Raw genomic sequence first — 57,671 nt, 5'->3', positions numbered from 1 at the left:
CTTGCCGGCAAGACCGATATTGACGGTCAGATTCTCGGGGCCGGTAATATCAGCATATCCGGCACGAGTATTGCTGCCGACGCCATCGTCTCCGGCGTGGATATCGCAGCGACAAAGGCGGCTGGAGGTAAGATTGTTCTTGCGCCTTCGGCAACCGGCACCGGAAACTTGGCACTTGCGGCCACCGGTCTCCTCAAGGCAGGCACGCTGCTTTCCTCCGGCAAGCTCAATGCCAGCGGGGCGACTGTTGCTGCTGGGAACATAACATCCCATGGCGATACCAGGCTTGACGGTGCGCTCAATATTACCGGGCAAATCCTTGTCGCCGGCAACGTGCTGATCAGCGGCGAAAGCGTCTCGTCGCAACTCGTCGCGGCGGGTGTCGACTTTGATCGTACCACAGTGGCCGGCGGCAAGATCGTGCTATCGTCGCGTGGCGACCTGACCATAAGCGCCAAGGGCGACATAGCGATTTCGAACATGCAGGCCGCCGGCGCCATCTCCGCCGATGGCGCAACCTTGGCAGCCGATACCGTCACCGGCCATCAAAATATTTCTCTTTCGGGTGCGATGAGCGTTACCGACCAGATCCTTGGTGCGAACGACATCCGAATTTCCGGGGCGAGCATCAAGGCTGACAACATCGTTTCCGGCGTCAATTTCGCCGCGACGGCCGCTGCCGGTGGCAATATCGTACTGACGAAGAGCGGCAACCTTCTGCTGAGCTCGACGGGCGCTTTGGCTGCATCCACACTTCTGTCTGGTGGTAACCTCAGCGCCAACGCGGCAACGATCGCCGCCGACAATATTACCGCCCATGGCGATCTTGTGCTTTCGGCTGATGCCGGCGCGACAAATGGGTCGGTGGCTGCCAGCGGCCAGATTCTCGGGGCCGGCAATGTGCTGATCAGCGGTCAGCGCCTGGCGGCTCGGACGATTGCCGCTGGCGTTGATTTTGCTGCCACCAATGCTTCCAATGGCGATATTCTGCTGTCGCCAAATGGCGATCTGAATATTTCAGTGGGCGGAGATATCTCTGTCTCCACCATCCTTGCCGCCGGCGATTTGCGCAGTTCCGCGCGGACCATCACGGCAGATGCCATCACAGGCCACAAGGATATTACGCTTTCCGGAGTGACCAAGGTCAATCGACAGGTTCTCGGCGCGAGCGACGTTACGATCTCCGGATCGAGCATAAATGCCGATGCAATCGTCGCCGGCGTTGACTTTGGCGCCACCAAAGCGGCCGGGGGAACGATTACGCTCGCCAGCGGTGCCAATGATGGCAACTTGGTCCTCTCAGCAGGGTCCGTGCTCGACGTCGCAACGTTGCTTTCGGCCGGATCGATCAAGGCGAGCGGTGGCGCCATCGCGGCCGACGTGGTTACGTCTCATGGTGACCTGACACTTTCTGCCGATATGGCAAGTGGTCGGATCGATGTCAGCGGCCAGATTCTGGCAGCCGGCAACCTACTGATCAGTGCAGAGGATCTCAGAGCCGGCACGGTCGCCGCCGGTGTCGATTTCCACGGCACCAAGGCCGCAAATGGCAAAGTTGTGCTTACGCAAAGCGGCGATTTGACCGTTACGGCTGGTGGCGATGTGGCGGCGGCCACTCTGCTTGCGGCCGGCAATATCAAAGTGTCAGGCCAGACGATCACATCGAGCGCGATTTCCGGTCATCGCAACATTAACCTGGATGGCAGCACGAACGTTACCAGCCAAATGTTGGGTGCAGGTGCCATCACCATCTCCGGCGCTGACATTCGTGCCGATGCCATCATAACCGGCGTCGATTTCGCCGCGACCGAAGCCGCTGGTGGCAAGATCATTCTGGCGCCCATGGCAGCCGGCAACGGTGCACTTTCGCTTTCTGCGGCAAACAGGCTCGACGTGGCAACGCTTCTGTCGGCGGGAGCGCTCAGTGCTTCCGCCACGACAATCGCAGCCGGTGCCGTGACCGCTCATGGCGACATCACGCTTTCCGGCGACACGACTGTCAGCGGTCAGATTCTGGGTGCAGGCAACGCGCTGATCAGCGGCCAGGCGATCACGGCCGAGACCGTTGCAGCAGGTATGGATTTTGATCGAACGGCGGCATCGGGCGGCGACATCCTGCTGTCGTCCAATGGCGATCTGACGGTCACCGTGAATGGTGCAGCCAAGATCTCCAAGGTTCTTGCCGCGGGTTCCATCGACGCAAAGGCTGGGAGCATCTCCGCCGACAGCATTACCAGCCATAAGGATATCACACTTTCCGGAGCGACCGCCGTTAGCGGTCAGATATTGGGCGCCGGGGATATCAATCTCTCCGGTTCTGGCATCAAGGCCGGCGCTGTGGTCTCCGGTGTCGATTTTGCCCGAACTGCGGCCTCTGGTGGAACCATCACCCTGGCTGGCGGCGGCGAACTGATGCTCACGTCGAGTGGGGCGATTAATGCCGGCTCGTTGTTGTCAGCCGCGAGTCTCAAGGCCGACGGCGCGGAGATCAAGGTTGGCAACGTAACCGCCCATGGCGATGTCACGCTCAACGGTTCCTCCAATCCGACGATTGCAAGCGGCCGGGTGATTGTAAACGGGCAAATCCTTGGCGCCGGCAAAGTCCTGATCACAGGCCAGAGCCTATCAGCGCAAACGATCGTTGCCGGGATCGATTTTGGTACGACCGACGCCGCGAACGGCGATATCCAGCTTTCGCAAAGCGGCGATCTGACCGTCAAGGTCAGGGGCGAGGCAAAGGCGGCGGAAATTCTTGCCGCCGGCGTTATTGATGCAGAAGCTGCGCTTATTTCCGCTGGCCGCATTTCCGGACACGACAAAATTGCTCTGTTGGGAGCGACGACCGTCGGCGGGCAAGTGCTCGGCGCAGGCGATGTCAGTATTTCCGGGCCTGGCATCAAGGCAGGCGCTATCGTTTCGGGCGTCGATTTCCGCATGACGGCCGCGAACGGTGCGGCTATTGCGCTCGGCGCACGGGGCAATCTGAATCTTCTTTCCGCTGCTGACATTGAGGTCGGTACGTTGCTATCGGCCGGGAATCTTGACGGTTCTGGCGCAAACATTACTGCCGACACAATCACGGCCCATGGCGATTTGGCGCTGCGGGGCGTGGCCGACGCGACAACCGCAGCCGGTCATGTGGATGTCAGCGGCCAGATTCTTGCCGCCAGCAATGTTCTGATCAGCGGGCAGGCTGTTTCAGCCCACACGATCGTTGCCGGTGTTGACTTTCAGGCCAGTGTTGCGTCGGGAGGCGATATCCTGCTTGCCCCAACCGGTGATCTGAAGGTGACAGCGGGAGGCGATGTCTCAGTCTCAACCATGCAGGCTGCTGGCGATATCAGCGTCTCGGGGCAGACGATCACGGCAGGCAATGTTACAAGCCATCGCGACATCAAGTTTGCCGGTTCCACCAACATTGGGACCCAGGTCCTTGCGGCGCGCAACATCGATATCTCCGGTGGCGACATTCGCGCCGGCGCTGTCGTGTCCGGCGTCGATTTCGCGGCGACGGCTGCAGCCAACGGCGGCATTATTCTGGCCGGCAGCGGCGACCTGAAGCTCAACGCCGCCGGAATCGTCAAGGCCGGTACACTCCTGTCTGCCGGTCGACTGGATGGCGCCGGTCAGACCGTTATCTTGGATAGCGTGACGGCACATGGCGATATCGCGCTTGATGGCGCCACGAGCATCAATGGCCAGATTCTGAGCGCAGGCGATGTGTTGATCAGCGGACAGAGCCTTGCAGCCCAGGCGATCGTCGCGGGCGTCGACTTCAGTGCGACCGAGGCGGCCGGCGGTGACATCAAGCTCTCTTCCAACGGAGGCCTGAAGGTTACGCTCAATGGCGGATCGAAATCTTCGACGATCCTTGCCGCTGGCGCCGTCGATATCAGTGCTGCCGCAATCGCGGCTGATGCGATTACGGGGCACGGCACCATTACGCTCTCTACGATCCCGGCAACGACGGCCGCGAGCGGTCGCGTGGACGTAAGCGGCCAGGTCCTCGGTGCTGGCGATATCTCCATCTCCGGATCGGGCGTTCAGGCAGGCGCGATCGTCACGGGTGTCGATTTTGCCAGGACGGCAGCCGCGAGCGGCAACATTATCCAGACGGCAAGTGGGGAGCTCCGGCTGAATTCGACAGGTGATGTGAGTGTCGGCACGCTTTTGGCCGCCGCTGATCTTACGGGGAAGGCGAACGCGTTTAGAGCAGCAAGCATCACCAGCCACGGCGCGACTGATTTGCAGGGAAGTGTCGATGTTACTGGCCAGATGCTCTCGGGCGGAGCGCTCAGCGTCACGGGTGACAGCCTCAAGGCAGGTCTTCTGGCCTCCGGCGTAGATTTTGCCGCGACCGATGCCAGCGGCGGCAATATCGTCCTTGGACGATCAGGGTCCATGAGCGTCAAAACCACCGGTCACGCGACGGCCGGTGCCATGCTTTCCGGCGGCGACGTGACGGTGAACGCCAGCAATCTCGAAGTGGATAGCCTTACCTCGCACGGTAACGTCGATATTCTCGCCGATCTGAACGCAAGCTCTCGGATCTTGTCTGCCGGAGACTTGGCAGTCAAGGGCGGCAGCATCGAGGCACCGATCCTGATTTCTGGCGTTGACTTCGATCAGACAAACGCCGCCGCCGGCAATATCGTTCTTGGCGCCAGTGGCGCCATGACACTGATCGCCAGCGGCAATGTTGCTTCCACAGCGCTGTTGTCGGCGAGTGATTTCACGGCACGGGCTGCAAGCATCAAGGCAGACAGCATCACCAGCCATGGTGGCATAGATATCGCCGGCAATGTCGACGTGGGAAATCAGATCCTCGCGGGCGGCAGGCTCGCGTTAAGCGGTGGTCACATCAGCGCGCCGGTTCTGATCTCGGGTGTCGATTTTGCTGCCACCAACGCATCCAGCGGCGGCATCATGCTAGGCCAAACAGGCGATATGGAGCTTTCCGCATCCGCGGGCGTCACTAACCAGACCCTGTTGTCGGCAGGCAGCCTCAATGTGGATGCGGCTGATATCTCCGCCACCTCTGTGATCGCGCACAAGGATATCGCCCTTGTTGGCGGCAACAGCGTTAAGATTACGGGTCAATTGTTGGGTGCGGGCAGGATTCTACTCTCCGGCCAGGCTGTGCAGTCCAACCAGACTGTTACGGGCGTCGATTTTGCCGCAACCGCCCGTTCCTTGAATGGCGCCATTGTCGTTGGACCGAGCGGCGATCTCACCATTCAAGCCGGAAGTGCCGCCACTGGATCGCTGATTGTGGCAGGAGCCCTCGATGTCGAGGCCAACGCATTCACAGCAAGCAATATTACCGGTTACGGCGCCGTCTCGATCGATGCGGCCGCTCCGGCGACCGGAAGCGGCCGCGTGGAAATCAATGGCCAACTTTTGGGTGCGGGCAACGTTTCGATAACCGGCGGGAGCATCGACGGAAGCGTCATCGTCGCTGGCGTCGACTTCGCAGCAACAAGCCAATCGTCATCAGGCATTGTCCTTGGGCAGGCAGGTAATGTTTCGCTCACTGCCACGGCTGGCGATATCAGTGCCAACAATCTGCTTGCCGCCGGCAACATCTCTGCTACGGCGGTCGGGAATGTCAGCGCCAAGGCTGTGGCCCATCGCGACATCGTCCTGAATGCCGGCAACGCGATCACGCTCAGCGGCCAGTCTCTTGCGGCCGGCAACGTCAATCTGACGGCACGGTCGATCACGATCGACACATTGGTATCCGGTGTGGACTTTGCCGCGACCCAGGTTTCGGTGAATGGCAGTCTGATGCTGCAGCGCGCAGGCGCAGCCACGTTGTCGGCTTCGGACGGGGGCATCAACGCAAACGCGTTGCTGTCTGGCGGTAGTCTGGCCGCCAATGCCACGCAGAACATTGCCTATTCCAGTCTGCAGAGCCTCGGTGACGCCACGCTCACCGCTCCGGGCGCGATCACCTATACTAATACCACACGGGTCGGTGGCAATCTAACTATCAATACCGGTGCTGTCGATCTCTCCGGCACAAGAGGCAACAAGATCGCCGGCGGCGGTACGTTGACGCTCAACGCTTCTTCCGCCAACTTCGCGAATTCCAGCCTCGTATTCGGTGGCCTCGTGCTCAATCTCTCGGGCACTGCCGATTTCTCAGGCGCCCACGTCAATACCGTGACCAACGCTGGCGGCTCCGGTGACATCAACATCTCGGCCGCGGGCTTGACGGCAAACGCAAGCACGGCGTTGCTGGCCGCACACGACCTTGCATTGATCTTGCCGTCGTTCACCAACGCAGGCCAGTTGGCCGCCGGCAATAACCTTCTCTTGCGCACGACGAGCGATCTGAAAAACACCTCGTCTGGCCTGATCTTCGCCAGCAGGAACATCGATCTCTTTGTCGGCGGCGTCCTTGCCAACGATCAGGGCGCTATCGTCTCGAGTGGCGATCTTACCATCCAGGGTGCCGTGTCCGGTCAGCGCAATGGTGCCGTCATCAACACGTCCGGTCTGATTCAATCGGATGGAAGCGCCTCGATCCTGACATCCAATCTCACCAATCAAAGATCAACGGCGCCGACCTGGGTGACAGGACAGTTGATCTCCTCGGGCGCTGTGGTCGGAACCTTCGTGCTCAATCCGGATATTGCGGGGCAGCCCTTCGCTTACCTGGAAACCGTCGACCAGAACATGTTTCAACTCTATCCAGGTGTTAACCCGCCGTCCTGGCAGGAATATCAGCCGCAGCTCTGGTCCGTCTCGACGCTTGCGGACGGCACGAGCTATCGCGCCTGGACCTGGATATCGGGCAAGGGACCGACGGAAGTCCGGCCGATCTTCAACTGGATCAAGGATCGCGTGCCGAAGGACGCCAACGGCAATCCGGTTCTCGATCCCAACAACCCATCGCGCTATTTCATCGTCGATGAAGTCGTCAAGAATGGCTCCGACACCAGCACGACCTACAGCTGGGACTGGGGCGCCAACATCAGCCAGTCGATCTATGAAGACCGATTCACGAGCCCGCTGAGCCCCGAGGGCGTAATCCGTGCCGGCGGCAATCTCACGATCGATGCCACCAATCTCAACAATTCCTACAGCTCCATCGAAGCCGGCGGCAATGCGTCGCTGAAGGGCGGAACGCTCAACAATCAGGGCGTCGCGCTCTATCGCACCACCATGTTGACGTGCAACGCCCAGAGCACATGTTCGGCTTACAATGCCGACGGCTCTGCCAATCCCTCCCGCGATATAGCCAACGGCACCTCGATCGTCTCGAATACGCAGGTGATCGCCAGTGCCGCCGGCAATATCAAGGCTAGAGGTGCCCTCAATCTTGCCTTCGGGGCGATAAACAACTCTGCTGCACCGGGGTCTGTCTCAGGGAGTGCAAGCCTCGCAGCGCGAAGCGATCCAGGCAACCCTCTCTCGGCGCTCGGTAGTATGACGGCGGGCGGTGCGTTGTTTAGTGTCAATGCCGCACTTGCCGGCATTGCTGCCAATGGTGGCGCCAATGTCGGGAATGGTCCATCCGTTACCGGAAACAGCCTAATGCTTGGCAGCGGCCCCGCAATCGTCGACAGCGGTCTTGCTGCAACCGGAAACCTCTCAGTCAAGAATGCCGGTGTGACGGCAGGCGGCGGCGTCGCAATCAGCGGATCCGGTCTGACGGCAGATGGAGTGGCATCCGTTAGCGCCAGTGGTCTGACGGCTACAGGCTCTGCGACAGCAAATGGCAGCAGTTTGGCCACAACGGGTGTCGCAATTGCTGGTAGTGGCCCGATTGCGGACACGGGGGCTTCGCTCAATGGCGGCAATCTGACGGCTGCTGCCGGCGCTTCCGTCGATTCGAACAGCCTGATAGGCAAGCTCAGCGTTGCCTTGGGCGGCAGCGGCAATCTCGCCGAGATTCTGCGGGTAAATGGGGCTGAACTGGCTTCCCTTGCCAAGCCGCAATCCGGTGGTGTCGGTGGCACGGTTCCCGGCCAGGTCTTCCTGCTGGAGACGCGTGCGGCCTTCCTCGATGTCTCCAAATTCTACGGCTCCGGATATTTCATCGACCGCGTCGGCTACACGCTCGAAACCAAGGTGCCGTTCCTGGGAGACGCCTATTTCGACAATCAGCTGGTCGACACGCAGTTGCGGCAGTTGGTTGGCAATGGATTGGGAGCGGGCTCCTTCATCCCGGGTGACAACGCGACCGACCAGATGAAGTCCCTGCTCGACAATGGCGTTGCCTATGCGGAGGCGAACGGCCTCGCTCTGGGACAGGCGCTCACGCCGGAACAGGTAGCCAATCTTACACAGTCGATCGTGATCTATCAGACGGAGACGATCAATGGTGCGCAGGTGCTGGTGCCTGTCGTTTATCTCTCCGCAGCCGACCGCGCGAAACTGAATGGCGCAGGCGCTATCATCGCAGGTAGCACAGTCAACATTGATGCCGGTAATCTTAACAATTCCGGTGCGATCGCCGCAGCTGACGGCATGACAATCGATGCAACGACCATTCAGGCCAACGGTGGCACCTTCCTTGCCGGCGGCAACCTGAACCTCAGCGCCTCGAACGGCATTACGCTTGCCGCGCAGACGATGACCATCGGCGGGCAGTCGGTTGTTGCTTCCAGCGGTGGAATAACGGCTGGCGGCGGCCTGAAAGTCGATGCCGGCGGCGGCAACCTGTCTCTGACGGGTTCGAAGATCGCTGCCGGTGGCGCAGCACAGCTTTCCGGCCAGACCATCACGCTCGCCACCACGAAAGTCGATAATGGCGGACAACAAAATGCGACCGGCACCCGCATTGAGACTGGCGGCAATCTGACGATCGACGCCAATCAGGGCGTCGATATCATCGGCTCCTCCGCCAAGGCGGGCGGCGGTCTGTCAATCACGGCAAAGCAGGGATCCGTCACTGTCGTATCGACCGATCTCACCCGGCAGACCGATGATGGCTACACGCGCAAGTCCGGCACCGAGCAGCAAGGCTCACAGCTCATGGCCGGTGGTAATCTGGTGGTCACTGCCAATGACGGGCTGCTGATCTCGGGTTCTGATCTGAAGGCTAGCGGCAGCCTCGGCCTCACGGCCAACGGTGATATCAATGTCGTCACCTCGCAGGGGCAGGAGACTTCCGTCTCCGGTCACAGTTCCTCGTCCTCCCTGGCGCATGGCGGTTCCACCATCACGGCGGGTGGCGATATCGTTGCCAAGTCTGGCAACGATATCAACTTCATCGGCTCGACGATGGTGGCCGACGGCACGCTCGGGCTACAGGCAAAGGGCGATATCACCATCGCCGAGGCGACGGATGCCTATACGCTCGATGTGAAGGGATCGACCAAGAAGAGCGGCTTCTTCGGCTCGAAGAAGGAGACCGTCTCGGGTCATCTTGAAAATACGACGGCCGTCGGATCCTCAATCTCCGGCAAGGACGGCGCGACGATCGTCTCGGGCGGCGATACGACCATTTCGGCCTCCAAGGTGACGGCGGGCGACGATACGCATGTTGCCGACCTGAATGTCCAGACCGGCGGCAATCTGATCGTCAGCGCCGGCAAGGATACCGAAACCGAAAACGACAAGTCGAAGAGCAAGGGTTTCCTGCGCAGCGGAAGCTACAGCTATGACGGCTATAACGAGACGACGGTCGGATCGCAGCTCTCGGCCTCCGGCGACGTCAATCTCGACGCCGGCAAGGCGGCAGCCATCGTCGGCTCGAAAATCAATGCCGACGGCTCGCTGAACGTCTCCGGTGAGAGCGTTTCCGTCATCGGCGCACAGGAAAACCATCAGTCGGACAGCCAGCGCAAGGATTCTGGCCTGTTCGTCGGTTCCGGCGGCGGCTTCATCTCGCTCTACGGCAAGAACGAAAAGCAGGGCCAGCAATCTTCGACCGATAATATCGGCTCCGAGCTTTCGGCCGGCAAGGATGTCAATCTGACCGCGCGGGCAACCGATCTCAACATCATGGGATCGTCGGTCAGCGCCGATCGCGATATCAACCTCTCGGCCGCCCGCGACGTCAACGTCACCCCGGGCGCGGAAAGCTCGTCACAGTCCGAACAGCAGAAGAAATCCGGCTTCGGTCTTGCTCTTTCCGCCGGCAATGGCGGCTTCTCGATCGGCATCGGCGCGCAATCGACCAAGGACAGCAAGGCGCAGCAGTCCGATACCAATGCCGTCTCCGAGCTTTCGGCCGGGCGCGATCTCAACATTTCGGCCGGCAACAATGTCAACCTGCAGGCGACCAGCGCCTCGGCCGAGCGCGATGTCAATCTCTTCGCGGGCAAGGATATCAATCTGCTCTCGGCCAATGACGTCACCAATTACGAGGAGGTGCATGAAAAGACCTTTGCCGGTGTGACCATCTCGGTGACAAGCCAGATCGGCAAGGCGGCCCAGAGCATCATGAACTCGGCCGAGCGCCTTTCGGACAGCGGCGGCGTCAATGCCATCACCAACACGGCCATTGCCGGCCTCGGCTTCTATGAGGGCTACAAGGGGCTGAAGGGCGCCTATGAGGGGCTCACCAGCACGGATCCGAAGGTTGGAACCGGTCTTTCCTTCAGCATCGGCATCAACGCCGGCGTCAGCCATCAGGAAAATAGCTGGTCCTCGTCGTCCTCGACCCCGGTCGTGACCGATATTCGTGCCGGCCGCTCCATCACCATGGAAGCCGAGAAGGGCTCCATCACCAGTGACGGCGCGCAGATTCTGGCCGGCTACGACAAGAACGGCATCCCGACAATATCGGGCGACCCGCTGACCGGCGATATCTTCCTGTCGGCAACGAATGGCGACGTCAATCTCAACGCTGCCACGGGCACGTCGGATTCGACCAGCTCGAACAAATCCTGGAGCGCCGGCGTCGGCGTCAATTTTGGTTGCACCACCAAGGGAGGCTGCGCCCAGACCGGCGTCGGGGTGAATGCCTCCTACGGCAAGGGTGATTCCGAAACCTCCGGCACCAGCCACACGAACACGCATGTGAACGGCACCGGCGATGTCACCATCGTCACCAACGATCTCGCGCTGAAGGGTGCGACGGTTGCCGGCAATTCGGTTGGCATCGACGCCCGCTCGCTGACGATCGAAAGCCAGCTGGATACGCAGAAGGCCAAGGCCGACCAGCTCAATGTCTCCGGCCAGATCGGCATCGGCTCCTTCAATGTTTCCGGCGTCACGCAGAAGGCCAAGGGCGATGCGGTGCTCGTCTCCGAGCAATCGGGCATTCATGCCGGCACCGGCGGCCTCGACATCGACATCAGCGGCCAGACCTCGCTTGTCGGCGGCCTGATCACCAGCGAGGCCGGCGCCGAACACAACAGCTTCTCGACGGGCACGCTGACGGTTGCCGATATCGACACGCATTCGACCTGGAAGGCCGAAACCTATGGCGGCGGCATCGGCACCGGCGGCCTCACAATCGCCCCGCCGGTCAAGGCCGGCGAGAAGGAGACCGGCAAGGCCTATTCGGCCATCGGCGGCAATATCGGCATCACCATCACCGATCCGGCGCATCAGGTGCAGGACATCTCCACCATCCGCCGCGATACCGACAACACCAATACGTCGCTGCCCGGTCTGCCGGACCTGCAGAATATCCTGCGCGATCAATACAAGACGCAGGCTGATCTGCAGGCGGCACAAGCCACCATGGCAGGGCTGGTGGCGGATATCGCCAATAATCTCATGTTGAATGCCACGACTCAGGCTGAGAAGGACTTCTGGGGCGAAGGTGGCGCTGGCCGTGCTGCTTTGCATGCGCTCGGCGGTGGTCTTCTTGGCGGTGTTAATGGCGTTGAGGGGGCGGTGAAGGGTGCACTCGGCGGAGCGGCATCGACGATGCTTGCGCACGCCGTCAAGGAACTCGTTGCGGGCATGCTGAAAGACGCCAAACTCGGCAGCGACGAAGACAGAGCCAAGCTCGGGGCTGTATTTGGAGCCACGATCATGGCCGGCATCGGCAGCGTCGTCGGCGGAGGAGAAGGTGCGGCTTATGGGGCGGCGAACTATCAATATAACTATCTCGCGGATGAGGACCTCTTCAAGGCTGCTGACGCCCTCGCAGCGGCGGAAAAATGCGAGACCGATTGCGCCGCCCTTTGGGAAAAGGTCAATGATTATAAGCAGCTGTCACAATATAACGACGCGGTTCTGATTACCACGTGCACCGCAGCGCCGGCATCCAGCGCCTGCCAGCAGATGAAGCAGGACCTCCTGAAGTTTGCCAGCCGGCTGGACCGGGCGGGGATCGATGTCTTTCTTGATACTGCTCCCAGCGAAAATCCGATCGATCTGACATTCGATACTGCCACGCTGCAGCAATTCAGTGGAACGAAAAGCGCAATCAATCTCGACGTCATCCTTGCGCGATATTTGTCTGAGGCCGACAAGAATGGCGTCCCGGTCGATGTCGCGATTAATAAGGCGCTCACGCAGATCAGCCGGACCGAGGGCGGCATGAAGGCGCTTTTAGATGGCGCTGGTGTCGTTGGCGGCGTGGCCGCTTGTGCCGGCACCGTCGGGACTGCTTGTGCCCTCGGCCTGATCGGCGCCGCTGTCAGCGCTAATCAACTCGTTGCAAGTGCGCAGCAATCCCTCACAGGAGAGGACGCAAAGACCGCTCTTGTTTATTCGCTCGAGAAGGCCGGATATTCTCAAGAGGAAGCCGAGCGCTACGAGCACTATATGGATATAGGCGCCGTCGTTCTGACAGTCGGCGTCGTTGGCGGCGAGGTAGCTGTTCGATTCACTGCGGCAAACCTTAGTACTATCGCGTCGGCCGCCGAACGGCAGGCCGTGGCGCAGGCCCTTGAGAAGATACCGCCGCTCCGCACCATTAACGGCAAGGCCCTAAATCCGAAACTGCCGGATCCGGCGGCGGGTTATGGCTATGTTCCCAAAACGGTCGCCTCGGACAAGCCAAACATTGCCAACTCACATATCAACGGCTTTAATGCCGAGATCGATTTGGCCAACCAGATCGCCGACTTGCCCGGGCAACAGGTTCTCCGGTATGGCGACGCAGTTGGAACGCATGGCGCGGATGTCATCTCAGTTGACGTAAATACTGGGGATGTCTTCCTCTGGGACAGCAAGTTCAGAAACTCTGTGGTATCAATCAAGTCGTCGCCAACGTTTACGCCGGGATCTAATTCCCTGAACAACGCGCTTCAGCAAGCTGAACAGGAAATTCGAAAATCCACTTTGCCACAATCGATCAAAGACAAAGCTACCGCCAACCTGGATGCTGGCGAATTCACGGCCAATACAGTCGGAACGGCGAGCGCTAAAAATTCGGTCCCCGTCAAGTATTGTGGCTTCAATCCGTGCTGAAGGAGTCAGTTTTGAGTGCTTTTAACCCCATTCGAGAGCGCGAGACGATGGACGGTGCCGTTGAGTACGTACTTCGGACCGAATTCGACCCTACAAAGCCGATGGGCAATTTTGCAGCGAACAATATCGCGAGAGTCATTGCCGCATGGCTGGTGCTTTACAATAAAGAAATAGAACCCGCAATCCATCGTGCGAACCGCTGGCTCGACCAGGTGCTCGACGCTGGGGGCGAGAAATTTGGCCCTGATCCCAATGCCCACCTCGCAAAATTAAATTGGGCCAGAGCCATCGGAACATGGCTTGAAGATGGATGCGGCGACGAAACTCATTGGGACAACGCCCGGGTCTTCGAAGAGGCCAGATGGAGGTTTCCAGGTCGGCCTTGGCCGCGAAACGAAGTCGTGAACTACGGCCTTGACGACTACATGGCCTTTGCCTGCCAGAACTTTGAAGAGCCGGAAACTGTCGAGGCCGGTATAGATATGTATGAGCACTGGCTCGGCAACAAGCCGTTATCGCTTAAAAAGCTGCTGAAGCCGCGCGACCTCGGCTATGCCATTTGCTTGCACTATGCCCGCCAGCAGTTCGAGGAAGAGGAGTTGTTCGAGGCTGGCCGCCGAATGCTACAGGCCAATCTTGAGGGAACCTGGTTGGGAAGCGGCCAATATATGCGCGCGGCCACATGGCTTAAGATCGTCTATTGGGACCGGAACCAGACACTCACTCCGTTGGAAACCATACTCAAAGCCTACGACAACATGCCAAACGTACCGCGCCCGAATTTCATCTAGCGAACTGATGAATCGTTAGGTTTTCTCTACATGGCATTTCATTTGGGAAATCAATCAGGAGGAACAATCAAGCTAACCACACGTCATTGGACCATGAGCTCACGCTCGCCCAGACCTTCGGATGATCGTCTGGCTGGCACGATAGCCTTCGGTGAGCTGGGATAATCCTGGTGAATGGGAGGGTGCATACGATACAAATGAGGGGGCAGCCTATATCGGAGGATGATACTGAAAGTGTTGTTGGAGACCTCAACAGACGACGCCATATCAATGAAGATACACTATGAGGCTGCTCGAAAATAATGATGAAGAAATTTCTGTCGTTATTACACACCGAGAAGCTTTGATGATTGTTGCCGTTGCTCGAGAGGCGGTGTTTGGAACACGTGTTCCAGATTTTGAGACACGGGTTGGCTTTGCTCCACGAATTACGGTGACAGTGAATTACGGTGACAGTGCACATGAATAAGAGCGCGCGCCCTATTTAGCTTACCCTGTGGCCGGTCTCGCCCCGTCTGCAGAACCAAGGCCGTCACAGCGAAAAATTGCTGCACTATCACCGGATTTCCGGTCCTTTCGGCCGGGCGCGATCTCAACATCTCGGCCGGTCATGACGTCAATCTGTAGGCGACCAGCGCTTCGGCCGAGCGCGACGTCAGCCTGTTCGCCGGCAACAACGTCAATCTGCTGTCGGCCAACGACATCACCAATTATCAGGAAGCGCACGAGAAGAGCTTCGCCGGTGTGACGCTCGCCGTATCGAGCCAGGTCGAATTACGGTGACAGTGCACTCAAATAGGACACACACCCAATTTGGTTCGCCCTGTGGCCCGCAGCGCCTTACGACAAAACCAAGGCCGTCGCAGCAAGAAATTAGTACACTATTGACCTGCCACAGGTAATTTCCTCCAGATTGGATTAGAGTCCGGCCTATTGAAGGACGGACGCATGAAGAAGCAGAGATTTACAGAAGAGCAGATTATTGGGGTGCTGAAGGAGCAGGAGGCAGGCGCGAAAGCCGCTGATCTTTGCCGGCAGCACGGAATTACGGTGACAGTGCATTCAAGTAAGAACATACAACCTATTTGGCTTTGCCCTATAGTTCGGCGACATCAACCTCAACGCCGCTACCGGCACGTCGGATACGACGAGCACGAACACGTCCTGGAGCGCCGGTATTGGCGTCAACCTTGGTTGCTCCACGGCGTCGACCAAGTGCGAGACTAGCGTCGGCGTGAGCGGCTCCTACGGTAAGGGCAGCGCGACACGGAAAGCCTTAGCCGCACCAATACAAATGTCAACGGAACCGGTGACATCACCATCGTTACCAACGATCTGGCGTTGCGTGGCCCGACCGTTACTGGCAACTCGGTCACCGCTGACGTCAAGAACCTGACGATCGAAAGCCAGGTCGACACCGCCAAGGCCAAGGCTGACCAGCTTAGCCTGTCGGCGTCGACCGGCTTTGGCTCAACCAGCGTCTCCGGGGTCACTTAGAAGGCCAAGGGCGATGCGGCCCTTGTCACCGAGCAGTCAGGTATTCATGCCGGAGCGAGCGGCTTATCCATTGATGTGAGTGGCCATACTTCACTGGTCGGCGGCTTGATCACCAGTGAGGCTGGTGAAGGTCGTAACAGCTTCTCCACCGGTACCCTGACGGTCTATCGATACGCATTCGACCTAGAAGGCGGAGACTTTTGGCGGCTCGATTGGTACCAGCGGCATTATGCCGACGCCACCTGTGAAGGCCAGTGAGAACAAGAGTGGTCAGGCGCTTTCGGCCATTGGCGGCAACATCCCGATCACCATCACCGATCCTGCCCACCAGACGCAGGATATCGGCACGATCCGCCGCGATACGGACAACACCAATACGTCGCTGTCCGGTCTGCCGGACCTGCAGAATATCTTGCGAGACCATGCTCAACCTTTGGCCTGACCAACAACCACTACCGCGGCAAATCTTTAGTTGGCTGCAGCGATGTGTCTGTTCAGGTTGGCGAAATAGCGTACCTCGATTGCACGCAGGATGTCGCGGGGTTCGTCCTCATAGCTTTCCGCAAACTGCTCGTCCGTGGTCTCGACGGTGATTGCCCAATGCCCGCGGTGTGGATTGAGAGCGCAATCGGGAAAGTTCATGTGGTGGTGCCAAGGCTGGCCCAGTTCGTCTATCTCGATCAGGCGGCGCAAAAGGGGAGACTGATCGCCCAGCTCGCTTTCGGCGCTCGAAGGATGTCCGCCGTCCAGAATGTCGTCGCCGTGCAGCATCTTGACGAGTTGTTTGTCGACTGCGGGGAAACCATCGGAAACGGCGATGTAGGCTATATGTGCCTCGTCATCCTCGACGACGGCGGCATATTGATCGGGATAGGGGTTGAAACGGCAGCCGGGCGACAGCACGTGAGAATGCCATTTCTTGCCATCCTTTTGGAAGCCCTGAGCCATGGGGAGGCAGTCCTCCAGAGCAATCACGGTATAGTTCGGATAGGTATGGTCCGCTGAATTGCACATAACGCGCCTTTCTTGATCGTTTGCCGGTGAATACCGGCTGAGTTTGGTTATTCTCTGTGGTCTGGACACCGATGAGCAGGCGATGCGCCAATAAGCGGCGATAAGTTATTTGTTATAACAAAAAATGTCGTAAGGATCGGCCTTTCAAGGCATTGGCGTTCGGGCGTGTGAGTGAAGATTAGCGCGCAGCCTTTTGCGGCTTGGCCGAAAGCTCCTTGATCATGTCGAGAAGTGTGTCGGCAGCAAAGTTGATGTCGATGACGATGGCACTCGAGAGCCGTTCGGGATCGCGCGAATGAAGCGCGCGCACGATTGTCTGGTGATTGGCCAGCCCCTGTTCGACCTGACCGAAGCGCGGATAGATGACGTTCATGTAGGAACCGTTCATCATCCAGCGCTTTTCGATCATCCGAACGAGTTCGTTCATGCCGCTCGCGCGATAGATCGCGAAATGGAACTCCCAGTTGAGCTCGATGACGCGAGGGAAATCCTTCTTGTCATTCGCTTCCATCATCCGGTCGTTTATTTGGCAGATGTTGGCAATCTCGCGGTCCGTGATACGCATGGCCGCTTCCCGGGCAGCAAGGGCTTCGAGGGCGGTACGGATCTTGGTGAGTTCGACGATGCGCTCCGAGGTCAGGGTCGGGACATAGACCGAGCCGTTAGGCCTCATTTCCAGGATGCCCTCCGCGGCAAGGTTGTAGAGGGCTTCGCGCACGGGCGTCAGGCTTACGTCCAGTGCCGCCGCGACAGCGCGGATGGTCAGCTTCTGGCCGGGCTTGAAGCGGCCGGCCATGATCGCACTGCTTAGCTGTGTCTTTACCTGCTGCCCAAGCGTTTCGCTGCGGCCCAGCGGTGCCAGGTCGATTCCGTATAAGGAGGCGGAAGTCGGTTCGTTTCTGATCATGGCAGTGCTGTTTTACTCGATGCGTGTTCGTGAGATTCATGTGCTACTTGATGCAACAACGCTATACAGTAGTGGACACCAGCTTGCATAGAAGCGTGGAAAACATGGTATGGCGATCCTCCGGATCGCTAGTGCGACAGGACCTGGCTCAGGAACGTGCGAGTCCTTTCATTCCTCGGATTGTCGAACAACTCGATGGGTCGCCCTTCCTCGACGATCTCTCCCTTGTCCATGAAGATGACGCGATCGGCGACCCGGCGGGCAAAACCCATTTCGTGGGTGACGCACAACATCGTCATGCCGTCGTCGGCAAGCTCGACCATGACATCGAGAACCTCCTTGATCATTTCGGGGTCGAGTGCCGATGTGGGCTCATCGAAAAGAAGAATCTTCGGCTTCATGCAAAGCGCCCGCGCGATTGCCACGCGCTGCTGCTGCCCACCCGAGAGCTGCCCCGGAAACTTGCCGGCCTGCTCGGGGATCCGCACACGCTTCAGGTAGGCCATGGCAGCCGCCTCGGCTTCCGCCAGCGGCACCTTGCGCGCCAGGGTCGGGGCGAGCGTACAGTTTTCCAGCACCGTCAGGTGAGGAAACAGGTTGAAGTGCTGGAATACCATGCCGACATCCCGGCGGATGTGGTCGATATTGGCGATCTCGTCGTTGAGTTCCGTGCCGAGGACGTTGATCGTGCCCTGCTGATGCTCCTCAAGCCGGTTGATGCAGCGGATCAGCGTTGATTTTCCGGAGCCCGATGGGCCGCAGATGACGATACGTTCTCCGGCCTTGACGTTCAGGTCGATATTCTTGAGGACCTGAAAGTGACCGTAGAATTTGTTGACGCTCGAAATGCTGATGGCAGCCGTGCCCATGATATTTTCTTTCTTCAGTGAGGTCCGAAGTTCAGCCGGCGTTCAAGATAGGCGCCATAGCGGGAGAGGCTGAAAACGAAGATGAAATAGATGAGGCCGACGAAGACATAGACTTCGAAATAGGCAAACGCCCATTCGCCCGTGCCGTAGGCGGCATGTCCCGATGCCAGGATTTCGAAGAAGCCGATGATGACGATCAGCGAGGTTTCCTTGAAGGTGATGACCAACTGATTGATGGTCGGCGGCAAGGCTCGGCGAAAGGCCTGGGGCAGAATGATCCGGCTCGTTCTCTGCCAATAAGTCAATCCCAGCGCTTTGGCGGCTTCTTCCTGCCCGCCGGGCAGAGACTGTATCCCGCTTCGCAGAATTTCGGCCTGATAGGCGGCGAAGAACAAGGCGAAGCCGATGATGACACGCCAGATCTTGTCGCCCTGCAGCCAATCCGGCAGCAGGAACGGAAAGACCAGCGCCGCCGTGAAGAGAATGCTGACGAGAGGGAGCGAACGAACGCTATCAATCAGGATGCCGCTCGCCCTGGCGATGAGAGGAAGCTCGGACCTGCGCAGCAGCGCGAGCGATATCGCCATCGGCATGCCGATAAGCACGCCGGCGGCGTAGAGGAAGACGGTCAGCGTGAGACCGCCCCACTGGGCTGGCTGGACCTCGGACATGCCAAGGAAGCCCCCGCGCATGAGAAGATAGAAGACCGTAAAACCTCCGCACCAAAGGATTGATAGGCGCAGCGGCTTCCAGAACCATGGAACACACGATAGGAACATCGTCGCCACCATGACGAAGCAGGCAAGGCTGGATCTCCATTGTTCATCATAGGGGAAGAGGCCGAAGATGATGATGCGCCAGCGTTGCTGGATGACGGCCCAGCAAGCGCCTTCGATGTTGCGGCAGACCTGGGATGTGCCGTCGGGCGAGATCCAGACGGCCTTCACGACGGCCCAGCCGAGAACATGATAGGCGATGGTGAGCAGAAATGCCGCGCCGACAAGCGATATGATGACATTCAACGGCGTCTTGAAATACCGCTTGCGAATTCGGCTCCATAGCCCATCCACCGGCCGGGAGGCGGTAATTGCTGGTGATGAGGCGTTCATCGCATCTTCCTCAGGTTCGAAGCTGGTTGCCTTTGAGCGCGATCGCCTTGTTGACCCTGTTGAGGACGAAGGCGAGCGTGTTGTTGATGATCAGGAACCCGGCCATCAGAATGCCGATCAACTCCAAAGTCTGACCACTCTGGTTGATCGAGACCGAGATGACGGAGAAGAAATCGGCGAAGCCGACCGCAATACCGACCGTTGTCGCCTTGAACAGCCAAACATATTGGTTGATGAGCGTTGGCAGGACGGCGCGAAATGCCAGCGGCAGATGCACCCGCGAAAATACCTGCCACGGGGTCAGTCCAAGGGCTTTGGCCGCCTCGACCTGCCCGTGACCGACGGACAGGAAACCGGCGCGGATAATCTCGGCGATATAGGCGCTGCCGTAGATGCCGGCGGCCAGCGCCAAGGCCCCCAGTTCCGGCGGGACGTTGATGCCGCCACGAAAATTGAGACCCTGAAGATGCGGGATGGAAATGAAAGGCGCGTCCGGGAGCCGAGCCCAGGAGACGATGGCCGCGCATGCGATCATCGTCAGTGCCGCGATTGCGCCGAGCAGCAGCCCGCGCCGCTTTACCCGCTTGAAGCGCCGTGCGGTCGACACCCAGGCGCATGCCAGAATTCCGACGACCAGCACCGCAGCCACCACGGCCAGCCATTGACCGTCGATGTTGAAGCTGGGGACGAATATGCCGCGTGCCGAGATGAACACGCTGTCAAGAAACGAATAAGCCATCTTCGGCGGAGGCATGTTCGTCAGCGCCGCATACCAGCAGAGCGCCTGCAATATCAGCGGAATGTTGCGGAAGGTCTCCAGGTACAGTGTTCCGATAGCGTTCAGGACACCGTTGGAAGAAATTCTGAAAACGGCGATCACCAGTCCCGCGACGTTTGCAAAGAGGATGATGATTGCGCCGAGGAACAATGAATTGAGGATGCCGACCCAGATCATCCTCATGTAGCTATCGAACGGATCGAACGGGACGAGCGAAAAGCCGATCTGGAAGCCGGTCGACTTGGACAGAAACGCGAAGCCGCTGATCATCCCCAACTGGGTCATCCTGTAATTGGCTTCGGCGATCGCGCCGACGACAACGAGGACGACAACGACGGCAAAGACGATCTGAATGAACGTGCTTCGGCTTTTTCTGTTCTTCAACAAGTGCATTTCGTGCCGCTCCACAGTGGAGGGTGACCGCCAGCAGCATGGCGCCGGCGGTCACGCGGGAGGACGTATCAGTCGAGGACCAGCGGATAGAGGATGCCGCCATCCCTCACGAGAGCGTTGACGCCGCGTGCGACTTTGTACGGGGAATCCTTACCGATATTGCGATCCCACATTTCCGAAGAGTTGCCGACCGTCTTGATGACGTTGTAGGCCCAGTTGTCGTCTAGGCCGAGCGGCGCGCCCATGCCGGGCGCGGCACCCAAGAGCTTGGCGATCGCTGGGCTCGGCGGTGCAGCCTTCATCTTGTCGACATTGGCGCTTGTGACGCCATTCTGCTCGGCGAGCAGCAGGGCGGTTTCGACCCAATTGGCGATATCGACCCAGTTGTCGTCGCCCTGGCGCATGACGATGCCGACCGGTTCGGCGGAAAGAACGTCGGGGAGGATGACATAGTCATCGGCGTTCTTGGCTTCCGTCGCGCGAACGACGCCCAGCTGAAGATCCCATTCCATCATGGCGTCGCAGCGGCCGGCGAGGAATGCCGCATTCGACTCTTCGGTCTTCTCGAACGGAATGACCTTGATCTTGTAGCCGTTCGCCGCTTCGTGGTCGACAACATAGCGTTCCATCGTCGTGCCGGTCGGCAGGCAAAGCGTGCCGCCGTCGAGTTCCTTGGCGGTCTTGATGCCGGAGTCCTTACGGACCATGTAGTGGATCGACGCCATCATATACGGCATCGCGAACTGGCCGTGAATTTCGGTATCGCGGCTGAAGGTCCAGCCGGACGACTTGATGACCATGTCGATCTCGCCCGACTGCAGGGAAGGCCAACGCTGCGCCCAACTGGTCGGCTTGATGTCGAGGTGTCCCTGCCAGTTGCCGAAGATCGCGGTCGAGATCGCGCGGCACATGTCTATGTCGAAGCCCTTCCAATTTCCTTTGTCATCGACTTCGGCCATGCCCATGTAGGAGCCGTTGTGGCCGGTGCAGGAAAGCGACCCTCGGGCTTTCACCTTCTTCAGCGTATCGCCGTATTCGGCATGGGCCGGCGCGGCCGCAAGCAAGGCCATCGAGGCCAATGCGGTTACAATTGTCAGCTTGATGGACATGTCATTCCCCTTTGTTGTGAGCTTAAAACGGACCGTTCTCGGTCAATTTTGTTATATGATATATAATGGAGCTGAGTTTTGATTTTTGTCCAGACGGATTCCGTTCAGCAAGAATAAATTTTTTATCATGTTGATTTATAATGACTTTAATAGATTTCTCGACGGAATCTCTCGCTTCCTGTGTTCGAGATACAAAAAAAGAAATTGCGGATCGTTTTACATATGATACTTGTTATAACAAAATGGTTTTGTGGGGATTCATGTTGATGAGGAATGCGCCGTCCACGGACGAACTTAAGGAAATCCACCGTAAGATGGTGGTGACACGCGAGCTCGAGGAAGTGCTTGGTGCTTATGCCAAGGAGGGGAAGACCCGCGGTCCCATCCATCGCTGCGATGGTCAGGAAGCCGTCGGTGTTGCCGCCTGTGCCGCCTTGCGTGCGGACGATTATGTCTGCACCACGCATCGTGGTCATCATGTCTATGTCGGCAAGGGCCTGACGACACGCGGCATCATCGCGGAAATCTTCGGCCGCGAAACCGGCTACTGCAAGGGACGCGGCGGCCACATGCTGCTCGGCGATGTGACGACCGGCATGCTTGGCGGCAATGCGATCGTCGGTGCCGGCATTCCGGCGGCGACCGGCATGGCACTATCGATCCAGCTTCTCAAGCAGGATCGCGTCGCCATGGTCGTCTTCGGCGATGGCGCCGCTCAGACCGGCATTTGTCATGAGGCCATGAACATGGCCGGCCTCTGGAAACTTCCCGTCATTTTCCTGCTGGAAAACAATCAATACGGTCTGACGGTGCGCCAGGAGGTTCAGTCGCCTGTGCAGGATCTCAGCATTCGCGCGGCCGGCTACGGCATGCCGGGCGAGATTGTCGATGGCAACGATGCCGAGGCCGTCTACCGCTCGGTCGCTGCCGCCGCCGAACGCGCGCGCCGCGGCGAGGGGCCGACGCTGATCGAAGCCAAGACCTATCGCGTGAAGGGCTTCTCGACGTCCGATATGGGAGGCTACCAGTCCGAGGAGGAGGTCCAGCCGTGGTTGGACCGGGATCCGATCAAGCTGTCCGCTGAGAAGCTGGCGGCGCTCATCGGCGCGGAAGCGGTTCAGGCCATCGACGCGTCCGCGCGATCCGAAGTTGCCAGGGCCTTTGAGACGGCGCTCTCCGACCCGTTCCCAACGTTTGAAATTCATGCTGCCTCGGCCGCCTATTCGGAGACTGTGCAATGACGGTGATGCGCTATGCGGAGGCGTTGAATGCCGCCCTGAAAGAAGAGATGCGGCGTGATCCGAGCGTCTTCCTCTTCGGTGAGGACCTCGGTCGATATGGCGGTGTGTTCAAGGTCTCGAAGGGGCTGCGCGAGGAGTTCGGCGACGCTCGCGTGCGGGACACACCGATCTCCGAGCAGGCTCTGACCGCCATGGCGGTGACCGCGGCCATGAGCGGCACGAGACCGATCCTGGAAATCATGTATGCCGACTTCCTGCCGCTGACCCTCGATGCACTCGTCAACCAGGCCTCGGTCTTCTCCTATCTCTGGGAAGGGCAGGTCGACATTCCATTCGTGCTTCGCACCCAGGGCGGTGGCGGTGTCGGAACTGGCGCACAGCACGCCAAAAGCCTGGACGCGATGATCTGCCATATCCCGGGCCTCAAGGTCGTTGCCCCCGCGACGGCTGCCGATGCGAAGGGCCTGCTGAAGTCGGCGATACGCGATGCCCAGCCGGTCATCTTCCTGGAACACAAGCTCCTCTATAATACCCGCGGCGAAGTTTCGGACGACGCCAACGAACTCGTTCCGATCGGCAAGGCAAAGACGGTCGTCGAAGGGCGCCATGTTTCGATCTTCGCCACGTCCAAGATGGTCATCGAGGCGGAGAACGCGGCCGGGCTGCTGGCTCGCGAGGGCATCGAAGCCGAAGTCATCGATCTGCGCACGCTGCGGCCGCTCGATCTCGATGCGATCCGTACATCCGTCGCCAAGACGAACCATGCCGTTGTCGTCAACGAGGGCTGGACCTTCTGCGGCTATGCCTCCGAACTGTCGGCTACCATCATGGAATATTGCTTCGACGATCTGGATGCGCCCGTCGCGCGCGTCGCCATGCCCGATATGGCGATACCCTATTCGGAGCCGCTCGAAATGGCGGTCCTGCCGAATGCCGCGAAGATCGCGGCGGCGGCGAAGAAGACATTGGCCTAGAGATCGGGAGGCGAAGATGGCAGTCCCGATCAGCGCGGGCGCGGTCGCCGGCGAATATATGGAAACCTTCGTGATCCTGGAATGGCGGGTCTCGAAGGGGCAGACGGTGGCGGCCGGCGATGTGCTCCTGACCATCGAGACGGCCAAGGCGGCGGTCGAGATCGAGGCGCCGTGCGATGGCGTCGTCAGCGCGGTGTTCGCCGAAGCCAACAGCGAGGTGCCGGCGACGGCCGTTCTTTGCCTTATAGGTGCCGATGCGGCCGATATCGCTTACGAGGACGGCAATGACGGCGAACAATCGGTCAAACCGGCGTCTGAAGAGATGTTGGCAGCCCGGACGCCGGATACGGACCGAAAGCCGGCGGCAAGTTCCCGGATCGTCGCAAGTCCGGCCGCGCGGCGCGCGGCGCGCGCCGCCTCGTTGGACCTGGCGCGTGTTTCCGCGACCAGTCCTTCCGGGCGCATCAAGCTGCGCGATGTCGCGCGGATGCTGGAAAGCGTCCAAAGCCCGATCGCGTCGCCACAGGCGTTCCTGGCCGATGAAGCCGGTCCGCTCAAGATCCATGTGAGCGGCACGCAGACGGGCGATCCGATCTTCCTCATCCATGGCTTCGCCAGCGATTCTCTCTCGTGGTATCCGCTGGAACGGGAGCTGCGGAAATCGCATCCTGTCTATCGGCTCGATCTGCCGAACCATGGCGCTTCCCCGAAACGGCGGATCGGCGGCTTTGCCGACCTCGTTCGGGAGGTGCGCGCCGCTTTCGACACGCTCGGGCTCGAGAAGGCGCATGTCATCGGCCATTCGCTCGGCGGCGCTCTGGCGATCGCCCTGGCCGACACCCGCGAGCGCCAAATCGCGTCCCTGTCGCTGCTTGCGCCCGGCGGGCTTGGGCCGAAGGTGAACGGCGATTTCATCAGAGGCATCGCCGGCGCCTCGAAGCCGGAGAGCCTCGAGGCGTGGCTGAAAGTCATGGTTCACGACCCGTCAAAAATCGATCAGGCCTTCGTAAGGGCGGCCTTTGCCGCAAGGACCGATCCGGTTCTCCGTGCGTCGCAGGCACTGATGGGCGAGACGCTGTTCGCCGATAGCACGCAAGGCTTCGATCTCAAGGCGGCGCTGCATCGCATCGTATGCCCGACGCGCATCATCTGGGGCCGTAACGACGCCGTGCTCGAATGGCGAGATGTCCTGCGTGCGCCGGGCCGCATGGGGCTGCATCTTCTCGAGGATGTCGGGCACGTCCCGCAGATGGAGGCCTCGGAACTTGTGCTTGAGATCATCACCGCGTTGATCAGATCGGTTTGAGAGAAAGATCATGTCGAACGAACTTGTCCTGATCGGCTGTGGCAACATGGGTCATGCGATGTTGCGCGGCTTCCTGCGCGAGGCCCCCGGACTGGTCGCCCATGTGGTGGAGCCGATCGATGCATTGCGCGAGCGCGCCGCTCTTGCGGGCGCCCATGCCGTTGCCACCGTGGCGGAACTCCCCTCGGATCTGCAGCCCGGTATTGTCGTCATCGCCGTGAAGCCCAATCTCGTCGAGACCGTGTTGAAGGACTGCGCGCGCCTGGCGGCGAGTGGAACGATATTCCTTTCCATCGCCGCCGGGGTCACCACCGATCGGATGGCGCGGCACCTGCCGCCGGGCGTGGCGATCGTCCGCTGCATGCCGAACACGCCGGCGGCCATCGGCGAGGGCATGCTGGCGGTTTACGCCCGCGAAGGCTTGACGCGGACGGCGCGCGACCTGGTCACCACGCTATTGCAGGCATCGGGTGCCGTCGCGTGGTTCGATTGCGAAGCGGAGATGGATGCGGTCACTGCAATCTCCGGATCGGGCCCGGCCTATGTGTTCCATTTCATAGAAGCGCTGACCGCAGCAGGGATCGCACTGGGGCTCTCCCCGGAAAACGCGTCTCTTCTCGCGAAGCAGACCGTCAAGGGGGCGGGCCGCCTTGCCGCCGAGGCGAGCGACGGCCCCGGGACGCTGCGCGAGCAGGTCACCAGCCCCGGCGGGACGACCGCCGCCGCGCTGGACATCTTGATGGCCAACGATCGCACCATCCGCCTTGTCGCGGAAGCGACCAAGGCCGCCCGCGAGCGGAGCATCGCGCTTGGCAAGACTGCTTGAAAACTGATTTTGAGGGAACGAAAAATGATTAGCTTGATAACCGGTGGCGCTCAGGGAATTGGTTTCGCGACCGCAGAATATCTCGTCCGCAAGGGCGGAAAAGTTTGCTTGATGGATCGCGCCGGTCTGAGCGAGGCAGCCGAGAAGCTGAAGGGCGATGTCATCGTCATCGAAGGCGACGTGACCAATGCCGCCGAGGTCGATGAAGCGGTCAGCCGCACCGTCGCCGAATTCGGCGGCCTCGACACGCTCGTCACCGCGGCCGGGATCGTTACGGTCGAGCCGGCCATCGACGTTTCGGCGGAAGCCTTCCTCAAGATGATGTCCGTCAATGTTCTCGGCAGCTTCCTGCCGGCACAGAGTGCCGCCCGCCACATGAGCGTGAATGGCGGTGGAAACATCACCTTCATCGGCTCGGTCTATGGCTCGGTCGGCGCGCCGAAGCGGACGGCCTATTGCGCGTCCAAGGGTGCGGTCCACAACATGATGCAGTCGCTTGCCGTCGAATGGGGGCCGCTTGGGATCCGCGTCAATGCCGTCGCGCCGACCGGAGTGCGTACGCCGATGATCCAGGCGCTGATCGACAAGGGTCAGTACAACATGCAGGGCGTTCGCAACCGGACGCCGCTTGGCAGGATCGCCGAGCCGGAAGAGGTCGCCGCCGCGGTGGCATTCCTGTCCTCGCCGGAGGCCTCGATGATCCATGGCATCGTGCTGCCCGTGGACGGCGGCTGGATCGCCAATGGTTATACCTGGTGAGAAACCGTTCCGACTTCATTTCAGCAAAGAAAGGTTGAGCAATGACCAAGCGCATTAATATTTCTTCCGGTTCCTCGTTCGAGAAGGCCTATGGCTATTCCCGCTGCGTCAAGGTCGCCGACACGGTCTATGTCTCCGGCACCGTCGGCATCAACTTCCAGACCGGCGAGTGCAGTACCGATCCGATCGAACAGCTTCGTCAGGTCATCCGCAACATCGAGCCCTGGCTGGAAAAGGCCGGCGCATCCTTGAAGGATGTCGTCCAGATTACGACCTACGTTACCTCCGCCGAGGTCTTTGCCGCGATCGGTCCGACGCTGAAGGAGATCTTCGGCGATATCCTGCCGACGAACGCTGCACTCGTCGTGCAATTCCCGGTGCCGAACGTGAAGGTCGAAATCTCCGCCACCGCCGTCGTCGGCTGCGGTGCGTGATTGACCGCTGCCGGCCCGGCCGGCGGCACTCCCCTTCATCCTTGCGAGCTACGTTCAGGCGTTCGACATGCTGCGTGAATCCCTACGTCCCGAAAGCCCGCATGCCTTCGCGATGGGCATCGGACTGACGCTACTCGGATATTTCCTGTTCGCAGTGAACGATGTCGTGGCCAAGTTCATGGTCACGACGTTCGGTGTCGCGCAGGTCCTGACGATAAGGGCGGTAGGAGGTCTTCTGATCCTTCTGCCGCTGGCCTTCATAAAGGACGAGAAGCCGTTTCGAAGCGTCAACGTCCCGTTTGTGCAGGCGCTCCGTGCAACGCTGATCACCGTCGATACGTCCCTGTTCTACGCGGCGGTTGTCTATCTGTCGCTTGCAGACGTCATGACCTTCTACATGGCCGGGCCTATTTACATGACCGTCGCCTCGCGCCTTGTTCTTGGCGAGCGGGCCGGATGGCGCCGGTGGAGTGCGGTTCTGCTGGGATTTGCCGGTGTGCTGATCGCGCTCCGGCCATCCAGCTCCACGATGTCGGCTCCGGCACTGCTCGCATGCCTGGGTGGCATCGCCTCGGCCGTCACCGTCGTGCTGAACCGATATCTGGCCGGCACGAAGGATACGACGCTTGGCATCTACCAGGGGATAGGATCGCTGGTGCTGGCGGGCGCAGTTGCGATCTTCCACTGGCAGCCGGCGACGCCGCGCGAATTGGTCGGAATGCTCGTTCTCGGTTTCATCGGCGCCGTGGCACATCTCGTGGTGACCCGTTCGCTCAAGCTTGCGCCGGTGAACGTGCTTGCACCGTTCCAGTACTCGCTGTTGCTCTGGGGCATGATTTTCGGAGTCGTCTTCTTCAACGACATGCCTGACATCCAGATGATTGTCGGTGCAGCGATTATCGTTGTGGCCGGCGTGTTCATCTCCCATCGCAAGGCAAAGAAAGGAGAGCAGGTTGCTCTCTCCGTCGATCTGCCTTGATCTTCTCGACCCGGCGACCGCCGACCCGATCAGATGCCGGCTGACGTTTTATTGACCGCAATAGTCTCATCAATCCAATGAAGGTCCGTTCGATGCCTATGACAAGCCCGATTGATCCCACGATGCAAGGAGTTGCATGGACGAAGACGATGCAGGAAGAGGTCCAGGACTATCCTCGTCTGATCGGAGAGGAGACCGCGGACATCGCAATCGTTGGCGGCGGCTATTGCGGAATGAATGCTGCGATCCATGCCGCAGCCAAGGGGCTCAAGGTTGCCCTGATCGAGGCTGGCCGCATCGGTAACGGCGCCTCTGGCCGCAACGGCGGCATTTGCGTGCCGCAGTATCCGGGGGCTATACCGCCATCCGTCGTCGAGGGTGTCGTCGGCAAGAAGAAGGGGGAGGCGCTCGCCGCCCTGGTTTCGGGCGGCGCGGATGCCGTCTATCGGCAGATCGAGGCGTTTCAGATCCAATGCTCCGCTGTCCAGAACGGCTGGATGCAGCCGGCCCATTCCGATGCAGCGATGCAGCGCGCCCGCAAGGTTTTCGATGAATGGAAGGCGCTTGGGGCATCCGTCACCTGGCACTCGTCCGCTGATGTGACCGACCGGCTCGGTGCGAGGGGATATCTCGGCGGCTGGTCGAATTCACAGGGCGGCACGCTCAACCCCTACAGCCTTGCGGTCGGACTTGCCCGTGTCGCGCTGGCGCGCGGGGTCCGGATCTTCGAACACAGCGCGGTCACCAGCGTCGAGGAGACGGAAAGCGGCGTCAGGCTCCGCAGCAATGGAGGCACCGTTCTGGCACGCTCGGTCCTTTTTGCGACGAATGCCTATACCGGCGACTTTCTCCCCGGCGTTCAGAAGTCGGCTGTTCCGGTCTATCTCTACCATGTGACAACGAAGCCGCTTCGCGAGAGCGTGCGCCAGCAAATCCTCAAGTCGGGCATCTGCTTCACCGATCTCAGAAAATCCGGCGGCTTCGGAAGGCTCGATAGCGAAGGCCGATTGATGTCCGGCGGCGCCGTGTTCGCCTTCGGCGATCGCGTCGGCTATGGCAAGAAGCATGCTCATGCCCGTATGAAGATGCTGTTCCCAGCCATCACGGACGAGGACACCGAACTCGATTCCTATTGGGAAGGATATTGCGCCGTCACCGACGCGTATCTGCCGCATGTCCTGCGGATCGGGAGGAATGTATTCTCCCTTGGCGGTTTCTCGACGCGCGGCATCAATCTCGCGCATAATCTCGGACGCCTGATGGGTGAGTTCCTGGCCGGCGCCAGGGAGCTGGACGAGATACCGGTGAATGTCTTCGACCGCAGGCACGACGTTCCACTTTGGGCGATCAAGGCCAGGGTCGCGCGCCTGATCTTCCCCTATTACCAGCTCAAAGACCGGCTCGGCTTGACGTGATGCACAGAGCCTGCCGCCGGCATGTTTTCAACGAAACACATCCGGCATAAGCCGAGCTGTTGCTGTCCCTCAAGTCTTGCTGTCCTTGTATCGGTTCCAGGCATGCGTGCGGTTCGCCACCTGGACGGCAATCGGGTGGAAGGGAACGGGGCGCATATCGGTCACCGGAAGCGGCATCTGATCGTCGGTGCGGCAACCGGCGGCCCAGCGGCCGATTTCCTGGCCGAGCGACATGGACAGGGCCACGCCCCGGCCGGAATAGACGCCACCGAAGACGACGCCGGGCGCAAGGCGGAAGAGGCGGGGACGAAAATCCGGCACGACGGCGAATGTCCCATGCCAGTATTCGTTGATCACAGGCTTGCCGCCGAAAGCCTTGAAGGCCTTCCCCAGCAGGTCTGCGACCTTGGCGCGGCCGCGCTCGGCCTCGTTGTTCCAGAACGTGTGGGTGCCGCCGCTGACCAGCCGATTGTCGACGTCATAGTGGAAGTACCTGAGATCGTTGCGCATGTCGGAGACCGCCGGATTGCCGACGAGGATCTGGCTGCGCAGCTGTTCGGGGAGCGGGTCGGTCGCCGCCTGGAAGACCTTGAACGGAATCAGCGTCCGTTTCAGGCCAGGCCAGATGTCGTTGGTCAGTGCGTTGGTCGCAAGGACGACCTGAGGTGCGGTTACGCTGCCGGATGCGGTGTGGACACGCCATCCGCCTTGCACCTTCTCCATCCGCAGCGCGCGGGAATTCTCGAAAATCCTGACGCCTTCGTTTTCCAAGGCTCCGGCGAGGCCGACGGTCATGGCGAAGGGATTGATGTGGCCGGAATTGTGCACGATCCAGCCGCCGAGGTACGGACTGCCGATGCGCGCGGTCACCTCGTCGCGGTCGAGCCAGGAGACATCGGCGCCGAATGCCTTCCACTCGTCATGGAACTGCCGGGCGCGCGCCAATGTCTTCTCGGTGTGGGCGGGCTGAATCCAGCCCTCCTGCACCTGATGGGCATTGATGCCGAAACGCTGCATGAGCCCGAAGGCGACCCCGGCCGCCTGGGCGACCATCCGATTGTAGCGCTCACCGACCTGCTTGCCGTAGGTCGCTTCGAATTCCGAAGGCGAAGCCTTGGAATGATGCGAGATGACCAGGCCGTTGTTGCGTCCGGAGGCGGAGGAGCCGATCTCGTTGCCCTCCAGCATGATGACATCGACGCCGCTGTCGCGCGCGCCGAGCGCCGATGCCATGCCGGTAAAGCCGCCGCCGACCACCAGCACGTCGGTCTTGAGATCACCCTCGAGGCTGGGGGCCGTCGTGCGGGGCCTTGCGGTTTTTCGCCAGAGGTGTGGCGTCTTCCAGTCGACGTCAAACATGAATGGTCCCCTCGGTGGCGCCGCCGAGATAAAGGTCCCCGATATCGGAATGTTCGGCGAGTTCCTGCGCCGGCCCATGCAGGCGCACGCGCCCCGTGTTGAGCAGATAGGCGTAGTCTCCGCATTCCAGCGCCAACTGCACATTCTGCTCCACCAGCAGGATGGAGATGCCGGATTTCGACAGATCGAGAATGATGTAGAAGATCTGCTGGATGATCTTCGGCGCAAGACCGAGCGACGGCTCGTCGAGCATCAGCAGCTTCGGCTCGGCCATCAGCGCACGGCCGATGGCGAGCATCTGCTGCTGGCCGCCAGACATGCGGCTCGCCATGCCGTTGCGGCGCTCCTTCAGGATCGGAAACAGGTCGAAGACCTCGCTTCTGAGGGTCTCGAAGCTCTTGCCGCCGCGACCGACATGGGCGGCGACCAGGTTTTCTTCCACCGTCAGGCGCTGGAAGATCTGCCGGCCCTCGGGGCAATGGGCAAGACCCATGCGAACGACCTGTTCCGGCCGGGCGCCGGTGATGGATTTGCCATCGAATTCGATGGTCCCGGCCGTTGCGCGGGCCACGCCGGAGATGGAGTTGAGCAGGGTGGTCTTGCCGGCGCCGTTCGGTCCGAGGATGACGACGATCTCGCGCTCGTCGACCTCGAGATCAACGCCTTCAAGAACGCCGACGCGCCCGTATCCCGAGCTGAGCCCGGCGATCTTGAGCAGCGGCCTTGATGTCGTCGATGTCATTGGCGGTTCCTAGGTAGGCAAGTTGAACATCGGAGCTCGCCTGGACTTCGGCGGGCGTCCCTTGAAAAAGCAGTTTGCCATGATGCATCACGACGATGCGGTCGCACAGCGTCATGACCAGATCCATGTCGTGCTCGACGATGATCATGACGCGCTCAGGTGATCTGAGCTCGGCGAGTTTGGCCGTCAGTTCGGCGGTCTCGTGATGGTTGAGGCCGGCCGCCGGCTCATCCAGCAGCAGGACGCGCGGATTGGTGACGAGCGCTCGGGCGATTTCGAGCATCCGCTGCCGGCCATAGGGCAGGCTGCCTGCCTCGGCGTTCGCATATGCCTGCAGGTTGAAGAAGGAGAGAAGCTGCATGCAGGCCTCGCGCCGGCGAGCTTCCTTCCGGGCGGCGAAGGGAGGCCAAAGGACCTCCTTCCACGTTTGTGCGACCTCTTGCGGATAAAAGCAGACCTCGAGATTCTCGAGCGCCGTCATCTGATCGAAGAGGCGAATGTTCTGGTAGGTGCGCGCGATTCCCGCATTGGCGATCTGGTATTTCTTCAGGCCGCTGAGTCTTCGGTTATCGAGACTGATCGATCCCGCCGAAACGGAGTAGGAGCCGGCCGTCATGTTGATCAGTGTCGACTTGCCGGCACCGTTCGGTCCGATCACCCCATGGATCATACCGGGCTCGAAATGCGTCGACACATCGTCGATCGCGACGTTGTTGCCATATTGCTTGCGCAGATTTTCAAAGACGAGGGTCATTTTCCGAAGAGTCCTCGAACAAGTTTCTCCGGTCCGAAGGTCCGAGGCACGATGCCGGCCGGCCTGAGGATGATCAGCACGATCATCAGAAGACCAAGGAAGAGGATGCGCCATTCGGCGAATTCCCTAAGCACTTCGGGGAGGAGGATCAGAATGGCGGCACCCAGGATAACGCCGAGAATGTTACCGATGCCGCCCACGACGATCATCAGCACGATCAGCACCGATTCCTGCAGCGAAAAGCTCTCGGGACTGACGAAGCGCTGCGAGGCCGCAAAAATGACGCCGGCGATCGCACCGATGGTTGCGGAGGTCGCAAAGGCCGCGAGCTTGGCGTTCGTCGTATTGATGCCGATACCGCGCGCGGCGTCCTGATCCTCGCGAATGGCCGCCCAAGCCTTGCCGAGGATGGAGCGTTCCATGCGCCATACCAACGTGGCGACAACGACGACGACGATGAGGAGCAACCAGTAGAAATCGACCGGTCTGGAAATCTCCAGTCCGAAGATCGAGGCCTTGTCGAGGCGGGCAATACCCTTCGGACCGCCCGTCAGCCAATCGATGTTATTGACCAGGATCCTGATGATTTCGCCGAAGCCCAGCGTGACGATCGCGAGATAATCGCCACGCAGTTTCAAAACCGGGAGGCCAAGGAGGATGCCTGTGATCATGCCGAGAGCGGCTGCGATAACGATGATGAGCAGGAAAGGAAGGTGCAATCCGAGCTGCGGGCTTGCGAGCAGCCCGTAGGTATAGGCTCCGACGGCATAGAAGGCGACGAAACCCAGATCGAGCAAGCCGGCGTAACCGATGACGATGTTCAGCCCGATGCCAAGCAGGATATAGATCAGCAGGCCGTTGGCCACACGCACGTAGTAGTTGGACATGAAGGGCGTGGCAACGACGAGCGCCACGACAAGCGCAAGAACGAGCCAGGGAATAAGCCTGCCGCCGCGCATCGCCGCATGAATGGTGGTATCGGCCGACGACATCAGAATTCCCTCTTGTAGACCATGCTCTCCTCGGAGATTGGTTCGCCGAGTATGCCTGCGGGGCGGACGAGAAGAACGAGAATGAGAATGGCGAAAGCAAGCACGTCGCGATATTCCGTGCCGAGCAACCCGCCGGAGACGATGGGAAGCAGGGCTGTTCCGGCCACTTCGACGAAAGCGAGGATGAAGGCGCCCAGCATCGCGCCGGGAATGGATCCGATGCCGCCGAGGATGGCGGCCGTGAAGGCTTTCAGACCGATGACGGCCCCCATCGTCGGCGACATGATGCCATAATAGCTGGCATAGAGGATGCCACCTGCTGCGCCGAGCAACGGACCAGAGAAAAACACCAGGGAAATCGCCAGGTTTACATTGATGCCGAGCAGTTGCGCCGTTTGACGACTTTCAGATACGGCGCGGACGATGATGCCCGCCCGGCTGCGATTGACCAATGCGTAGAGGGCAAACATCAGCACGAAAGCAGCAATCAGAATACCGATCTGTACCAACGTCACCGTTCCTCCAAGCACATTCATGCGCGTGGCCGGAAAGAAGCCTGGGAAGGCGACGGGCTGCGGTCCCGCCAGGATCTGCACGGCGGTGACCAGCGAGAGCGAAACGCCGAGCGACGACAGCATGGGTGCAAGACGGTTCGAGTTGCGCAACGGCTTGTAGGCCAGGCGCTCGATAGCGACGCCGATGAGACCGACGACCACGACCGCGGCAAAGAAGGCCATTGTCAGCGCGAAGGCACCGGCGCCGCCGACATTTCCTATGACGAGCGAAAGGCCGAGGAAGGCTGCGTAAGCTCCCAGCATGAACATTTCGCCGTGGGCGAAATTGATCATGCGCAAGACGCCGTAGACCATCGTATAGCCGAGGGCGATCAAGGCATAAATCGAGCCGATCGTCAGGGCGTTGAACGTCTGTTGAATAATTGTTCCGAGCATTGTTGTCCCGTCCGCGAGCGCCGCAATGGCGAGGATAGGAAATGCGTGGCCGTATGTCTCTCACATTGGCCGTGCCACGCGTCGAAGGAGTCTGGTCGGCTTTGGCCGACCAGACTCGGCGTGACTTATTTTGTGCCGAGGAGAGCGAATTTGTCGCCGTCGACCTTGTAGAGATAGGACGGCGCGACCTTCAACTCGCCCTTGTCGTCGAATTCGAGATGGCCGATCGCGGTATCGACTTTCACATTGTGAAGCGCGGTGTTCATATCGTCGCGGGTCAAGCCTTTGGCGCTCTTCAGCACGGCCTCGAGTATCTGTCCCTGGACATAGCCGTAGATGGAATAGGGGCCGGCGTCGGAACCATATTTCGCCTTATATTCCTTGGCGAAATCGGCAATCGCCGGCGTTGCATCCAGAGGTGGGGCCTGCACGGCGACAGTCGCGCCCTGAACGTTGCTTTGGCCCGCTTGGGAAATGAAGTCAGGCGTGTAGCCGCCGTCCGGAACCATGAGTGTCGCCTTGACGCCCTGTTCGTGCATCTGCTTGGCGAAGAGCGCCAGCTGCGGCATGACCGCACCGAGATAAATCACGTCCGGCTTCTTGGTCTTGATCTGCGCGAGCACGGCAGTGAAGTCGACATCGGTTGGCGCGACGGACAGGGTATCGAGCAGCTTGCCGCCGCCGGCGGTAAAGTTCTTCCCGAAGATCTCCGAAATGCCCTGGCCGAATACCTGCTTGTCGTTGACGACGACAGCGGTCTTCGCGCCCAGTTTCTGTAGCGCATATTCGGCCGGAAGCAGCGCGCCGGCGAAATCGTTTGCAACGGGGCGGACCATGAATTTGTAGCCCTGCTGCGTGAGCGCGGGATTGGACCCGAAGGTCATGGTGGGCAGTGAGCAATCCTCATAGATCGGCAGGGTGGACTGGGCGACACCGGAATTGAAGTTCACCAGGCCGATGACAACGGCGTCGTTGTCGCAAAACTTCTGCGCCACCAGAGTTCCCTGACGCGGATCGGCTTGATCGTCCTCCTGAGCGATCTTGACGGTGACACCGTTGGCGCCGCCGGCCGCATTCAGCTTGTCGATATAGAGTTTGAAACCGTTATGCCATGTCGAGCCAAAATAGGCCTGAGGTCCGGACAACGGGCCGGCAAGCCCAATGGTGATGTCCTTGGCTAATGCCGGCGTGGCAACAAGCGCTGCGCCGAGCGCGAGCGAGGCGATGAACTTCATAATGTTCCCCTTTGTTCGTATCTGATCGCGTTCGACAGGCCGTTCAGGTCTTCTTGTCGATATCGGACATGGAAGCAGACAATTGGGATCACGTCAAGAAAGTGTCGACACTATTGCGTTCAATTTGTCACTCGGTTAGTTTCTCTGCATTGCGGGGTCGCCCGCGATGCCGCCTTTCGGTCGGTTCGTTCGGAGAAAACACCTTCAACAGCGCGTCCTTCAGCGCCTGTTGCGTCGCGGAAACGGTCAGTTCTATATGTTGACGCAGCAGCTCGACGCCATTTTCGACATCTCGCCTGACGGCCGCGTCGACAATTGCCGAATGCGACGCCACCTGCCGCTTGTCGTGCGTTCGGTGTTCGATCTGGATGCGGCGAATGAAGCGAATGCGGGCATTGATTGCCGAAAGCTGATTGACCAGTTCCGGGTTGCCGGAGAGCTCCGCGATCAGCATATGGAAACCTTCGTCTTCGGCGAGGATCGTATCCGGCGGCTGATCGCGATAGCCCTCGACGATGGCATCCCAATAGGCGCGCAGACGTTCGATTTCGTCGTCCTCGGCGCGCTCGCACATCAATCGGAAGGCGGCGCATTCGATGATGGAACGCAGCTCGTAGAGATCGAGAAGTCCTTCGGTGCTCAGGCTGCGGACGAAGAAACCACGATTGGGCGTGAGCGAGACGAAGCCCTCCGAAGCCAGTCGGTTCAATGCCTCGCGGATCGGTGTTCGCGATACTCCGAAAGTCTTAGCGAGCTGAACTTCGTTGATCCGCTCCTCGGGCTTCAGTTTGAATTCCACGAGAAGCTTGCGAATCGTGTTGTAGGCACGCTCGCTGCTGTCAGCCGAGCGTCGCGTTTCGGAATCACCCTCGGCGGGCGATTCATCGATGGCATTGAATTCGTTTCTTTCGGTCATGAGGCCTCGTTCCGGATTGTCGAAGGCTGGTGTCGACAGTTGTTTATGCATCCTTGTTCAATAAGTTCGTATCGTTGGCAATAAGAGATTTACCACCAAGGAGGTTACGATGATTGTCGGAATTTTGGGCGTGGGCCATCTTGCCGCCGCTCTTGTTACCGGCCTGAACCGCGCGGGCCTGCCTTCGCAATCGATATTATTGTCATCACGAGGCCGATCTCGCGAACTTTCCGAGCGTTATCATATACCGGTCTGCGCCGATACCGCGGAGCTGGTGCGTCGGTCCGATATCATCGTTCTGGCGGTTCGCCCGCACGACGCGGCGAAGGCCCTTGAAGGTCTGACCTGGAGGGTGGATCAGGTTCTCGTTTCCGTCTGCGCCGGGGTGTCGCTCTCCGCGCTGCCGGCGGCGCCGGCACAGCGGGTAAGGGCGATGCCGCTGACCGCGGCCGAGATCAACGCCAGTCCGACGATCTTTTTTCCTGATATCCCCAAGGCACGTTGGCTTATCGAAAAATTCGGTCCCGCAATTGCCTTGCGCAACGAACGGGAATTCGAGGTCGCGACCGTGAATGCAGCGATCTATGGCTGGGCGCAGGTGCTTGTGCGCCAGAGTGCGGAATGGTGTGCGGCCCAGGGCGCGGATGGGACGGCCATGCGTCAGCTGGTGGCGCAAACGTTCGTTGCGGCCGGTCGCTTGATTGCGGAAAGGGATCAGCCGATGGAAGACTTGCTGAGCGAGCTGGTGACGCCCGGCGGCATAACCGAACTCGGTTTGAAGATCATGGAAGTAGGCGGCCAGCCGGCGGTGTGGCGGGAGGCCTGCGAAGCGGTTCTTGCGCGGCTGACAGGCGCTGCAGCCGGTTGAAGCTCTCAGCCGCTGCCGGCCTCCAGCGGTGCGGCTGGGTAGACATGCCCGCCCGTCGCTTGCTCGCTCGGCGACAGGACGAGCTCCGCAATATCCGCGTGGGGCGGCAATCTCAGGGCGGCAACGAGGACGGAAGCGATGTCGATCGGCCGGAGCGGCCGCTGATGCGTGTACATCTTTTCGCGCAGGTCCTCGGCGTTGCCATCGAACGCATTCAGATAGAATTCGGTCTCGACGCGGCCAGGTGCGATCTCGGTGAGCCGGACGCCCGTTCCGGCAAGATCATAGCGCAGGATGCGGCCGGCCTGCGACAGGCCGGCCTTGGCCGCGCCATAAGCCGTCGTGCCGGGAAATACCGCGGATGCGGCCGTGCTCGTCAGGTTGAATATGTGGCCGCGCCGTCGTGCGATCATGCCCGGCAGCAGCATGCGGATGAGCTGGAGCGGCGCCAGCAAATTAAGAGCGACGACTTCATCGGTCTCTCTTGCCGTCTGCTCGTGCAGCGGCCGCACTGTCGAAATGCCGCCGGCATTGTTGACGAGAATGTCGATCTCGGTGCCCGCAAGCCGGTCCGCGATGCTGATATGGTCTCGGACATCGGCGACGACAGGCTTAAGCCTAGGCCCGAGCCGCTCGGTGAGCGCATCGAGCGCCGCCTGGTCGCGTCCGAGGGCGAAAACCGTAACACCCTGTGCGACAAGCGCCTCGGAGATCGCCGCGCCGATCCCTTTCGATCCTCCCGTCACGAGTGCGGTGCGATAATGCATGAGATCGCTCCTCTTCAATGGATTACAAAGCACCGTGCTTTGCGATATCCTTCAGTATGGTGATCAGGCCGGCTTCGCGCTCGACCTTCAACTGTTCCTGGCTGCGTCCGCGGACCGCCGAGGCCGTGGAGGCTGTCACGGCGGCAATTGTTGCCTCATCGAGCCGGGCGTCCAACAGCGTGTCCCAGATAGCCTCGTAGGTGGCGCCGTATTTTCGCAGGAAGTCGTCCATGCCGCCGGCATTCAGCTGGTTGGAAATGAACGATCCCTGCAAGGTCCATTTGGGGCCGGGACCATAGACGAAGGCGCGATCCACGTCCTCGACCGAGGCGACGCCGTCACGCACGAGGGCGATCGCCTCTCGCCACATGGCGCCCATCAGCCGCAACGCCAGATGACCGGTGATTTCTCGGTTCATGACCACGGGCTTCTTGCCCATCTCTTCATAGAGTGCCCTTGCGGTTTCCACCGCGAAAGGATCGGTCAGGCGTCCGCCGACGATTTCAACCAGCGGCATCAGGTGTGCGGGATTGAACGGATGGCCGAGGACAATGCGCCCCGGGAGGCGGCATTCCTTCTGCATCTCGGATACCAGAAGCGCGGAAGAGGAGGAGGCAATGATAACGTCATCACCGACATGTCTCTCGATCTCCGCCAGAAGGCCACATTTGATCTCGAGCTTTTCAGGACCGTTTTCCTGGACGAAATCGACCCCGGAAAGTGCTTCTGCCATGGACGTGAAGACGGCTATTTCGCCCTGGACCTCGGCACCGGGCTTAAGGGCGTCCAAATCCGCCTTCAGCTGCGGAAAGCCTTGGCGGAACGATGCCTTTTTTTCCGGACTTGGGTCGTAGGCTCGTACTGGGTGGCCAGCATGGGAAAACGCGGCGGCCCAGCGCTGCCCGATCACTCCGAAACCGACAATGCCGATCGTTTGCTTGCGCATGAGCTTCCCTTCAGTCGAGTGCGGCGCGGAATGCCTCGTTGAGATCGTTCCACGGGATCAGCAGATCCAGCCACGCGCCGACGCGGCCGGCGACGATGATCGCCTCGTCAAGCAACGTGCCGAAATCCAGCGGTTCGGCCATTGCCGTTTCGAGGCGGAACAGAAGTGCCGGCGTTTCGTCCATATGACAGAAGTCGCGCAGGCGGGTCGCAGCCTTGTTGAGCGCAAGAGCCGCCGTCTGACGCAACGCGCCCTCATCTCGCCGTCCCAGTTCGGCCCGTATCCACCACAGGAGTTCATGCAATACCCGCGCTTCGCCCTCGGCGGCAAAGACCGGCCCGGCCGGGTGCATGATGGCCCGCGACGACGTGACCCGCGCGATGTCTTCGGGGCATTTTGCCCAGAGGCGTGCGCGGGCGGAGAGGATGTCCACCGGCAATGGCGCCGCTGGCTCGGGCTCTTGCCTGTCGCCGCCATTCAGCGTCAGCCTTCCGGAGATGATGCGCCGTCCCTGGTCGCGCTTCAGAACGGCCGCCAGTGCCGCGATGCCTTCAATCGGCGCATCGAGCGCGCCAAGCACCGTGATTTGGGCGTTTTCCGCCTGAAGCGGTGCGAAGGTGATCTCCAGGAACTGACGGACCGGCCAATAGATAAAGGCGCCGGCCGGCGCATCCAGCACATGCGTCGAGCCTTCCACATCCTCGACGAAGGGGGCGTGCCAGTAGATATGGCTGCCGGCGATCTTCGGGGTGTGCAACTGCAGCTCCAGTGGCAGGCTGCGCAGCATGGCGTTGCGCGTTCGCTCGGCACCGCCGGTCAGTTTAATCGGCCAGGTTTGCCCTTCGACCGAGAAGAGAAGATGCATGCTATTTGTCCAGGTTGAAGAAGGAAACGGGTTTGAGAATCTGATTGCGCATGTCGAGCAGGTAGTCCGTCTCGATGACCTTGCGGCGATAAGCCTGCCATTCGGGATCTGCTTCCATCCTGTCGCGCCGGGTTTCGCGGTCGGCGAGGCTTTCATATTTCCACAGATGCACGGTGCGCGAGAGGTCGCCGATATGTGTCTGGAAGAAGCCGAAAGGCTCACCGAGATAGTGCCGTTGCATCGGCAATCCCACATCTTCATAGAGCTTGAGGAAGCTCGGCAGCATGTTCGGCTTGGCCGTGTAGGTGCGGTGGTCGAAGATCATTGTCTGCTCCTTGTTCTCTGGATGCTCTTTGCTCGGATTGTAGATCTCACCCTGCGCTTCGGATGGTCTTCATGGTCGGTTCGCACTCAGGGTAGATGCTTGCATCTGCGGTACATGGCGGATGCCCGAGAGGAGATGGATTGCCGCGCAATCCCGCGCCTCTTGCGCGGTGCGATTGTGGATCCCGTCCACCTGCCTTCCAAGTCCCGGACCATGAGCATCTTCCGATGGATTTCGGGGCGTTCTTCAAGCGACGGTGTGTTGTTCACCTTAGCCTCCAAATGTCTTCCCAAATTTAATACAAAAGTGTCGACACTTTGCAAGAGCTTCTGCAAAATAGTTTCCGCGAACCGCAGAGGGAGGCGAAGAATGCGTTTGAGGGACAAGACTGCGATTATAACCGGGGCGGTAGCGGCGTCGGGACGGCTGAAGCGGTCGCCGCCGGCATCGGCAGCCTGGCGGCGGTCGCTGATGTCTCCGGCGAGGCCGCCGTGATCGCGAAGGCAGCCCAGGCAGCGGAAAGCCTCGGTTGGGTCGACATTGTCGTCACCAATGCCGGCTACGGCATGCGCGGTTCCGTCCTGACAACCAGTATGGCAGATTGGGACGCGCTGATGGCCGTCTATGTGCGGGGCGTCTTCCTCTGCTCCAAGCATGTAATTCCGTTGAGGGCGGCGGAACTGCGTGGTGAGGGGCGCCCTTTTGTCAGCCGGACGAGATGCTGCTACGCAATGCCGCCAGCATCTCGTCGAGATCGGAGCAGGGCAGGCAGCCCATGCTGGCGATGTCGGCGCGAACATCCACCGGCAGTCCCGAGTTCGAATCCTTTGGGATCTCGTTCAATCGCCCGCCGATCAAAACCGGTAGAGCGAGACCGTAGGATGCCATGACCGCTTTTACGGCCTTTGCATAGGAGAGCGCCACGCCATTATAGGTGCTGACGGCGATAACGTTCGCACCGGCGTCTTTCGCGCGCTTCACCAATGTCTCCGGATCGATCGCGACGCCGGCATCGATGATTTCGGCGCCAAGACCGTCCAGGGCCTGCTCGACGAGATACTTGCCGTGCTCGTGAACATCGGTCGTGCCGATGCATACGACAGGCTTGTGCGACGACGCCAGCGGCGCCTGGCGGTTAACCCAATCGATGGCCTTATGGTTGAGTTCTCTTGCCCATTCGGCGTGGATGAGCGGCGTTCGTCCTCTCTGGCCTTCCAGGCCGGGACCGAAGAGCCTCTCCATTCGTTTCGGTCCCATACGGCGAATGGCAAGCATCAAGGCGGCGGGATCGCCGGTGTCCACTCCACGGTCCGCCAGTCCGGAGAACACCGATCTTGCAAAGCGTCGGCCACCCTCGACGAGCACATCCGCCATGGTGTCTATCTTCGTCCAGTCTACCAAAGGCTCATAGAACTGCGCGTGAGAGGCCAGCCGATGGGCAAAATTCTGCGCATCGATGATCTCGTCCACATCCGGTATGCGTTGATTTTCCGTGACAGGGACGGGATTCACGGCATGGCCCGCCGGCCAGCGTCCGAGCGCCAGGATATCGGCCATCAGATAGCTGGCGAGGCTTGCATAATTCGCCGCCGGCGTCGACTGATAAGCCACGGTGTTGCCGAAGATCATCGTGCCCGGCGTATCGCTGACGCGCACCAGCGCTGCATGGAAGGCGGCGCGCGACAGTGGATCGCTGAAGTGATGGCCGTAGCAATGAGACACCCGGGCGCCGATCAGGTCTTCGACGATATGCTTCTCGATGATCACCATTCCGAGCGCGCAGGCCATGTCGATAAACAGGCCGGCGAAGCCGTCATCGAGATTGGAATGGACGAGAATCGTCTCGTCCTGCGCGGCAATGAAGCCGAGCGCAGTCACCGTCGCCTCGGTCGTTGCAACGTCGTCATCCCAATAGGGCAGGCGGAAGGTGAAATACTGGCCGAGGTTTCCGATGGCCGTCGCACCGGCGGCAATCGCCGCGCGGGTATTTTCGACGGCGCCCGGCAGGCCGAGCATGAAATCTCCGAAATGCGCTGCCGCCGGCGCCGCATTGGTGATGCGCGCGAAATCCTCCGGGCCGTTCAACACGATGCCGGTGCCGCGCGAGGCCTTGGCACGCATTGCCTCCGGGTAGCCCATCGACCAGTCGAGTGTAATGCCGAAGCGATCGACGGTAACGCCCGCCTTGCTGCAAGTGTCATGCACCGTGCGGATCGCTTCGATTGTACGGTTCACATCGCGAAAGCCGATATGGGCATGTTGCATCACCCGGCCCTCGGCAGCGCATTTGCGCTTCCATTCCGCCTCGCAGGACACTCCGGTTTGCAAAAGAAACAGGCACCCGCCCAGTCGCCAGTCGCGGACCATCGCCCGTCCGGCATCAAGGAGTGCGCTTCCTGGCTTCATGCGCGTATCGTTGAGGGTCGGTGCAGCATCATCTGTCATGGACAATATCCGCAAGATAATCCCGGACGGCGGCAGCGAATTGCTGGGGCCTTGTCTGGGGGTGGAAATGGGCCCCGGCAAGCGTGGTCAAGACGGCACCTGGAATAGCGAAGGCGATAGAATGGGACAGCTCGGGTGGCGTCAGAATATCGCCGTCGGCAGCGATGACCTGGACTGGCGCGGTGATGCTTGGCAGGTCCGGCAAACGATCATGATCCAGCAGCATCCGCACGCGCGCGGCCGTAATCGACAGTGGCGCCAGCACCTGCGCCGCTGCCGCAACGGCAGTGGCAAGCCGTTCGGCATGCGTTTCCAGGTAGCTTGCCTCGTGGCCGAAGACATGGGTTAGCCGTTGATATGCCTGCGCCTGTCCGGCGTCCAAAAGGTCTGCTCTGGCCAGAAAGAGGGCCCGAAATCGCTCGTCTGCCCGTGCCCATGAACTGCTGATGGTATAGCTGCGACCGATGTCGGGATGGTCGAGCGCCAATGTTTGGGCGATTGCACCGCCAGTCGAATGGCCGACGATATGGAAATCACCGCCCTGCGTCGCCGCAATGCCCGCGACGTCCAATGCGATCTGGCCGATGGAGTAGGGACCGTCCGGCCTGTCGCTGCGCCCGGCGCCGCGATGATCCACGACGATCAGGCGGAAGTCGGCCTGAAGCTCGGCGACCACGCCATTCCAGAAGCGCCCATCACCGCCGAGGCCGGGGATGAGCATGATCCGCGGCCCGCCGTCGCCAAAAGTCTCATAGTGAACACGGCAACCATCCCGCGCGGTAAAAAACGGCATCAGACTGTGCCTCCTTCATCCAGAAAATTGCGGACGGCAGCCACCAGGCTAAGCGCGGTCACGAACGATGTCTTCGGGTTGTCGGGAGAGGGCGCGTTGCTGAAGCGGAATGTTGCCTCGCCGGCGGTACTTTCGACTTCTATTTCATGAACGTTGGCGGTGAGCGCGGGATCGGCGATGACCGCGACGATGGTCTGGGCCGGTTGAACGGTCAGTGCCGCCGTGAAGGCCGCGTTGAGGTTTTTTGGGTAACGCCGGGCGGCTTCCGCCGGCGTTCCCTCGAACAGTGTCACTGGTTCTGTCGTTTGCGAAAGACCGAGAGCCTCAAGTTCCGTACGCCACGCCGCGACCGGCTTTTTCAGCCGGTATTTAACGTGCGTGTCGGGAAGGCATGCGACGGCGGCGAGGTAATCGAGGCCGCCGATGGCACCGGACGGAATGATGAGGCGTGTGCCCGACATCCGCCTCGCTGTGGCGATTTCAGCGGCCGTCGTTTCGTCGGCGAGCGCACCGACCGAGGCGACGACGACAGGGATGCCCGACTGCAAAAGGGTCGGCACAAAGGCGGCGACGCTCTGCTGTCCTGCTGCTTCGACGACCATGTGCGGTCGTGCGGCGACGAGATCTTCGAGGTTCCGCACCACGGTCGCCTCGGTCGGTACCTCCGTCGTCGAGCCTTCACGAAGCAGCACGATCCACCGGATCGGCTGCCCTTCGAAGCTGGCGAGAATCTGTCGCGCCAGCGCGCCGAATCCAATCAATCCAACACTTGCCGGTCCGATCCTCTTCATGGATCAGCTGCCTTGCTTGAGCGGATCGAACTTGTCCTTCAGGTCGGTGCCGAACACCGTCTGCCGCTCGATCTCCAACACGTTTTCCGGCCGCGGGAAATTCGAGGGCACCCGGTCGCCGGGCTTGCGCGGCTTGCCGATCAGGCGGAAGAAATCCTCCAAGCCGTTCGGTACGATCAGCCACACCCAGCGCAGACGCGTCTCGCCGTCATTGATGAACATGTGGCGCGTGTTTTTCGGCAGGAAGATCACGCTATCAGGGCCGATCTTGAATTCCTTGCCTTCGACGACGGCACGGCCGTGGCCCTCGATGACGTAGACGGCCTCCTCGTTGCGGTCATGCGTATGCTCGCGGACATAGCCGCCCGGCGCCACCGACTGGGTGCCAAGGCCGAAGGGAGATTCCATCGGCACGATGTGCGGCGCAAGGGCCACGTCGACATGGCCGTTGGCGGGAACCGGCTGCCAATAGCTTTCCCGGGCTTCTGGGCCGGAAATGTGGACGCCGGGAGGAAGGGCAGGGTTCGTGATGTCTTCCATGTTTCCAACTCTGGATTATGCCTTCTGCGAGGCGTTTCATTTGCAAGCCGAGCACTGTCGACTACGGCAAGCGGGGACTGCGGCACTATTGGTTCTGCTTCAGAATGGCCTCGGCCGAAATATAGCCCCAGGTCAGGTTCGGTCCGAGCGTCGTGCCCGCGCCGACAGCCCGCGTCCCAATCGGGTTGGCCATGGCGAGCCCGGCGGCGTAGAGGCCAGAGATGATCGAACCGTCCTCGCGCAGGACCTGAGCGAATTCGTTGGTGCGTGCGCCGCCCTTCGTGCCGATGATGGAGCGATTGACCGACAGGCCGACATAGGGTGGCTTGTCGATGGGCTGCAACCGTACCTGCCCGCCATCCTTTTTCCGCTCCCAGGCCGCTTCGCCACGGTGAAAATCGTCATCGCGGCCCTTGGCACAAAGCCCGTTCCACCGTTCGATCGTATCCTTCAACGCCTTTGCAGGCAGGCCGAGCTTGGCGGCAAGTTCCTCGATCGTGTCGGCCTTCTTTACCCAGTCACGCTCATAGGAGGCGTACCAGCGGAAAGTGATCGATGACTGCAGGAAGCGGTGGTCGCCGACGAGATAGCAGGGCAGGTTTGCCGGTGAACCGTCGGCATTGCGGGCATCGAGTGCTTCGCCGATGTTGAAATGTGCCTCGCTGAAGAAGCGCTTGCCGAAGCGGTTGACGAGGATGGAATGTGGTTCGTAGAGGAAGTTGATTGGCAATCCATATCGTTTGCCCTCGTACCGTGTCGGCAGGCAGACATAAATATTGGCCTGATCCATTCGGTCGAGGTGGCCGCCGACCGAGGCCGCCAGTTTCTGCCCGTCTCCCTCGTTGCTCGATGGCGTACCGATCCGATCGAGAGGTCCGGGAAAATACGTCTCGCGCATTTCCTTGTTCCATTCGAAGCCTCCGGATGCGATGACGACGCCACGGCGTGCTGAAAGGATTTCCCGCCGGCCCTTGCTTTCAACTTCGACGCCAACGACCCGTCCGGCGTCGTCCTGCACGAGAGCGACCGCTCTTGTCGCCAGGCGAAATGTGACACCAGCATCCAGGCAACCCTTGACCAACCCCGTCATCAACGCCGTACCCTGGGCGCCGGAATTGGTCAGCCAGCGCCATAACAGCTTCGGCCACAGTTTCAGAATGGCCCGGATGGGATGATGGTAGAGATCGGAGTTGACGTTTTCCTGGTAGGTAAAGACATGGGGCAGGGTGGAACGCCGCATCCGTCCCGCATATTTGCCGACCAGCCCGCGGCTGAGCGGCATCGGCGATAACATGCGACCGAATTTTTTCCCGCCCGGCGCCTCGACATATGGATCGGGCTCGTCAATCAGCCGGAAATCGATCGGTGTATTTTCCGCGATGAATTTCAGCATCGCCGGCGCGTTTTCGACAAAGGCTCGGTGCCGAACGCCCTCGGACTCGGCCCAGTCGGCGGGCTGCACCGCACGTAGATAGTCGATCGCTTCCTGCTTGCTGTCGGACACGTTGGCCGCTGCCGCGATATGATTTGCAGGTATCCAAACCCCTGACCCGGACATGGCAGACGTGCCGCCGAGCCAGTCGCTCTTTTCGAGCGCGATGACCTTGAGCCCCCCTTTAGCGGCTCGAAGCGCCGCCGAACATGCCGCCGATCCCGTACCGATAACGACAACGTCAAACGCGTTCATTTCATTCCCCTTGTACGTGTTGGGGCACTATAGAATGACAAACTCGTATCTGTCCACTAATGTGTCGACACTTTTGGCGGTGGTGACTTTCCGTGGATATGCGGAGAATCCGCCACTGCATCCGCATCCCAGAAGTTAGCTGGGCGGCAGGTTCGCTTCCCTTTCACGCGGATCATTTGAAAATTAATTGTCCGACACTGCCGAGAGCGCTCCATTGCGTCGATGGTGCAGGCGAATGGCGCTACGCAGGGCAAAACGGCGGCCGATACAGCCGAGCTCCATTACCATAGATCCGTCGTTGACCGATGGTCCATCCGCCTTCTGAGCGATCGTAGCCGCTGATCAGCTTTCCTGCAGCAGCAGGCAAACTATCTTGCTGGATCGGCTTTAAAGTCTCACGTCTTTCCAGATCGGTTTGAGGCCAACATTTGGTCGGTGTTCCAGCCCGGTAAACTCGTCCATGGCTGGCATAAACGCGCGTCGTCGCAATTCCGCGTCGTGGCAACGCAAGTTAGCCTCCGATTGCGCGACGATTCCGTCTTGCTGTATTTTCAGAGGCGTTCACTTGCGTTCCAGATGACCGACACACCACCCGCGCCTCAGTAAAGCAACCGAGCGCGGATCGTCCCCGGCACCCGGCGAAGCGCGTCGAGTATCTCGTCCGCCGTCTGGCCAACGCCCTCGGCTTCAATGACCACGTAGCCCGTTTCGCCATATGTCTGCAGGAACTCACCGACGATGTTGAGCGATCGGGACGAAAAAATCGCATTCAGACTGTTCAGCATGCCGGGGCGATTCTCATGAACATGGATGAAGCGCGTGCCGTTCGGACGCGGCGGCAGTTGAACCTGGGGGAAATTGACGGCGCCCAGCGTCGAGCCGACATCGGAATACTCCACGAGCTTCCTGGAGACTTCCCCGCCGATGCGCTCCTGGGCTTCTTCGGTCGATCCGCCAATATGCGGCGTCAGAATGACATTCTCCAAACCCTGCAGCGGCGTTTCGAAACGCTCGTTGTTCGATGCCGGCTCCCTGGGGAACACATCCACGGCCGCGCCAGCGAGATGCCCTTCCTTCAAAACCTTCGCAAGCGCTTCGAGATCCACCACCATTCCGCGCGAGTTGTTGATGAAAATGGCTCCCTTTTTCATTCTGCGCAGTTCGGTTTCCGTTATCATGTTTTGCGTCGAACTGGTTTCGGGAACATGCATCGTGACGAAATCCGAGATTTCGAGAAGCTCGCCGAGCGTCGCCATCGATTCCGAATTGCCGTGGCGAAGCTTGTCTGAAGGATCGAAGTAGCGCACATTCATGCCCATGCTTTCCGCAAGAACGCTAAGCTGCGAACCGATATTGCCATAGCCGACGATACCCAGCGTTTTTCCGCGGACCTCACGACTGCCCACGGCGGATTTATCCCATCCGCCCTCATGTGCGGAAGCCGAGCGCGGGAAAATCCGCCGGGTCAGCATTATGATCTCACCGATCACCAACTCGGCGACCGAGCGGGTGTTCGAATAGGGAGCGTTGAAGACGGGGATGCCGCGTCGGCGGGCCGCATCCAGATCGACCTGATTTGTCCCCACCGAAAAGCAACCAACGGCCATAAGCTTCTTGGCGGAGCTGAAAATTTCTTCTGTCAGCTGCGTGCGCGAGCGAATGCCGACAATATGCGCATCGGCGATATGCCTTTTGAGATCCTTGTCATCCAGAGCCTTCGGCAGATGCGTCACATTGACGTAGCCGGATGACGAAAAGTAGTCCACGGCGCTCTGGCTGATGCCTTCGAGCAGAAGGACGGAAATCCGATCGCGCGGGAGAGAAAGTTGTCGGGTCATTGAATTGCTTTCATTCTCGAATTCGATGGAGCCAAGGCCGGTTGCCGGTCATAAAAGCTCACCAGTATGACAAGATGTTTAGCGACCATCCAACGGACAGCGCAAGAACAAACTCAGCGCCGATGGCCGAGGTAAGGCTCTTCTCTATTCGGCATGTCTAGGTCAAGCGCTTTTGCCTGTCTCCAAGATGCCGCAGCGCAGCGGCACATTGACCAATCCGTAGATCGAGGATCTCAAGGGCTCGGTTAAACCCCGTACACGCATGGCGATCGCATCGATCTTCACTTGTCCAGTTCGTTCCGGCGGTCGCTACGGGCAGGCACATGCAATCCGCTGTGGCCCTCGATCGTGCATGATCAACCAGAAGATACAAATGCGCCAGTGTCCCCGCATCCTCGTCCTGCAAAATGGCTGTTGCCTCTCTTGTCAACGCAAGAAAATCGCCTAAGCTCTCGATGTCCAGTATTATAGCCTAATGTCCGCTATATTGGACAAAAATATAAAGACCTTTAGAGCAAGACCGAAACTGCCAAAAAAGGGGAACGCCATGAATTTGAATGTCCTGCAAAATTCCAAGCTTCTTACCGGTCTCGGCGTCGCTGCGATGCTTCTTACCGCGACGTCAGGCCCAGCGCTGGCTGCCTCGAACTGCATCAAGGGTGATCGCAAGGCGCCCTATACCATCGGTTGGGCGAATATCTATTCCGTCCCGACCTGGATGAAACAAACCGAGGGCACCATTACCGACGAGGTCGCCTCCCTGAAAAAAGAGGGGCTGGTCAAGGATCTGAAAATCACCGACGCGCAAGGCAACGCGCAAACCCAGATCCAGCAGATTCAATCGATGATCGACGCGAATGTCGATGCGATCATCGTTGAGGCCGGCTCTTCGACCGCACTCGATCGCGTTATTTCCGATGCATGCTCCAAGGGTATCGCCGTCGTCAATTTCGACAGTCTCGTCGACACCGACAATCTGACAGCCAAGATCAACACCGATTCCAACGAATGGGGTCAGAAGGCTGCTCAGTGGATGGTCGACCAGCTGCACGGCAAGGGCAAGATCATCATCATGAACGGCCCTGCCGGCGTTTCCGTCAGCGACGACCGCCGCAAAGGCGCGCAGCCCGTGCTCGATGCCAACAAAGGCCTCCAGGTCATCACCGAGACGAACACCGAATATAATGTCGCGCCTGCCCAGGAGGCCATGACCAGCCTTCTGTTCGCCAATCCGGAGATCGACGGCGTTCTTTCTCTGGGTGGCGCGCTTTCCGCTGGCGCCGTCCTTGCGTTTGATCGGCAAGGCCGGGATCCGGTGCCGACCACCGGCGAAAACGCCCGGCAATTCCTGGAGCTGTGGAAACAGAAGGGATTGAAGGGGTGGGCGACGATGCAGCCGAACTGGCTCGGTGCCCTCTCCGTGTACGCGGCTGTCCAGGCGCTGCAGGGCAAGACGATCCCGCACTTCGTCAAGGTGCCGTTGCCGGTTATCGACGACAGCAATATCGACGGCTATCTCGCCCGGGCGGACAAGTTTCCGGCCGACGGCTACATCTATTCCGATTACGATCGGGCTCTCTTCGACAAGCTGCTGGCGCAGTAACATCGCCGGCACATATCGAAGGTCTCGAACATGATCGATCGTCCGCCCCTGCTTCAGGCGAGGCAGGTCTTCAAGGGCTTTTTCGGCAATCCCGTGCTCAAGGGCGTGAGTATCACGCTTCAGCCGGGACGTATCCACGCCTTGCTTGGTGAAAACGGGGCGGGCAAATCGACGCTGATCAATCTTCTGTCCGGCACTCTGGTGCCGGACAGCGGTGAAATAGCGCTTGATGGCCAGGCAGTATCCCGGTTCTCGCCCGCGGATGCGCGCGAGGCCGGAATTGCGGTCGTCCAGCAAGAGCTCAGCCTCATGCAGGAATTGTCGATCGCCGAAAATATTGGGTTGGGCGCCTATCCCAGGCGTTTCGGCTTTATCGACTATCGTGCACTTCACGAACAAGCGCGTGATGTTTGCGACCTCGTCGGGTTGGAGGAGTATCTCGATACGCCGGTCGGTGATCTCTCCCTCGGCCGGCGCCAGCTGGTAGAAATCGCCAAGGCGCTGTTTCGCAAGCCGAAGGTGCTCATTCTCGACGAGCCGACGTCGTCGCTTTCCGCTCACGAGGCCGGCATTCTGTCGTCAGTGATGATGAGATTGCGTGATGAAGGCGTCGCTCTCCTGTTCATATCCCACCGGTTGAACGAGGTGCGCGCGCTCTGCTCTCACGTGACGATCCTCAAGGATGGGGTCGTGACCGCGGACCAGCCGCTCGCGGATGTCGATGCGGAAGGTCTCGTACGGTTGATGGTCGGGCGGGATGCCGGCGATCTTTTTCCGGCATGGGTGCCCACGGCATCCGGGCGGGAACTCATCGCTGTGAGCGACTTTTCGGTGGGCATGGTCCGCGGCGTGAATTTCTCGGCCCGCGCCGGGGAGGTGGTCGGTATCGGTGGCCTTGTGGGCCAGGGCCAGGAAGATTTTTTGCTGGGACTATACGGCGCCCTGCCGGCCTCGGCATTAGACGCAAGCATTTGTGGGCACCACGGCCTGTTTGTCGATGTCGGATCCGCCAATGCGGCGGGGCTAGCCTATGTTCCGGCGGATCGAAAGCGAGAAGGACTGATCCTGCCGCATTCGATCGCGTCGAACCTGGTTTTGCCGAATATGGGCCATCTGGCCCGCAGGTTCCTGCGCGACCGTTCGGCCGAACGCAATCTTGTTTCCGATCTTGCCGGCCGGTTGACCATTCGCGGCGATACGCAGCGCCCGGTCCAGGCCTTGTCGGGCGGAAACCAGCAAAAGGTTGCCCTTGCCAAATGGCTGCCGCGATCTCCGTCCGTTCTGTTGCTGAACGACCCGACCCGCGGCGTCGATATCGAGACCAAGCGGGAAATCTATCTCATGTTGCGTGCCTTCGCGGCAGAGGGAAAGCTGGTCATCCTGCTCTCCTCGGATACGCCCGAACTGGTTCATCTCTGCGATCGGGTCCTGGTTTTCAATGAAGGCCGGAATGTCGCGTTGCTGGAGCGCGAGGAGATTTCCGAGGAGGCCATCGTCGGCGCAGCCATGGGCGTTTCTGAAAGAGGAGTTGCCGCATGATGCCGGGATTCATAGCTTCGCGGCTCTATTGGAGCATCCAGCGGCGGCGCAACCGCGGGATTGGCGGCCTCTATGTCGTGGTCGCGGCCTTCCTGCTCCTGTATGCTTGGCTGTTTCCAGGCATCTTCGGCCTTGGCGGATTTTCGAAATTCACCCAGAACTGGTTTCCGCTCGCCCTTGTGACGATGGCGCAGACGCTTCTGATGCTGAATGGCGGCATTACCCTGGCGATCGGCCCGCTGGTCAGCCTGGGAGCCGTCATCGCGGCAACGATGATGGGCGGCGATGCGCTCAGTGCGATCGGCGGCATTGCGACCGTTGCGGCGGCGGGGCTACTGATCGGCGCGCTGATCGGCATGATCGTCGCCTATCTCAGGCTTCCGGCGATCATCGTCACTTTGGCGGGTTCCTTCATCATCGGCGGTGTTGCCCTGCTGATCCTGCCGCGTCCGGGCGGGTTCATTCCGGCGTGGTTTTCGGATCTCCTGGCCGGCGACCGGCCCTTTGCATTCTGCCTGCTTGTCGCGACGCTGATCGGGTGGAAGCTTCTCCTGGCGACACCGGTCGGGCTCGGTATTTATGCGGCCGGCGAAAACCCGGCCGGCGCCTTCCGGTCCGGCGTGCCGGTCGAGGCGATGAAGGTGACGGCCTTTGCGATTTCCGGCCTGTTGGCCACGCTCGCCGGCCTGTTCGTCGCGGCTCAGACGGGTTCGGGAGATCCGGTCATCGGCAATCCCTTTACCCTCAATTCGATTGCCGGTGCCGTCTTGGGCGGCGTCGGCTTTCTCGGCGGCAAGGGCACGATGCGCGGAGCGATCTGCGGCAGTCTGCTATTGTCGGTCATGATCAACGTGATGTTCTTCCTCGGCTTTCCGCCGGTTGCGCAATATGTGGCGCAGGGTCTGATCATCGTCGGAGCGGTTGCCATCCCCGAACTGTCGCAGCGCTGGAGGCCGAAATGAGCGCTATCTCCGCCCGCCTGAAATCGCTGCTGCGCCATCCTCCGCTGCTGACGCTGATCCTGGTTGCTGTCGTCTGGGTGATTGCGAGCCTTACGCTGCGAGGCTTCGGCGCCTATGGGCACCTGCGATATATTCTCGAACTTTCCGCCGTCATCGGCATTGTCGCCGCCGGCCAGACGCTGGTGATCGTCATGGGCGGTATCGACCTGTCGGTGGGCGCGGTGATTACCGTGACGGCGATCATGCTGCCTCTGATTTCGCCGACCTGGGATCCGAGCGGCCTTGTCGGCATCGTCCTGTCGCTGATGCTTGCGACGGCCATCGGCGTGCTCAACGGTGCCGGTGCGGCCTTCCTGCGCGTGCCACCGATCATCATGACGTTGGCGATGGCGACCTTTTTGCAGGGGCTTCTCGTGATCGTCGCCGGCGGCAGTGCGGTCTCTGTCACGAATGCCGCCGTCATTTGGCTCGGCTCGGCACGCCCGTTCGGCGTTCCCGCGGGCATCATTTTATGGGTGCTTGTCTCCGCTGCCGGTCTTATGCTGCTGCATCGAACGCCCATGGGCGCGCGCTTTCTGGCGCTCGGCGCCAATGTGGTTGCGGCACGGCTGTCCGGCGTCAGCGTGATCCGCAATACCCTTATTCTCTATGGGCTGTCGGGCTTCTTCGCGGGGCTTGCCGGCATGCTGGTCCTGGGCATGAACAGACAGGGTTATGTCGGGATCGGCGATCCCTACCTCCTGACCTCCATCGCTGCCGTCGTTCTTGGAGGCACATCCATTCTCGGCGGACGCGGCACCTATGCCGGCACCATTCCGGGCGCAATCCTTCTGGTGACGACGACGGCCCTCATCACCGTCGTCAATGCATCGGCCGGATGGCGTTCGATCATGTTCGGATCGCTCATCCTGGCGCTGCTGCTGATTTCAGGCCGGGAGGCGCGACGATGAGCGCGCGCTACACGGGCCCCGTCATCGATCCGCATCATCACCTCTGGGATCTCTCCCTCGACCGTCATCCCTGGCTCCGCCGAAAAAGCGGTGCCGATGAAGAGATGATCTTCGGCAGCATCGAGCCCATCCGGCGCGATTACGGCGTGACGGACTATCTGGCCGATGCCAGGGGCCAGAATATCGTTGCCACCGTTCATGTCGAGGCCGGTTGGTCGCAGGCGCAGCTGGCCGAGGAAACAGCCTGGCTCGATGCACTCGACAAGGCAGATGGTGTTGCCCGCCGCTACGTCGCACGCGTTCCGCTGGACAGCCTTGATGCCTCTTCCAGGATAGAAGCCGAGGCGGCAAACGCTCGCGTCGTCGGGTTGCGCGACATCGTGAGCTGGCATCCGGAGCCCGCCAAGAGTTTTGCGCAGACGAAGGGGTTGATGGAGAACGATCGCTGGCGCTCCGGGCTTCGATATGCCGGGCGGCAGGGGCTCGTCTTCGATCTGATGCTGTTTCCTTGGCAGTTCGATGAGGCCTGCCGGCTCGTGGCGGACTTTCCCGACATGATGTTCGTCGTCAATCATTGCGGCAGTCCGGCCGATCGCAGTTTTGCGGGGATGGCCGCCTGGCGGGGCGGGCTGAAGGAGCTGTCGCGGGCGGACAATGTGCGGATCAAGATTTCCGATCTCGTCGCCTATGATCCGCAATGGACACTCGAGAGCCTGCAGCCGGTCATCGAGCATTGCCTCGAATGCTTCGGCACCAAGCGCGCAATGTTTGCCAGCGATTTCCCCGTTGCAGGGCTGCATGCCTCCTTTGGCGATGTCTATGATGTTTTCCGAAGCGTGGCGGCAGCGTTGAGCAACGAGGAGCAACGCGACCTTTTCTTCACCACGGCAAATCTTACCTACCGTCTCGGGTTAAAGCCGGACGGCACAAGCGGGGATTAGAATGTCGGATATGACGCTTCAGCCCAGACATCTCTCCATGTGGACCTATCCCTGGGACGTTCAGGAGCAGGGCATTGCTGGTCTGTTTGCCGATCTGCGCGATCGTGCCGGCCTCAATACGATCAGTCTCGCGACGTCCTACCATGCCGGCCGTTTCCTGCAGCCGCGCAGCCCTGTGAGGAAGGCCTATTTCCCGGAGGATGGCACGGTCTATTGTCGGATGAACGAGGCGCTGTGGCAGGACAAGGAAATCCGTCCTCTGGTGGCGAAGCATGTCGTCGAGCATGGCGACATGTTGCGGGCACTCATCGACGAGCGGCTGAAGGGCGGCCTGAGGGTGTCCTGCTGGACCGTCTGCCTGCACAATACGCGGCTCGGCATGCTGCATCCCGCCCATGTCACCCGCAATGCTTTCGGCAATCCGAATTACTACAATCTTTGCCCATCGAGCCCGGCCGCGCGCGATTATGTCGTCACCCTCGTCAAGGATGTCACGACGCGCTACAAGCCCGATATGCTGGAGCTGGAAAGCCCCAATTTCATGGGCTTTGCGCATGAATTCCATCACGAAAAGGATGGTGTCGGCCTGAACGCCGAGGACGATTTCCTTTTGTCGCTTTGCTTCTGCGATCACTGCATGGCAAGGGCAGCAAAGGCAGGAGTGAACGCGGATGCTGCACGGCGGACGGTCTCCGGCTTTATCGCCGCGATGTGCGAGCGCGAGATCCCTGAAAAACAGTTTCCGGATTTCCCTTCCGTCGGCATCGAGGCCTTCAAGGCTTGGCCCGATCTTTACGCCTATCTGCAATGGCGTACCGAGCCGGTTACCAGCCTCATCAGGGAAGTCCGCGATCAGGCTGATCCGGCAACCAAGATCGTGCTTATCGATCTCAAGGACGGCTGGCTCGGTGGCGTCGACCTCGAAGCCGTCGGCAAGGTCTGCGATGGAGCCATCTTGTGCTGCTACGACATGAAGCCGGATGCCGTGGCGGCGGTCATCAAGAGCGGGCGCAAGGTGCTGGGGACACAGAAATATCTTGGCCTCGGTTGCCGCCTTTTCTATCCCGAGATCACCTCGGGTGCCGATCTCGCCGCCCGTACCAAGGCGGCAATCGAGGCGGGCGCCGACGGCATCAATTTCTATAATTATGGCCTTGTTCCGGCCAAGCGGCTGGACTGGGTTCGAGCGGCGGTAGACCGTCTCTAGCCAGCGGTTCGCAGCACATCGGCCTGAATGTGAATAGGTCGCCATTCAGCAAGATGGCCGCGGCGCAATGACGCGCCAGAACATCCCAGGTCTCCTCCTCACGCAGCCTTCCTGAACGTTGCGAAAGAGCATCTTTGGCTGCGGGAGGGGGTTGCAGAAAAAGATGAGAGGTCCCCGAAGATTCAAAATGACAACGTTACCATCGGGTGATACATCGTCATCAATGATAACGTTACCAAATGGGGATCGAGTTGAAATTCATGTCTCAGCAAGTGCCGGGCTCAACGGCCGGCGTCGAGAAGGATGGAGCGCTCTACATGGGCTTACGGCCAGCCAGCGGCGAGGTCGCCTTGCCGGCGCTCACCGTCGATGAGGGTGCCTATCGCCACAATCGCGATACGTTTTTCGCTCTCCTCACTGCCTATGGCGCAGAGATCGCTCCACATGCCAAGACACCGATGTGTCCGGAGATCGCGCATGATCTCATCGCAGCCGGCGCCCGGGGGGCGACGGTTGCCAATCTGCAGCAGGCAGAGATCATGCTGGCCGCAGGCGTCAAAACCATATTGATCGCCAACCAGATCGGCGGAATTGCATCGGCGCGGCGGCTGCGCATCCTGGCGGATGCCTATTCGGAGGCGGAGATTTTTTGTTTTGCCGACTCGATCGAAGCGGCAGCCGCATTGGCGGAAGCTTTCAGCGAAAGTAGGAAGGCGCCCCTTCCTGTTCTCGTAGAAGTCGGTGCCGGTCGCACCGGCGCGCGCACCGCTTCACAGGCAAAGCAGATCATCGACGCTATCCTGTCGGCTCCATGCCTCACGCTTGCCGGGGTCGGCACCTATGAAGGCGCCGTCACCGGCGAGACGCCGCAACGGCTGGATGCCAATATGGCTGCCCTGTTTGCCCTGGCGGCGGAGACCTTTGTTCTCGCCCGTCAGGCCAGCCCCGATAAAACCCTATTGATGTCTGCGGGCGGTTCGGCCCATTTCGATCGCGTCATCGACGCCTTGGCGCCGCTTGTGAAGGCTGATGGCAATGCGGCCCTCCTGCTGCGCTCCGGTGCGATCTTCTTTTCCGATCACGGCATATACAGGCGCGGTTTCGAGGCGCTGGATCACCGCGCCCTGCTGACGCTTGACGGCAGGCCCTTCATTGCCAATGAGAGGTTCAAGCCTGCCATGCGCCTTTGGGCGGAGGTTATTTCCGTGCCGGAGCCGGGGCTTGCAATCGTCGGCATGGGAATGCGCGACGTCTCCTTCGATCAGGACCAGCCTCTGCCGCTTGCGCTTCACAGGGCCGGCGCCATTGCGGACGGCGATTTGTCATCGAAGGCGAAGGTGACGAAACTCAACGACCAGCATGCGTTCCTGACGGTCACAGGTGATTGCGGCATGAAGATCGGCGATGTTGTTGAGTTCGGCATCTCGCATCCCTGCACCTGTTTCGATCGCTGGCGTTCCTTCTACGTCATCGATAGCGCCGGACGGATTGCACATCGCTACCGCACCTATTTTCACTAGGAGCGGGAGATGCCGCAACTGAATTTCAGACCCATCTGGCGCTACGAGGCGCAGCTATATGAAGGGGTCTTGACGACCTTGCTGCTGACCTTCGTTGCCGCCATTGCCGGCCTCGTCATCGGCATTGCCGGAGCGGTGCTCCTGCGCGGTGGACCCAAGCCGGTAAGATATGCGATCAGGACCTATATCGAGGTTATCCGCAACACCCCCGTGTTGCTGCAGATCTTCATCATCTTCTTCGTTCTACCTGGCCTTGGCCTCAAATTTTCGCCGATCCAGGCGGCAATCGTCGCGCTCTCCGCCTATTTCGGCGCCTATGCGATCGAGATCATCCGATCGGGGCTGGATTCCATCCCCCGCAGCCAGGTCGAAGCTGGATTGTGCCTAGGCCTCACGCGCTGGCAGG

General features: G+C 60.2%; 46 protein-coding genes and 1 pseudogene (2 of these 47 cut by a window edge). 24 read left to right on the top strand and 23 right to left on the bottom strand.

The window, feature by feature from the left end:
• From FHX11_RS18915 to FHX11_RS29960, 7 genes and pseudogenes are all read left to right on the top strand, one after another.
• Positions 1-13,329 carry the 3' portion of a hemagglutinin repeat-containing protein gene (locus tag FHX11_RS18915; protein ID WP_348649718.1) on the top strand. 2,046 nt of this gene lie to the left of the window's left edge, so only the last 13,329 of its 15,375 coding nucleotides appear in the window; its start codon lies beyond the left edge, outside the window; it ends in the stop codon at positions 13,327-13,329.
• Between the two features lie 11 nt (positions 13,330-13,340).
• Positions 13,341-14,120: a hypothetical protein gene (locus FHX11_RS18910; RefSeq protein WP_210292509.1), complete on the top strand. Its 780-nt coding sequence runs from the start codon at positions 13,341-13,343 to the stop codon at positions 14,118-14,120.
• A 283-nt stretch (positions 14,121-14,403) separates the two neighbouring features.
• Positions 14,404-14,589: a hypothetical protein gene (locus tag FHX11_RS18905; protein WP_184359332.1), complete on the top strand. Its 186-nt coding sequence runs from the start codon at positions 14,404-14,406 to the stop codon at positions 14,587-14,589.
• A gap of 479 nt (positions 14,590-15,068) precedes the next feature.
• Positions 15,069-15,170, top strand: a pseudogene (locus tag FHX11_RS18900) (transposase); the annotation flags it as partial.
• A 61-nt stretch (positions 15,171-15,231) separates the two neighbouring features.
• The gene (locus FHX11_RS29970; RefSeq protein ID WP_348649723.1) at positions 15,232-15,516 is read left to right on the top strand and encodes a hemagglutinin repeat-containing protein; all 285 of its coding nucleotides are present in this window, start codon (positions 15,232-15,234) and stop codon (positions 15,514-15,516) included.
• The gene (locus tag FHX11_RS29965; RefSeq protein ID WP_348649722.1) at positions 15,435-15,617 is read left to right on the top strand and encodes a hemagglutinin repeat-containing protein; all 183 of its coding nucleotides are present in this window, start codon (positions 15,435-15,437) and stop codon (positions 15,615-15,617) included. The genes FHX11_RS29970 and FHX11_RS29965 overlap by 82 nt, the downstream gene beginning before the upstream one ends.
• A 229-nt stretch (positions 15,618-15,846) precedes the next feature.
• A complete protein-coding gene (locus FHX11_RS29960; protein ID WP_246781074.1) occupies positions 15,847-16,059 on the top strand; it encodes a hypothetical protein in 213 nt (70 codons plus the stop codon).
• Between the two features lie 26 nt (positions 16,060-16,085).
• Here the strand turns inward: FHX11_RS29960 and FHX11_RS18890 are convergent, their stop codons facing one another.
• From FHX11_RS18890 to FHX11_RS18865, 6 genes are all read right to left on the bottom strand, one after another.
• Positions 16,086-16,592 carry a hypothetical protein gene (locus tag FHX11_RS18890; RefSeq protein WP_184359330.1) on the bottom strand — a complete coding sequence of 169 codons (507 nt, stop codon included), beginning with the start codon at positions 16,590-16,592 and terminating at the stop codon, positions 16,086-16,088.
• Between the two features lie 217 nt (positions 16,593-16,809).
• A complete protein-coding gene (locus FHX11_RS18885) occupies positions 16,810-17,538 on the bottom strand; it encodes a GntR family transcriptional regulator (protein WP_281411609.1) in 729 nt (242 codons plus the stop codon).
• A 128-nt stretch (positions 17,539-17,666) separates the two neighbouring features.
• On the bottom strand, positions 17,667-18,407 hold the full coding sequence (locus tag FHX11_RS18880) for an amino acid ABC transporter ATP-binding protein (RefSeq protein WP_184359326.1): 741 nt from the start codon (positions 18,405-18,407) through the stop codon (positions 17,667-17,669).
• Positions 18,408-18,421: 14 nt separating this feature from the next.
• A complete protein-coding gene (locus tag FHX11_RS18875) occupies positions 18,422-19,516 on the bottom strand; it encodes an amino acid ABC transporter permease (protein WP_184359324.1) in 1,095 nt (364 codons plus the stop codon).
• Between the two features lie 10 nt (positions 19,517-19,526).
• Positions 19,527-20,687, bottom strand: a complete 1,161-nt coding sequence (locus FHX11_RS18870) for an ABC transporter permease subunit (RefSeq protein ID WP_184359322.1) — start codon at positions 20,685-20,687, stop codon at positions 19,527-19,529.
• A gap of 68 nt (positions 20,688-20,755) precedes the next feature.
• Complete coding sequence (locus FHX11_RS18865; RefSeq protein ID WP_184359320.1) at positions 20,756-21,796, bottom strand: transporter substrate-binding domain-containing protein; 1,041 nt, start codon at positions 21,794-21,796, stop codon at positions 20,756-20,758.
• 266 nt (positions 21,797-22,062) lie between these two features.
• Here FHX11_RS18865 and FHX11_RS18860 point away from each other — a divergent pair, with 266 nt between their 5' ends.
• From FHX11_RS18860 to FHX11_RS18825, 8 genes are all read left to right on the top strand, one after another.
• Positions 22,063-23,037 (top strand): thiamine pyrophosphate-dependent dehydrogenase E1 component subunit alpha, encoded by a 975-nt coding sequence (locus FHX11_RS18860; protein ID WP_210292508.1) that lies wholly within the window; start codon positions 22,063-22,065, stop codon positions 23,035-23,037.
• Positions 23,034-24,011, top strand: coding sequence for an alpha-ketoacid dehydrogenase subunit beta (locus FHX11_RS18855; protein ID WP_184359316.1), 978 nt, complete (start codon positions 23,034-23,036; stop codon positions 24,009-24,011). Before FHX11_RS18860 ends, FHX11_RS18855 begins: the two co-directional genes overlap by 4 nt.
• A gap of 16 nt (positions 24,012-24,027) precedes the next feature.
• The gene (locus tag FHX11_RS18850; RefSeq protein WP_184359314.1) at positions 24,028-25,317 is read left to right on the top strand and encodes an alpha/beta fold hydrolase; all 1,290 of its coding nucleotides are present in this window, start codon (positions 24,028-24,030) and stop codon (positions 25,315-25,317) included.
• A gap of 10 nt (positions 25,318-25,327) precedes the next feature.
• Positions 25,328-26,143, top strand: a complete 816-nt coding sequence (gene proC, locus FHX11_RS18845; protein WP_184359313.1) for a pyrroline-5-carboxylate reductase — start codon at positions 25,328-25,330, stop codon at positions 26,141-26,143.
• Positions 26,144-26,167: 24 nt separating this feature from the next.
• Positions 26,168-26,902: an SDR family oxidoreductase gene (locus tag FHX11_RS18840; RefSeq protein ID WP_184359311.1), complete on the top strand. Its 735-nt coding sequence runs from the start codon at positions 26,168-26,170 to the stop codon at positions 26,900-26,902.
• Positions 26,903-26,943: 41 nt separating this feature from the next.
• On the top strand, positions 26,944-27,336 hold the full coding sequence (locus FHX11_RS18835; protein ID WP_184359309.1) for a Rid family hydrolase: 393 nt from the start codon (positions 26,944-26,946) through the stop codon (positions 27,334-27,336).
• Between the two features lie 112 nt (positions 27,337-27,448).
• Positions 27,449-28,315 (top strand): DMT family transporter, encoded by an 867-nt coding sequence (locus tag FHX11_RS18830; protein ID WP_246781073.1) that lies wholly within the window; start codon positions 27,449-27,451, stop codon positions 28,313-28,315.
• 149 nt (positions 28,316-28,464) lie between these two features.
• On the top strand, positions 28,465-29,730 hold the full coding sequence (locus FHX11_RS18825; RefSeq protein WP_210292507.1) for an FAD-dependent oxidoreductase: 1,266 nt from the start codon (positions 28,465-28,467) through the stop codon (positions 29,728-29,730).
• Between the two features lie 69 nt (positions 29,731-29,799).
• On the opposite strand, the gene FHX11_RS18820 is transcribed toward FHX11_RS18825, so the two are convergent.
• The 7 genes from FHX11_RS18820 to FHX11_RS18790 all read right to left on the bottom strand — a co-directional run bounded on the left by FHX11_RS18820 (position 29,800) and on the right by FHX11_RS18790 (position 36,678).
• Positions 29,800-31,089, bottom strand: a complete 1,290-nt coding sequence (locus FHX11_RS18820; protein ID WP_184359303.1) for an FAD-binding oxidoreductase — start codon at positions 31,087-31,089, stop codon at positions 29,800-29,802.
• Positions 31,082-31,831, bottom strand: coding sequence for an ABC transporter ATP-binding protein (locus FHX11_RS18815; protein ID WP_246781072.1), 750 nt, complete (start codon positions 31,829-31,831; stop codon positions 31,082-31,084). The genes FHX11_RS18820 and FHX11_RS18815 overlap by 8 nt, the downstream gene beginning before the upstream one ends.
• On the bottom strand, positions 31,755-32,585 hold the full coding sequence (locus FHX11_RS18810) for an ABC transporter ATP-binding protein (protein WP_184359301.1): 831 nt from the start codon (positions 32,583-32,585) through the stop codon (positions 31,755-31,757). The genes FHX11_RS18815 and FHX11_RS18810 overlap by 77 nt, the downstream gene beginning before the upstream one ends.
• A complete protein-coding gene (locus FHX11_RS18805; protein ID WP_246781071.1) occupies positions 32,582-33,577 on the bottom strand; it encodes a branched-chain amino acid ABC transporter permease in 996 nt (331 codons plus the stop codon). Before FHX11_RS18805 ends, FHX11_RS18810 begins: the two co-directional genes overlap by 4 nt.
• Positions 33,577-34,527: a branched-chain amino acid ABC transporter permease gene (locus tag FHX11_RS18800; protein WP_184359299.1), complete on the bottom strand. Its 951-nt coding sequence runs from the start codon at positions 34,525-34,527 to the stop codon at positions 33,577-33,579. Before FHX11_RS18800 ends, FHX11_RS18805 begins: the two co-directional genes overlap by 1 nt.
• A 125-nt stretch (positions 34,528-34,652) precedes the next feature.
• Complete coding sequence (locus FHX11_RS18795; RefSeq protein WP_184359297.1) at positions 34,653-35,762, bottom strand: branched-chain amino acid ABC transporter substrate-binding protein; 1,110 nt, start codon at positions 35,760-35,762, stop codon at positions 34,653-34,655.
• A 127-nt stretch (positions 35,763-35,889) separates the two neighbouring features.
• A complete protein-coding gene (locus FHX11_RS18790) occupies positions 35,890-36,678 on the bottom strand; it encodes a GntR family transcriptional regulator (protein ID WP_184359295.1) in 789 nt (262 codons plus the stop codon).
• 109 nt (positions 36,679-36,787) lie between these two features.
• Between FHX11_RS18790 and FHX11_RS18785 the strand changes: the two genes are divergently transcribed.
• Positions 36,788-37,546 (top strand): NAD(P)-binding domain-containing protein, encoded by a 759-nt coding sequence (locus tag FHX11_RS18785; protein WP_184359293.1) that lies wholly within the window; start codon positions 36,788-36,790, stop codon positions 37,544-37,546.
• Between the two features lie 5 nt (positions 37,547-37,551).
• Here FHX11_RS18785 and FHX11_RS18780 read toward each other — a convergent pair whose 3' ends face one another.
• The 10 genes from FHX11_RS18780 to serA all read right to left on the bottom strand — a co-directional run bounded on the left by FHX11_RS18780 (position 37,552) and on the right by serA (position 48,543).
• A complete protein-coding gene (locus tag FHX11_RS18780; RefSeq protein ID WP_184359291.1) occupies positions 37,552-38,313 on the bottom strand; it encodes an SDR family oxidoreductase in 762 nt (253 codons plus the stop codon).
• Between the two features lie 22 nt (positions 38,314-38,335).
• A complete protein-coding gene (locus tag FHX11_RS18775) occupies positions 38,336-39,259 on the bottom strand; it encodes a 3-hydroxyacyl-CoA dehydrogenase NAD-binding domain-containing protein (protein WP_184359289.1) in 924 nt (307 codons plus the stop codon).
• 10 nt (positions 39,260-39,269) lie between these two features.
• A complete protein-coding gene (locus FHX11_RS18770) occupies positions 39,270-40,124 on the bottom strand; it encodes a hypothetical protein (RefSeq protein ID WP_184359287.1) in 855 nt (284 codons plus the stop codon).
• 1 nt (position 40,125) lies between these two features.
• The gene (locus FHX11_RS18765) at positions 40,126-40,449 is read right to left on the bottom strand and encodes an NIPSNAP family protein (protein ID WP_184359285.1); all 324 of its coding nucleotides are present in this window, start codon (positions 40,447-40,449) and stop codon (positions 40,126-40,128) included.
• A gap of 705 nt (positions 40,450-41,154) precedes the next feature.
• A complete protein-coding gene (locus FHX11_RS18760) occupies positions 41,155-42,894 on the bottom strand; it encodes a cobalamin-dependent protein (protein WP_184359283.1) in 1,740 nt (579 codons plus the stop codon).
• Positions 42,884-43,615 (bottom strand): alpha/beta fold hydrolase, encoded by a 732-nt coding sequence (locus FHX11_RS18755; RefSeq protein WP_246781070.1) that lies wholly within the window; start codon positions 43,613-43,615, stop codon positions 42,884-42,886. Before FHX11_RS18755 ends, FHX11_RS18760 begins: the two co-directional genes overlap by 11 nt.
• 71 nt (positions 43,616-43,686) lie before the next feature.
• On the bottom strand, positions 43,687-44,478 hold the full coding sequence (locus tag FHX11_RS18750; protein ID WP_184359279.1) for an aspartate dehydrogenase: 792 nt from the start codon (positions 44,476-44,478) through the stop codon (positions 43,687-43,689).
• Positions 44,479-44,481: 3 nt separating this feature from the next.
• On the bottom strand, positions 44,482-45,018 hold the full coding sequence (locus FHX11_RS18745; protein WP_184359277.1) for a cupin domain-containing protein: 537 nt from the start codon (positions 45,016-45,018) through the stop codon (positions 44,482-44,484).
• Positions 45,019-45,103: 85 nt separating this feature from the next.
• A complete protein-coding gene (locus FHX11_RS18740) occupies positions 45,104-46,705 on the bottom strand; it encodes an FAD-dependent oxidoreductase (RefSeq protein WP_184359275.1) in 1,602 nt (533 codons plus the stop codon).
• 599 nt (positions 46,706-47,304) lie between these two features.
• The gene (serA, locus tag FHX11_RS18735) at positions 47,305-48,543 is read right to left on the bottom strand and encodes a phosphoglycerate dehydrogenase (RefSeq protein WP_184359273.1); all 1,239 of its coding nucleotides are present in this window, start codon (positions 48,541-48,543) and stop codon (positions 47,305-47,307) included.
• Between the two features lie 547 nt (positions 48,544-49,090).
• Here serA and FHX11_RS18730 point away from each other — a divergent pair.
• The 8 genes from FHX11_RS18730 to FHX11_RS18695 form a co-directional block, all read left to right on the top strand.
• A complete protein-coding gene (locus FHX11_RS18730; RefSeq protein WP_184359257.1) occupies positions 49,091-50,146 on the top strand; it encodes an ABC transporter substrate-binding protein in 1,056 nt (351 codons plus the stop codon).
• A 30-nt stretch (positions 50,147-50,176) separates the two neighbouring features.
• A complete protein-coding gene (locus FHX11_RS18725; protein ID WP_184359255.1) occupies positions 50,177-51,685 on the top strand; it encodes a sugar ABC transporter ATP-binding protein in 1,509 nt (502 codons plus the stop codon).
• Positions 51,685-52,647 carry an ABC transporter permease gene (locus FHX11_RS18720; protein WP_184359455.1) on the top strand — a complete coding sequence of 321 codons (963 nt, stop codon included), beginning with the start codon at positions 51,685-51,687 and terminating at the stop codon, positions 52,645-52,647. The genes FHX11_RS18725 and FHX11_RS18720 overlap by 1 nt, the downstream gene beginning before the upstream one ends.
• Complete coding sequence (locus FHX11_RS18715; RefSeq protein ID WP_184359253.1) at positions 52,644-53,597, top strand: ABC transporter permease; 954 nt, start codon at positions 52,644-52,646, stop codon at positions 53,595-53,597. Before FHX11_RS18720 ends, FHX11_RS18715 begins: the two co-directional genes overlap by 4 nt.
• Positions 53,594-54,538 (top strand): amidohydrolase family protein, encoded by a 945-nt coding sequence (locus FHX11_RS18710; protein WP_184359251.1) that lies wholly within the window; start codon positions 53,594-53,596, stop codon positions 54,536-54,538. The genes FHX11_RS18715 and FHX11_RS18710 overlap by 4 nt, the downstream gene beginning before the upstream one ends.
• A gap of 10 nt (positions 54,539-54,548) precedes the next feature.
• Entirely contained in the window at positions 54,549-55,745 is a 1,197-nt protein-coding gene (locus FHX11_RS18705; protein ID WP_184359453.1) for a hypothetical protein, read from the top strand.
• A gap of 260 nt (positions 55,746-56,005) precedes the next feature.
• Positions 56,006-57,265, top strand: a complete 1,260-nt coding sequence (locus FHX11_RS18700; RefSeq protein ID WP_184359249.1) for an alanine racemase — start codon at positions 56,006-56,008, stop codon at positions 57,263-57,265.
• 9 nt (positions 57,266-57,274) lie between these two features.
• A protein-coding gene (locus FHX11_RS18695) for an amino acid ABC transporter permease (RefSeq protein WP_246781069.1) crosses the window boundary here: on the top strand, positions 57,275-57,671 show its 5' portion. 272 nt of this gene lie beyond the right edge of the window; only the first 397 of its 669 coding nucleotides appear in the window; the start codon lies at positions 57,275-57,277; its stop codon lies off the right edge, out of view.

Origin of the sequence: Rhizobium sp. BK602 (assembly GCF_014195095.1) — a bacterium.
Taxonomy (GTDB): Bacteria; Pseudomonadota; Alphaproteobacteria; order Rhizobiales; family Rhizobiaceae; genus Rhizobium.
The sequence above is the reverse complement of the archived record's forward strand: the minus strand, read 5'-3'. Positions and strand labels throughout refer to the sequence as shown.

What these genes read in the sequence shown, in the direction of transcription:
- FHX11_RS18850 (WP_184359314.1), top strand. Translation starts at nt 24,028, where the DNA reads ATGGCAGTCCCGATCAGCGCGGGCGCGGTCGCCGGCGAATATATGGAA.
- serA (WP_184359273.1), bottom strand. Translation starts at nt 48,543, where the DNA reads ATGACCCGACAACTTTCTCTCCCGCGCGATCGGATTTCCGTCCTTCTG.
- FHX11_RS18865 (WP_184359320.1), bottom strand. Translation starts at nt 21,796, where the DNA reads ATGTCCATCAAGCTGACAATTGTAACCGCATTGGCCTCGATGGCCTTG.
- FHX11_RS18880 (WP_184359326.1), bottom strand. Translation starts at nt 18,407, where the DNA reads ATGGGCACGGCTGCCATCAGCATTTCGAGCGTCAACAAATTCTACGGT.
- FHX11_RS18740 (WP_184359275.1), bottom strand. Translation starts at nt 46,705, where the DNA reads ATGAACGCGTTTGACGTTGTCGTTATCGGTACGGGATCGGCGGCATGT.
- FHX11_RS18705 (WP_184359453.1), top strand. Translation starts at nt 54,549, where the DNA reads ATGACGCTTCAGCCCAGACATCTCTCCATGTGGACCTATCCCTGGGAC.
- FHX11_RS18715 (WP_184359253.1), top strand. Translation starts at nt 52,644, where the DNA reads ATGAGCGCTATCTCCGCCCGCCTGAAATCGCTGCTGCGCCATCCTCCG.
- FHX11_RS18875 (WP_184359324.1), bottom strand. Translation starts at nt 19,516, where the DNA reads ATGAACGCCTCATCACCAGCAATTACCGCCTCCCGGCCGGTGGATGGG.
- FHX11_RS18840 (WP_184359311.1), top strand. Translation starts at nt 26,168, where the DNA reads ATGATTAGCTTGATAACCGGTGGCGCTCAGGGAATTGGTTTCGCGACC.
- FHX11_RS29960 (WP_246781074.1), top strand. Translation starts at nt 15,847, where the DNA reads ATGCCGACGCCACCTGTGAAGGCCAGTGAGAACAAGAGTGGTCAGGCG.
- FHX11_RS18785 (WP_184359293.1), top strand. Translation starts at nt 36,788, where the DNA reads ATGATTGTCGGAATTTTGGGCGTGGGCCATCTTGCCGCCGCTCTTGTT.
- FHX11_RS18710 (WP_184359251.1), top strand. Translation starts at nt 53,594, where the DNA reads ATGAGCGCGCGCTACACGGGCCCCGTCATCGATCCGCATCATCACCTC.
- FHX11_RS18905 (WP_184359332.1), top strand. Translation starts at nt 14,404, where the DNA reads ATGAGGCTGCTCGAAAATAATGATGAAGAAATTTCTGTCGTTATTACA.
- FHX11_RS18815 (WP_246781072.1), bottom strand. Translation starts at nt 31,831, where the DNA reads ATGACATCGACGACATCAAGGCCGCTGCTCAAGATCGCCGGGCTCAGC.
- FHX11_RS18775 (WP_184359289.1), bottom strand. Translation starts at nt 39,259, where the DNA reads ATGCGCAAGCAAACGATCGGCATTGTCGGTTTCGGAGTGATCGGGCAG.
- FHX11_RS18805 (WP_246781071.1), bottom strand. Translation starts at nt 33,577, where the DNA reads ATGTCGTCGGCCGATACCACCATTCATGCGGCGATGCGCGGCGGCAGG.
- FHX11_RS18810 (WP_184359301.1), bottom strand. Translation starts at nt 32,585, where the DNA reads ATGACCCTCGTCTTTGAAAATCTGCGCAAGCAATATGGCAACAACGTC.
- FHX11_RS18855 (WP_184359316.1), top strand. Translation starts at nt 23,034, where the DNA reads ATGACGGTGATGCGCTATGCGGAGGCGTTGAATGCCGCCCTGAAAGAA.
- FHX11_RS18760 (WP_184359283.1), bottom strand. Translation starts at nt 42,894, where the DNA reads ATGACAGATGATGCTGCACCGACCCTCAACGATACGCGCATGAAGCCA.
- FHX11_RS18860 (WP_210292508.1), top strand. Translation starts at nt 22,063, where the DNA reads ATGAGGAATGCGCCGTCCACGGACGAACTTAAGGAAATCCACCGTAAG.
- FHX11_RS18795 (WP_184359297.1), bottom strand. Translation starts at nt 35,762, where the DNA reads ATGAAGTTCATCGCCTCGCTCGCGCTCGGCGCAGCGCTTGTTGCCACG.
- FHX11_RS18790 (WP_184359295.1), bottom strand. Translation starts at nt 36,678, where the DNA reads ATGACCGAAAGAAACGAATTCAATGCCATCGATGAATCGCCCGCCGAG.
- proC (WP_184359313.1), top strand. Translation starts at nt 25,328, where the DNA reads ATGTCGAACGAACTTGTCCTGATCGGCTGTGGCAACATGGGTCATGCG.
- FHX11_RS18725 (WP_184359255.1), top strand. Translation starts at nt 50,177, where the DNA reads ATGATCGATCGTCCGCCCCTGCTTCAGGCGAGGCAGGTCTTCAAGGGC.
- FHX11_RS18830 (WP_246781073.1), top strand. Translation starts at nt 27,449, where the DNA reads ATGGGCATCGGACTGACGCTACTCGGATATTTCCTGTTCGCAGTGAAC.
- FHX11_RS18780 (WP_184359291.1), bottom strand. Translation starts at nt 38,313, where the DNA reads ATGCATTATCGCACCGCACTCGTGACGGGAGGATCGAAAGGGATCGGC.
- FHX11_RS18700 (WP_184359249.1), top strand. Translation starts at nt 56,006, where the DNA reads ATGTCTCAGCAAGTGCCGGGCTCAACGGCCGGCGTCGAGAAGGATGGA.
- FHX11_RS18800 (WP_184359299.1), bottom strand. Translation starts at nt 34,527, where the DNA reads ATGCTCGGAACAATTATTCAACAGACGTTCAACGCCCTGACGATCGGC.
- FHX11_RS18720 (WP_184359455.1), top strand. Translation starts at nt 51,685, where the DNA reads ATGCCGGGATTCATAGCTTCGCGGCTCTATTGGAGCATCCAGCGGCGG.
- FHX11_RS18820 (WP_184359303.1), bottom strand. Translation starts at nt 31,089, where the DNA reads ATGTTTGACGTCGACTGGAAGACGCCACACCTCTGGCGAAAAACCGCA.
- FHX11_RS18765 (WP_184359285.1), bottom strand. Translation starts at nt 40,449, where the DNA reads ATGATCTTCGACCACCGCACCTACACGGCCAAGCCGAACATGCTGCCG.
- FHX11_RS18885 (WP_281411609.1), bottom strand. Translation starts at nt 17,538, where the DNA reads ATGATCAGAAACGAACCGACTTCCGCCTCCTTATACGGAATCGACCTG.
- FHX11_RS18835 (WP_184359309.1), top strand. Translation starts at nt 26,944, where the DNA reads ATGACCAAGCGCATTAATATTTCTTCCGGTTCCTCGTTCGAGAAGGCC.
- FHX11_RS18755 (WP_246781070.1), bottom strand. Translation starts at nt 43,615, where the DNA reads ATGCTCATCCCCGGCCTCGGCGGTGATGGGCGCTTCTGGAATGGCGTG.
- FHX11_RS18770 (WP_184359287.1), bottom strand. Translation starts at nt 40,124, where the DNA reads ATGCATCTTCTCTTCTCGGTCGAAGGGCAAACCTGGCCGATTAAACTG.
- FHX11_RS18750 (WP_184359279.1), bottom strand. Translation starts at nt 44,478, where the DNA reads ATGAAGAGGATCGGACCGGCAAGTGTTGGATTGATTGGATTCGGCGCG.
- FHX11_RS18825 (WP_210292507.1), top strand. Translation starts at nt 28,465, where the DNA reads ATGCAGGAAGAGGTCCAGGACTATCCTCGTCTGATCGGAGAGGAGACC.
- FHX11_RS18730 (WP_184359257.1), top strand. Translation starts at nt 49,091, where the DNA reads ATGAATTTGAATGTCCTGCAAAATTCCAAGCTTCTTACCGGTCTCGGC.
- FHX11_RS18870 (WP_184359322.1), bottom strand. Translation starts at nt 20,687, where the DNA reads ATGCACTTGTTGAAGAACAGAAAAAGCCGAAGCACGTTCATTCAGATC.
- FHX11_RS18745 (WP_184359277.1), bottom strand. Translation starts at nt 45,018, where the DNA reads ATGGAAGACATCACGAACCCTGCCCTTCCTCCCGGCGTCCACATTTCC.